Below are 57,671 nucleotides of genomic sequence, written 5' to 3'. Positions count from 1 at the left end.
TCAAATATCCATTTAATATTTTAAAATTTGAAATACCGGATGATATTTACAATATTAAAGTTGAATTTGGGTTTGATCTATTTATTAAAGATACAATTGCCCCAAAAACGGAAAAGCAATTATACATTGTTTCTGAAATAAAAGATAAAGAAAGTAATTCTAGTAAATATTGGGGATCAAATAACGTATTGAATACAAACACGTATAGTAAGTATGATGATTGGGAGTCTTTTAATTTTACTTATGATTTTAAAAAGAAGAATTATTCTTATTTAAATGGGGATATACTTAATATTTATATTTGGAATAGATATTTAAACGATTTCTATATGAGTAATTTTTATTTAAAAGTTGATTTGTATAAAGAAAAACCTTAACCCTTTCTGTTTCGTAAAATATAATATTATTACCCGCAAAATTATCACCTCGTTTACACCGATTCATATAAGTCCGTCAGGACTTACATTTCAAAAGTAAAGAAATCAAACAATTTTGTATAAAAATTTGACATAAATATAATGTTCCGCTTTGGTATTTTATTGATTTTATTTGATTTAACTTTTAGGCACATTTTTGGCATTTGCTGTACATGTAAAAAAGTTTAATCAATATTAATTAAATAAAATATTATGTTACATGTAGAAAATCTAACTAAAGTATTCCGTACGGAAGAAATTGAAACAGTTGCCCTTAATGGTGTATCTTTTGAAATTAATCAAGGTGAATTTGTAGCTATAATGGGTCCCTCGGGTTGCGGAAAAACAACATTGTTAAATATTCTGGGATTGCTTGATAATCCGACTTCAGGAAAATATAACTTGCTAGGAAAAGAAGTCGGAGCACTAAAAGAAAAAGACCGTACTCTATATCGTAAAGGAAATATCGGATTTATTTTTCAAAGTTTTAATCTTATAGACGAATTAAATGTTTTCGAAAATGTTGAACTTCCTTTAATCTACTTGAAAATCAAATCATCACAAAGAAAAAAAATGGTAAATGATATCTTGAAAAGAATGAATATCAGCCACAGAGCAAACCATTTTCCTCAACAACTTTCGGGCGGGCAGCAGCAACGTGTTGCTATTGCTAGAGCCGTAGTTGCCGGACCAAAATTAATACTTGCCGATGAACCTACCGGAAACCTCGACTCTAAAAACGGCAAGGAAGTAATGGATCTTCTTACGGAATTAAACCGTGAAGGAACAACAATTGTTATGGTTACCCACTCACAAAAAGATTCTTCGTATGCCCGTCGTATTCTTAACATGTTCGACGGTGCGCTGGTAACTGATGTAAAAAGCGAATTATAAATTCTTTATATGTCAATAAAATCTTCATTAATATTTTGGAAGAGAAACAAAGCATACAGTTTTATCTGTCTTTTCGGATTAATTGTATCATTGGCCTTTGTTATCATAATTTCAAATTATACAAAAAATGAACTATCAACCGATAACTTTCAAACGAAAGCGGATAGAATTTATGTTCTCGGAAATGAAAGTGTTTATGGCTGCGCATATAAACTTGCAGACCATTTGATAGATAGATATCCGGAAATTGAAAAAATTTGTGTTTGCACTTCGGAATGGGGAATGCCCACAGTAGTCGGAGATAATAAATATAATACCAATGTTACTTTTGCCGATACTACTTTTTTTGAATTATTTGATTTTGGACTTTCTCTCGGCGACAAAAAAACTGCGCTTACTGCTATGAACAGCGCTATTATTTCCGAATCTTTCGCCAATATGGTTTTCGGAAATGATGATCCCATGGGAAAACCGATGAATCTTAATGGGGTTGAAGTGCAAATTACCGGAGTAATAAAAGATATTAAAAGATCATTATTTCCTGATTTCGATATTTTAATTAGAATGGAGCAAATTGCTAATTATAATTCAAGTATAGTTGATCCGGATATGAGCAATGCGGGCAGTAGCGTTATGTTCATTCTTACTAAAGAAGGAACAAACATTCAAGCCCAGATTCCTGATATGTTAAATCTTTTTCATGAAATATATTGGCCATATGAGATGGGACATTGGAAAAAAGTTTTACTAACTCCGATGAGAGATGTTTATTTTTCCGATATATATACAAACGGATTTAATCATGGTAATAAAACATTAGTGTTGATTCTCATTTCGGTAAGCGCGCTGATTTTAATTTTTGCTATCATAAATTATATAAATCTTACGGTTGCTCAATCGAGCTTCAGAGCTAAAGAAATGGCAACACGAAGATTATTAGGTGCTTCACGACTGTCGGTTTTTACGAAACTGATTGTAGAATCGTTGATAATGACCTTTATAGCATATCTTATTGCATTATTTATTGCATCCGGATTAGATAAACCTGCAGGAAATCTGCTTGATACCAAATTATCTATTTTCGGAGATATGACTTTCGGGTATCTTGCTGTCCAAATTTTAGCTGTTCTTATTATCGGGGTAATTTCCGGATTAATACCGGCGCTTATTATTTCGAATTTTAAGCCTATTGAAGTGGTAAAAGGTACATTTGTACATAAAACAAAGCTGGTTTTCAGCAAAGTTTTTATCACAATTCAAAATGTAATTACAATTGCACTTATTACTTGCAGTTTGATTATGATTTTACAGGTACGATTTATGCTTAATGCGCAATTGGGATATAGTACTGAGAACATTATTGATATTAGTAACAGGGTTTTTGATATGCCGAAAGCAGAAACATTTAAAAACGAATTACTAAGCCTGGCAAATGTTGAAGAAGTTGCATTTGCACAAGGTTATCCGTTGAACCGTGGAAATAATAATACCATGAAATACAACGATAAAAGTATAAGCTTTCAAACTTTTGCCGGTGATTCCGCTTATTTTAAAATGATGGGTTTCGAAATCATTCAGGATAATCATATTCCGAATTGGGGTATTTGGTTTAATGAAACTGCGATGAAAGAGATGGAATTGCCTTATGATACTTTGAGTGTTAGAATGTGGGGCGATCCACAGAATATTGCAGGAATTATGAAAGATTTTCAATACGGAAGTGTAGCAGATAAAATAGGTCCTACAATGGTTTATTACGAAAACTTTAAGGGGGAATATGCTTATGTTTGGTCATTTCTTGTAAAAGTTACAGGCGATCCTGTTAAAGCTTTGAATGATGTAAAAGCAGTTTATGAAAAAATATCCGAAGGAGATGTTTTCCCCGGCGAATTTATTGACGCAAAAATTCAAGAAATGTATAACAGTGAAAAGAAAACTTCTACAATATTGTCTGTATTTACAATAATGGCTATTGTTATTTCAACTCTCGGATTATATGCAATGGCCGTTTACTTTATTCGCCAACGTTCTGGAGAAATAGCAACACGTAAAATATTCGGTTCAAATAATAATCAAATCATTCTAAAATTACTAAAAAGTTTCTTGATACTGGTTATAATTGCTTTTGTAATTTCTATACCCATAATTTGGTATTTTATGACAAATTGGTTGAGCGATTATCCGTTACATATCAATTTACGAGTATGGATGTTTCTTGCCGGTGGTACGACTGCATTGTTAATTGCATTGTTAACAGTATTATATGAAAGCGTTAAAGCTGCAAATGCTAATCCGGTGGAAAGTATTCGAAGATAAGAATTAATTATTTATAGTCTAATCGCATAATCAAGAAAATTATATTTTTGGTATAGTAAATTTTCTTGATTATGCGATTTGTTTTTTATTTTATCCACTTTATCCCTTATATCGATTTTATCATTGAAAAACCTTATAATTGTTATTTGTTATTTGTTTATTCTTTTGTATATTCGCACTTTAATTTTGTGCGCAACTATGAAAAATAAATTAATTTCCTTTTTTGTTTCGTTATTTATTAGTATTCAATTATTTTCAAATCCAGACTCAATTTTCGTAAAAGTTCCGAATGATGTGTTCAATAACTTCCCTGAAAGTACTAATATCCTAAATCAATTAAATTATTATCAAATTTCGGCAGATTCAATCGTTAACGATTCTACTCTAACCGAATATGACGTCTTCGAGCTGCTTGATAATCTGCTCAATGAACTTATCAACGCCAGAATAAACTTTTCAACTGATGTTGAGAAATTAAATATTTACAATTTTGAACAAAATTATATTCCTGTTTGGAGCGATTCTGTTTATATTGAAAGAATGCAATGTATTAATTTGCAAACACCTATTGAACTTGTTTATAATAAGGAGGTTCAAAATTATATTAATGCTTATGCCGTGAAACGCAGAGCAACAACATCTAAAATGCTTGGACTTGCTGAGGTGTATTTCCCTATTTTTGAAGAAGCGCTTGACAGGCATGGCCTTCCTCTCGAACTCAAATATTTGCCGGTTGTAGAATCAGCTTTAAATCCGATTGCAGGCTCACGCGCCGGTGCAAAAGGTCTCTGGCAGTTTATGTATGGAACGGGAAAATTGTACGGATTAAAACAAACTTCTTATGTTGACGATAGATTCGATCCTTATAAATCTACGGAAGCCGCGTGCCAACATTTGAAAGATTTATATAATATTTATGATGACTGGCTTTTGGCTCTCGCTGCTTATAACTCCGGCGTAGGAAATGTTAATAAGGCCATCAGGCGTGCCGGCGGCAAAAAGAATTATTGGTTGATTTGGCCTTATCTTCCGAGAGAAACCCGCGGTTATGTCCCCGCCTTTTCAGCGGTTGTTTACATTATGAATTATAATATCGAACATAATATTTATCCGACGGAACCTACGCTTCTTGCTTATGAAACAGATACTGTAATGATTAACGAAGTATTGTCGTTCGAACAAATTAACGAAATCGTCGGAACGCCTATTGAAACTATCAGGTTTCTAAATCCGACATATAAAATGGATATTATTCCTGCAACACAGCAACAGGCATACTCTTTAAAATTACCTATAAAAGATTTATTGGATTTTCTTTCAAACGAAGAAATAGTATTCGCACATAAAACAGAATCAGGTAAATACAAAGAAAAAATGCAGGCGGAAATTAAAAGGGCTTCCGAAGCAAATGTTCATATTGTAAGACAAGGCGAAAGTCTAAGTGTTATCGCAAAAAAATATCATACTTCAGTTGGAAAAATTAAAGATTGGAATAAATTAAAATCTGATAATTTAAAAATAGGACAGAAATTAGTTATCTATCCGGGTTAATGAAAGAAAAATATCGTGGCAAACAAATTCAAATCGAATTAATAATCCGTGATGTTATATGTTAAATAGATGATTACTAATCAATGTATTAATATATTTTAATATGAAAAAAAATATTGCCCTGCTTTTGGGTGGCTTTTCCGGAGAATATGAAATCTCTATTAAAAGCGGAAAAACAATTGTCGAAAATATCGATAAGAAAAAATTTGATGTTTATCCGGTAATTATTGAAAAATCATCTTGGTATTATGCTGATGATAAGAGTATTCAAGTAGATAAATCCGATTTTTCCTTGATTATTGCCGGTAAGAAAATTAATTTTGATGTTGTTTTTCCCATGATTCACGGAACACCCGGCGAAGACGGAAAACTCTTGGCTTATTTTGATCTTTTGAATATTCCTTATACTGGTTGTAATATGTTTGTTGCCGCTACAACTTTCAACAAATTTTATTGCAAATCGATAGTTTCTTCTTTTGGCGTGCCGGTGGCTAAATCTTATATTCTTAATAAGAAGAATTATTACCCGCAAGATGAAATTGTTGAGAAACTTGGTATTCCATGTTTCGTCAAACCGAATAAAAACGGCTCGAGTGTCGGGATTTCCAAAGCTCATAATATTGACGAATTAATCGTTGCTATTGAAAATGCTTTTAAAGAAGACGATGAGGTGCTTATTGAAGAGTTTATTTCTGGCCGTGAGTTTACCTGCGGGGCATACAAAGACGGCGAAATAATGAATATTCTTCCTATTACGGAAGTGGTTTCTAAAAAGGAATTTTTTGATTATGAAGCTAAATATACCGATTCGTTTTCTGATGAAATTACTCCCGCAAATGTCGATGAAGAAACTACAATTGCCATTTCCGCTTATACTAATTTGATATACAATATGCTAAATTGCACCGGTGTTATTCGTGTTGATTATATTGTGAATGATAAAAATATTTATTTTCTTGAAGTTAATGCTGTCCCCGGAATGTCGGCTATAAGTATAATTCCTAAACAGTTAAAAGAGTACGGCGTTGAATTGAAGGATTTTATAACTATGTTAATAGACCAAGCACTAAATAAATAAATTATGTCAAAATCAATTAAAAACTCAATTCCTAATATCTTTACTGCGCTGAATTTATCTTGCGGAGTAATTGGAATTATCGTTGCATTGCATTTTTCAATGCCTCTTATTGCTTGCTACTTGATGTTCCTCGCGGCTTTTTTCGACCTTTTAGATGGACTTGCGGCACGCTTGCTAAACGCATATTCCAAAATTGGAAAGGAATTAGATTCTTTGAGTGATGTAGTATCTTTCGGCGTTTTACCCGGCGTTTTGATGTTTAAGCTAATGTTTGCCGTCGATGCCACCACAATGTCGTCATTATTGCTTTTTGGCGGCAGCAATCAATATATGCTTTTTATTCCTGCTATAGCAATAATAATTCCTATTGCTGCAGCATTTCGACTTGCTAAATTTAATACTGAAGAACAAACATTATCTGTTTTCTATGGATTATCCAGTCCGGCCGCAGCAATGTTTGTAGCTGCAATTATACTTAACTCGCATACATTGCCCATACTTCAATCTATGGATTTAATTGTTGCTCTTGCAATTCTTGCTTTAATATCTGTACTTCTAAGTTTATTGATGTTATCAAAGATTAAATTTTTATCCTTTAAATTTAAATCATTTAGTTTTAAGAATAATTATCTAACTTACATATTTGCAATATGTTCCTTATTACTGATAATCTTTTTAGGGTTTAATGATTCATTAATTTGGATCTTATTGATTTACATAATTATTTCAATTATTTTTGCTAAATAAAATTTATACACTGTGAAAAAAAAATATTATTACTTAATTGCAGCAGTTGTCATAATCGGCGTAGTCATTTGGCTGATAAGTCGTGACAGCAGTTCAACAATGGAAAACTTCGTTGTTTCCGTCAAGTCCGGCGACTTTAATATTGATGTAGTAACAACAGGAGAGCTTGAATCTAAAAATTCGGAAAAGATCATGGGTCCTGCAGATGCACGTAATTTCAGACTTTGGAATCTTACTATTGAAAATATGGTGACTGATGGTACTGTGGTTGACTCTGGGCAATGGGTTGCTTCTCTCAGCAAATCCGAAATTACTAATTCGTTGAAAGATATTGAAGATACTTACGAACAAAACCTCACAACTTATACTAAGACAACACTTGATACTTCAATGACTTTGCGCACGGCAAGAGATGAACTTATCAACCTTAAATATGCTGTGGAAGAAGCAAAAATAACTTTAGAACAATCTAAATTTGAGCCGCCGGCAACTATCAGACAATATGAAATAAATCTTGATAAAGCGCAAAGGTCTTTAAATCAATCGATAGAAAACTATGAGTTGAAATATCAGACTGCGCTTGCCAATATGCAGGAAATAACTGCTACAAAGAATAAAACAGAAAGACGATTAGAACAAATCAATACTCTTATCAAACAATTTACAATTTATGCTCCCAAATCTGGGATGCTTGTTTACCGGAAAGATTGGGATGGCTCAAAAATTGGCATTGGGTCGCAAATAAGCACATGGGAGCCGATAGTTGCCGAATTACCGGATCTTACTAATATGGTTAGTAAAACCTATGTTAATGAAGTTGATGTGAGTAAGGTGAAAAAAGGTCAAGATGTTAATATTACTGTTGAAGCATTTCCTGAAAAAATCTTTACGGGAACTGTAGAGTCGGTTGCAAATATCGGAGAACAGGTTTCGGGTTCGAATGCTAAAGTTTTTGAAGTATTGATTTCCGTTCATGAATATGATTCAGTTCTTCGACCGGCAATGACAACTGTTAATTATATAAGTACAGATAAAGTTCCGAATGTTTTGTTTATTCCGATAGAATGTGTTTATACTGAAAACGGAATCCCGTTTGTTTATACTACTTCAGGAAATAAACAGGAAGTTAAACTTGGAAAAAGTAATGAAAATGAGATAGTAATTCTTAACGGATTATCTGAAAGTGATAAAATATATCTGCTTCCGCCGGAAAATTCAGATAAAAAAGTATTGAAAACATTATGATAAATATTCCGGGTTTTGAGTTTTGGAGTATGGGTTCGAAATTACATCAATATGAAAAGCTTAGTGATAAAGTAATTCATTATCGAGTTACAATATAATTAATAGAACTTTAGAACGATGAAAACCAACAAATATCAAAGATACATATACAATTTGTCGATGGCCGTAGATGCGGTTATGGCAAATAAATTCCGATCCTTTCTTACGGCACTTGGAATTATCTTCGGAGTTGGCGCAGTAATTGCCATGCTCGCTATCGGTAAGGGAGCCCGTAAAGAAATTATCGACCAAATGAAATATGTTGGAGTTAATAATATTATTATTACTCCTAAATCGGATCTGGGAGACAGCCAAACCGAAGGTAATAAGTCGATGCAGAAAAAGTTTTCCAAAGGATTGTCTATAACAGATGGAGAAGCAATTATAGAACATATTCCTACAGTTGCAATGGTTAGTCCTGAAGTTATTTACGAGGTTCTGGCAGTATCATCCGGAAAATCGGCTAATGTTACACTTTCAGGAGTAATGCCGGAATTTTTCTCAATATTCAATGTTAATATTTCGGAAGGACAGATTTTTACTCAGGAACAAGTAGTTACCGGAGCACCTGTTTGTATAATCGGTTCTAATATTAAATCTAAATTCTTTACTGATTCTGATCCTATCGGAAAATACATAAAATGTGGAAACATTAATCTTAAAGTTATAGGTGTAATAGAAAAAATGGCAATGAACGCCTCTTCCGGGCAAGATTTTGGAATTTCAAATTATAATGAAGGAATCTATGCGCCTATACAAACTGTTTTGTTGAGATATATGGATAGGTCGGTTGTAACTTCGGCTAATATTAAAAGTGCGAGCAGTACAACTGTTGTTACGGATGGAAATTCCGTTATTTCAATGTCGAGTGTGAGAAGTTCTTCGAAAGATTCGGGTAATAATCAGATTGATAAGTTGGTTGTGCATGTTGAAAATACTGATGATATTGTGCAAACGGCTGAGTTAATTACTAAAATGTTGAGAAGACGTCATAGTGATCTTGAAGATTTTACGATTACAATACCGGAAGTTCTTCTCAAACAAGAACAAAGAACAAAAGATATTTTCAATATCGTACTGGGTGCAATTGCAAGCATTTCACTTATAGTCGGCGGTATCGGTATTATGAATATCATGCTGGCCTCAGTAATGGAACGTACTAAAGAAATTGGAACTCGGCTTGCTATCGGCGCTACAAAAAAAGATATTGTATTTCAGTTTCTTTCGGAAGCAACCATAATAAGCCTCATAGGCGGAATTGTAGGTATTCTGTTAGGCTACGCCATTTCGAAAATGATAACATCGATTACGGATATTCTGACTATCGTGTCATTCAGTTCAATATTAATTTCTTTCGGAGTTTCCGCAACAATAGGAATTTGTTTCGGTTATATGCCGGCTAAAAAAGCAGCTAATCAAAATCCTGTAGAATCACTTCGATATGAATAAAACAAACAAGATTATGAAAAAAAATATCATATTATTACTTCTTTTAATACCTTGTTTCGCATTTCCTCAAGGAAATCAATATAATCCGCAAGTAACACGATTAACCCTCGAAGATGTTATTCAAATAGCCCAGCAGCAATCGCCAAGCGCAATGACAGCGAGACATCGTTTCAGAAACAGCTATTGGCAATACAGATATTTCAAGGCTAATTATATGCCGCAAGTATCGCTCTACGGAAATCCGCTTCAATTTCAAAATCAAAATAAATTAATAGATGCGGTCGATGGTTCCGAATTTGTAAGATATAACCAATTATATTCCGATCTCAGCCTCGGGATTGATCAGGCCATAGGATTTACCGGCGGTAATATTTCAATTTTTACAAACCTCGGTTATACTATGAATTTCAAAGAGGATACTATGTTTTTCTCTTCCGCACCGATAAATATTCGTTACACTCAACCTATTTTCGGATATAATTCTTATAAATGGGAAAGAAAAATTGAACCGATAAAATTTCAGGAAGCGAGACAGTCGTATCTCGAAGCGATGGAAGATGTGACAATTACGGCAGCAAATTATTTTTTCAGTTGTTTACTGACTCAGATGAATAAATCTATTCAAGAAACTAATCTTGCCAATAATGATACTTTGCATCAAATAGCTCAGGGACGTTATTTGATGGGTACGATTGCCGAGAATGAAGTTCTTAATATGGAATTGAATTATCTTAATTCTAAATCGCAACTTGAAACGGCGAAATTAGATTTGGAGATGAAACTCTTTGATTTGAAATCTTTCTTAAGAATTAAGGAAGATGCTGAGATTGAATTAATTCCTCCGATAATCATTCCGCAACTTGAAATTAATGCGGAAGACGCTGTCCTTCAAGCTAATGAAAATAGATCGGATATTCTTTCTTATGAGCGGCAACTGATTGAAGCGGAACAAGCTTTGGTAAAAGCAAAACGCGAAGGAAGGTTCTCTATGGATTTGTCGCTAACTTACGGGCTTGACAAAACTGCTCCGACTTTTCCGCAAGCATATAGAAACCCGGAACAAAGACAAGTAGCTATGGTTGGAATAAACGTTCCGATTCTTGATTGGGGACGTGCGAAAGGTCAAATTAAAATGGCGGAATCCCAAATGGAGTTAGTTAAAACAACTGTTGAACAGGATATTATTGACTTTAATCAGGAAATTTATATTAAAGCAAAACAGTTTAATATACAATACAGTCAATTAATGATTGCAGCAAAAAGCGATACAGTAGCACAAAAACGTTATGAATTTACCAAACAAAGATATTTAATCGGAACAATTGATATTACTGAACTGAATAGTTCCCTTGCCGATAAAGACAGTAATCAAAAAGGATATATTTCCGCTTTGCAGCAATATTGGATAAATTATTTTCAAATCAGAAGATTAACTTTGTATGATTTCGTAAGGAAAGAAAAAATCAAGACAGATTTTGATGTACTTATGAAATGATGATTAAATTGTAGAGTTAATGAATAATTGAAGTCGGAATCTGACAAAAATATTTATTAGTTATATTATAATGTAAAAATATTTTGATTGAAAGATATATTTGATAAGTGCTTAATTAAATCAGAAAAACTTTTGAACCCTTAAATTTAAAACCTTGAACTAAAATGAAATTAGTATTTGCCACAAACAATAAACACAAACTTGAAGAAGCCAAAACAAAACTTATAGGTACGGGTATTGAAATTATTTCTCTTGAAGAATTGGGTTTCAACGAAGAAATTGATGAAACTGCCGATACAATCGAGGGAAATGCAATAATTAAGGCCGAATGTATTTTTGATAAATATAATGTCAATGTTTTTGCAGATGACACTGGTTTGGAAGTTGAAGTATTAAATGGTGCTCCGGGTGTTTATTCTTCTAGATATGCCGGCGAGCACGTTACTTATGAAGATAATGTGAATAAACTTCTTCACGAAATGCAAGGTAAAGAAAATAGAAAAGCACGATTTCTTACTATTGTTTGTTTAATCCTTGATGGGAAGAAACATATTTTCAAAGGGATTGTCAACGGTACGATAATTGAAACGCCGAAAGGAGTAGGAGGGTTTGGGTATGATCCGGTTTTTGTTCCTGAAAATTTTAGTGAAACATTTGCCGAACTTTCTTTAGAAACAAAAAATAAAATCAGTCATAGAGGTAAAGCTCTTGATGAACTGAAAATTTTTTTATTGTCGGATAAAAGATGAAAGTTTAAAAAGAACAAGTATTATTATTTCTAAGTGAAATTAAAAATCCCATGAAATACAATATTTAACATGGGATTCCTTATTCACCTTATAAAAACTTCCAACTTCCAATTAAAATCTAAATCCGAATGTTAATTGGAACTGGTTAGTATTATATTTATTCTTCGATGCGTCAACATAATCTCTGCTATAGGGATAAAAATCAATATCTTCAGTAATAAGAGCGTACCCAAAATCTGTATAGAATTGTCCGAAACTTAAACCTACGCCCGCGCCAATAGTCATGCGTTCTCCACCTGAATTTACCTCTTCGGAAGTATAAGGTGAGGTTTCATAAGCGAAACCGGCCCTTGCTCTAAACATTCCGAAAATCCATTCTGTACCTACACCAATATTATGACCGATTCCGTAATTTTCACTAATTAACTGATTTGTATAATCATAAGTATAATCTTTGTCTTTAAATTTAGCGCTTGAATAATCTTGGAAGGTGTAATCTACATTAACAGAACCGTGTTTTCCTATAACAAAGCCCAAGCTTCCGATTAATCTTAAAGGTGTTCTTAAAACGTAGGAATAATCGCCCGATGCATGGTCAGATGCTCCTTCATAATTACCATTTCCGCTTAAATCAATATAAGATAAAATTTCAGCATTATAATCGTCATCCATACTGTATCTGGTTGGCGTATGTAATGCAAGCCCTATTCTTAGCCAAGAAATAGGTTTGTATATTGCGCCTATCTTAAAATTAACACCTACTCCGGATGTATGTAAATAAGTAGTATACCTCATAGACTCAAAAAATTGAGTTCTATCTTTAGTATCTTCTTCGGTTATTCGAAAATCTTCTCTATAAGAAAAGTATGGTACTCCTAAAGTTGCTCCAACATATAATTTATCAAGATAATTAAATCCTCCCGAAATAACAAATTCGTTCATAGAACCCGATGTAATCATTCTAATTGTTTGCTCAACTTGTCCGCCTTCCATATCAGACATAATAATTAAATTACCATTACTATCTTCTCCAAGAAATAATACATCATTTTTGAATGCCAGCTGTGTAGTAAGAGGATCGAGATTTAAAATCGGGTTTCCGTTACTATCAAATTGAATATTCGGATTGTTTGCAGTTGCTTCCATTGCCCATTGAGTAGTAATAGAACTTGTTTCATTAAATCCCTTCATCAAAACATCTCTCTTAAAATTATTGGTTCTATTGACACCAACTCCGAATTGAAAATATTCGAATCCGTTTTGAGCCGCTGCTCCTGAGCTTGGAATTGCAAAAACCAGTCCGAAATTACCAATATTAAAGTTAATAGCTTCATCAGTGCGTTTGTTACCCAAATAATCTGATGCGGAGGTAGAATACATTATAGAAGGTGTAAAGGTCAATTCGGATTTTCTATAAACCCCTATACCGGCAGGATTAATGGATAAAGAAGAAAAATTAGCGCCGAGCGCTCCTAATGAACCTGCCATTGAAGTTGATTTAGCATTACCTGTTGCGTAATTTAATCTTGAGTACCTCAATGCTTCTTCATGTGTTTGAGCTATTAAGCCTAAACTTATACACAGTAAAACGATTACTATATTTAACTTTTTCATATGAATGTAATTTTTAATTTAAATTAATATTGATATAAAAAGTGTGATACTAATTGTTAATTAATATCACACGAAATTATTAATTATTATCTTCTTCCACCGCTGCTACTGCTGCTTCTTGAACTTCCTGAGCCGGAAGACGAAGAAGAACTGCTACTGCTCCTTGATCCTGAACTTGATGAACCGGAAGAAGGCGAATAAGAAGAACTGCTGCTTCTTGATGGTGAAGAGTAACTGCTACTGGAACTATTATTCCTTTGCGGAGTAGAGTATGAAGATGAGTTGTTATTGTTGTTTCTGTTAGGAGTAATTGTAGTTGACCCTCTGTTTGAACTTGAAGAGGAATTACCGCTGCTTCTATTTGGTGTTACGGTAGTATTGTTTCTGTTGCTATTATTAGACGGCGTTGAAACATTGTTACTGTTTGATGAAGAACTTCTGTTACCACTATTAGACGGTGTAATATTAGAACTGTTGCTTGAGCTTCCGCGATTAACGCTACTGTTACTGGAACCGGAAGAATTATTACTACGAGGATTGTTATAATCTACACTACTTTTCGGTACCGTAACTTTCGGTGTTTGATAGTTAGAAGGTTTTTCATATCTGCTGCTTCCGGTAGTATTGTTTGAAGTATTTCCGGTTGAGCTGTTTGCTCTGCTGGAATTATTGTTATTTGAAGTAACATTTTGCGGATTTCTTTCACTTGTGCTCACATTAGATGTGGAAGATCCGCTTCTGTTTCCTGTGCTTGCATTTGCACGGTTATTGTTAACATTTGTTCTGTTATTATTTGTATTAGTAGCATTATTATTAGAAACGTTTCCCGTGCTGTTTCCTTGTCTGTTACTGCCGACCGTAGAAGATCCCGTTGAACCGTAAACTCCGTCATGACCGCTTCTTGGAGAACGGGGTGAGTTATAAACGGTAGGGCGATGTCCGGGTTTATTAGGATTATTTCCTGCCCAGTTACCATGCCAGTAGCCATCCCAATAACCGTTCCAATATCCGTGATGATAACCGCCGTAATATCCACCGTAGTAAGGATAACCCCAACCCCACGAATACCAAGGATCATAATACCAAGGGCTATAAGACCTGTAATACCAACTATTATAAGGATTCCAACCATAATACCAACCTAATCCTATACCTATTCCGATATAAGGAGTTGAGTATCCGAAACCGCCATAATTGTTTATGTAAATGGTTGTTCCTGAATTAGAAGCATCACCGGTGTAATAATATTCACTTGTGTAAAAATCATCATAATAATCATCAGTAGTATAGTCGGAATTAAATCTTCTAATTCTTGATGAATATTCAAAATCATTGTAAGAACTTATGTCTATTTCCTCCAATGAACCATTTGTGCTTTCAGGAGGTGTCTGCTTTGCAATATGTGTTGTGGTTCTCGAAGCATTTTCACCGTCATAATAAATATCATCATAAGCACTGATATTTGAAACCGATGAACAGGCAGAGATTAACAAAACCAACAACATTCCGATTGATAATTTAATTGTTTTCATTTCTTGTTTCCTCCATAAATTAATTTAAAATTATTACTTTTGCACTTTATTAATTGAGCATTATCAATGCAATTATTATACCAAATTTCAGAAAATGGCAAAAGATTTTACTACAAGAGATGAGAATTACTCGCAATGGTACAATGATATTGTACAACGAGCTGATTTGGCAGAAAATTCATCTGTAAGAGGGTGTATGGTTATTAAACCATACGGTTATGCGCTTTGGGAAAAAATGCGCGATGTCCTCGATAAAATGTTTAAAGATACGGGTCATACAAACGCTTACTTTCCATTATTTATCCCTAAATCATTTTTCAGTCGTGAAGCTAAACATGTAGAGGGTTTTGCAAAGGAATGTGCTGTTGTTACACATTATCGTCTTAAAAATGATCCTGAAAACAATACGGTTATAGTAGATCCGGCCGCTAAGCTTGAAGAAGAATTAATTGTCAGACCTACTTCAGAAACAATTATTTGGGATTCGTATAAAAACTGGATACAATCATATAGAGATTTACCGATTTTAATAAATCAGTGGGCCAATGTGGTTAGATGGGAGATGCGTACAAGATTATTCCTTCGTACAGCCGAGTTTCTTTGGCAAGAAGGTCATACCGCCCATGCAACAAGCGAAGAAGCAATAAAAGAGGCTGAACAAATGATGAATGTTTATGCTGATTTCGTGGAAAATTATATGGCTGTACCGGTTCTGAAAGGAACAAAATCGCCTAATGAGCGTTTTGCCGGTGCAATAGAAACTTATTGCATTGAAGCGTTGATGCAAGACGGTAAAGCTTTGCAGGCAGGAACATCTCATTTCCTTGGCCAAAATTTTGCAAAAGCATTCGATGTTAAATTTTTGGATAAAGATAATACACAACAATATGTATGGGCAACATCATGGGGTGTTTCTACCCGATTGATAGGTGCTTTAATCATGTCTCATTCAGATGACAATGGATTGGTTCTTCCTCCAAAACTCGCTCCTGTTCAGGTTGTTATCATTCCTATATATAAAAATGAAGAACAACTTGCTCTGATTTCCGAAACTGTTTTAAAAATTAAAAAAGAGTTGGAAGCAAAAGGTGTTAGTGTAAAATATGATGATAGAGATCAGTATCGTCCGGGTTGGAAGTTTAATGAATATGAATTCAAAGGCGTTCCTGTGCGTCTTGCTATTGGTCCTCGCGATCTTGAACAAGGTACTATAGAAGTTACCCGTAGAGATACGCTTGAAAAGAACATTATGCAAATAGCGGATATTTCGGAAAAAGTATATAACCTTTTGGATGCAATTCAAACTAATTTGTATGATAAAGCATTGAATTATAGAGAAGAAATGACTTTTGTTGCGGATACTTGGGAAGAGTTTTGCGATATTATTGAAAATAAAGGCGGATTTGTTTGCGCTCATTGGGATGGTACAAGCGAAACTGAAACTGAAATAAAAGAAAAGACCAAAGCAACAATAAGAGTTATTCCTATGGATGAAAATTGTGAAGAAGGTTTTTGTGTTTATTCGGGAAAACCGAGCAAGAGAAGAGTTATTTTTGCACGTTCATATTAAAATTAAATGAAACCGTCACCAGAAATATTATTTCGAGAACTACTCGATATAATGGATAAATTGAGAGCCGAATGTCCTTGGGATAAAAAACAAGATATTCATAGTCTTAGACATTTAACCATTGAAGAAACTTATGAATTAGCCGACGCTATATTGGTCGATGATTACCAGGAAATAAAAAAAGAGTTGGGCGATTTGCTTCTTCATATTGTTTTTTATGCTAAAATCGGAACAGAACGTACCGGAACAGAACATTTTGATATTTCTGATGTTTTGGAAAATATTAATGAAAAATTGATAAGACGACATCCACATATTTTTAGTGATGTTGATGCCGAAACGGATGAGGAAGTAAAAGTCAATTGGGAAAAAATCAAATTAAAAGAAAAAGATAGGAAATCTGTATTTTCAGGTGTGCCGTCTTCTTTGCCGTCATTAATAAAAGCGTATCGAATTCAGGATAAAGCACATGGTATCGGCTTCGATTGGGATAATACCGAACAAGTTTGGAAAAAGGTCGAAGAAGAAATTGGCGAACTTCAAGAAGAATTAAGGACCGGCGAAAGTAAGGAAAATATTGAAATGGAATTTGGCGATTTACTTTTTGCATTGGTAAATTATGCTAGATTTATTGATGTAAATCCCGAAACAGCTTTAGAGAAAAGTAACAAAAAGTTTATAGACAGATTTACTAAACTCGAGGAAATTGTAAAAGAACGTGGTAAATCTATTTCCGACATGACTCTCAATGAAATGGAAGAAGTTTGGAAGGATGTTAAGGATAATGAATAATCAGGGATAAGAAAGTCACGATTTTTTGTTCGAAATTCTAAAATATTATCTTAACATTAAATATTAAGATAGAAATTTCAGCTATCTAATTTCAGGTCTATTTTTGCAATTCAAATTGTTGATTACGAATGATTTCAATTCGCATAATTTTATATTTACTTTTTATCTTTTAACTATTCTTACTTAAAATTTATTAAGCTTAGGTAACAAAACAACTATTACTGCAATTTGAAGTAAAGATTTGTTATGAAACAATTTTACGTTTTGTTATTTTTATTTTTCTTTTCACAATTTTCTTATTCTAATGATTCAATCTATAGAGTGTGTTTCTATAATTTTGAAAATCTGTTTGATACTTATAATGATCCGAATAAAAATGATGACGATTTTACTCCTCAGGGAATTCGAGGATGGACTTCAAAGAAATTACAAAACAAATTAAACAATCTTTATAAACTGATTGCTGCGTTAAATGCTGATTATCCGGCCGCAATAGTTGGTATTTGTGAAGTTGAAAATAAATTTGTTCTGAGTAAATTGCTTCAGGAAACTCCATTGAAAAAACTTAATTATTCATTTATTCATTATGAATCGAATGATCCACGGGGAATTGATGTTGCATTATTGTACATGCCTGATGTTTTCGAATTATTTTATCACGAAGCAATTCCTGTTATAATGTTCGGTGATACTATCTCAAAAACTAGAGATATTTTGCATGTTGTAGGGAGAATTAGTAATGATACTTTGCATGTTTTTGTTTGTCATTTTCCTTCACGCTATGGTGGAATAGGAGCTACTGTAGAAAAAAGGAATTATGTGGCAGGATTTCTACGTTCCAAGGCAGATTCTATTTTAGATTTAGAAACAAATGCAAAAATAATAATCATGGGAGATATGAATGATAATCCGGATGATGCGAGTATCAAACAATTTTTATCTGGTAACAGACTAGTAAATCTTATGGAAAATCTGTTGAAAACAAGTGAAATAGGAACGTTAAAACATGCTGCGTTATGGAACTTTTTTGATCAAATAATAATTACTGAAAACTTGTTGTATGATAATTATAATCAGATATATGTTGTAAATAATAAAGCCTATATTGCAGATTTTGATTTTCTTTTTATTGAAGATAAAAAATTTGGAGGGAAAAAAGTATTTAGAACATTCTCAGGGGCCGAATATTTAGGTGGTTTTGGGGATCACCTACCGGTGTATATAGAGTTAAAAATTATAAATTAGGAGTTAAAGTTAAATTATAGTTCCACAAGTATTTATCAAATAAATCCAGATGATTTTAATACTATTGTCTGAGATTCTAATGTGAGACATACAGGATTCGAACCGGTGACCTCTTGCCTGTCAAGCAAGCGCTCTAAACCAACTGAGCTAATATCTCAATTTTAATGTGCAAAGGTAAGTTATTTTTAGTAATTCTGCAATAGATAGAATATGATTATTAGAATTGCACTTAAATATTTGAAAAATATTAAAAAAATCTATTTATATTAAATATGAAATTGTATTTTTATCTTGTAAAAATTACTTAAATTGTTTGAAAAAAATAAATATGGATAAAATTTAAAAAGTTTCATAATCGCTTAATTAGCAGATTATCAACCGTGATTATATGTGATTGTTATTTTTTTATTTTTTTTTGTAAAAAAAATGAGTTGTTATTTAAATTTTATTAAATTTGCATTGTTTATTATGGTCGTATAATAGCATTATTATATTTTTATGTAATTAATTAAGTATAAAATAAATAAATGATTATGAAACAAACTTTACGAATTACAAAATGTGCATTAATTGTCAGCATATTAATGTTGATTTTTGCACCTGGGGTTAAGGCTCAAAATTTTTCTCAGTATTTTGGTGATAATTATGCAGGCATATCAGGGGTATATAATAATCCAGCATCAATTGCGAATTCGCGTTATGTTGTTGATATTACCTTAGTAGGAATGTCTTCATCTTTTAATCAAAATTATTTTGGCGCACAAAGAAAATTCATGTTTAACCAATTGAATTTTAACGGTAGAAAACGTGATGCATGGAGAAGCCTTTGGCACGAAAGCCCATGGTTATTACCAGTTGATAACGGTGCCGACCAAAAATATTTGATTCGCCCGGAGGAAAGTGATAAAAGCTATTCAGCAGTTTTGCAGAGTGAAATACAAATTTTTAATTTCATGATTGCATGTGGTCCGAAATTTTCATTTGGTATTACCGAAAGAGTAAGAACAATTGCTAATTTCGATAATGCTTCATGGGGAATGATGGAGTCAATGTTTTATCAAGGCCCGCAATCAGACTTAGGAAGAATTGAGAATGGTGAATTCAGATTTGCAGCAGCAACATGGAACGAAATTGGTATTTCTCTTGCGTCACAAATTTGGGATGGTGGTAAACATTATATTAAATTTGGTGCTTCATTCAAAATTTGGCAGGGATTATCTTCTGGCTATCTTGTCTCAGATAATCTTAATTATCAATATGATAATGATGGCAATGTAACTATTGACGGAAATTTTATGTGGGGTGTTTCTGCTGATGTTAATGATGAAATGCAAGCTATTAAAGAAAATCAAGCTAATGGTCTTTACTCTGATGCAGGTGAAAATAATACTCGCTGGTCTGAAAAAACACTTGATTATATGAACGCTGCCACAAACAAATTCTTCACACAACCATTCGAATCAAAATATTGGAAAAATTTGGGATTCGGATTAGATGTTGGTTTAGTATATGAATGGAGACCTGATTTTGATGATTATCTATATGATATGGACGGAAAAACCGGTTTGGTTAGAAAAGACAAAAATAAATATAGAATGAAAATCAGTGTTGCTGTTGTAGACATTAATCTTAACGGTGGAATAAAATTTACTAGAGATTCCAACCTTGCATATAATATGGCTACTTCTAATAACGGTCTATTCTCCACTTCATTATTTAATAATGTACTTACAGGTACTGAAGAAATGAATGCAGTTGCGGAAAATACTTTCGGAAATGAAGCAAACAGCACATTGAACGCTACAGGAAATGATACTATTTATGCAATGAAACTTTCTCCGACAGCTACTTTGTCAATTGATTTTTATTTGGGAGCTAATTTTTATGTTAACTTAGGAGCTTATGTGCCTTTTTCAACATTTACAGGTCATAAAGTAACTGAATTTGAAAATAGTTCTTATAACGTTGTCAATTTACATTCTAATGCTTCTTTCAATTTAACACCGAGATATGAGAGAAAATGGTTTGGATTTGCAATTCCGGTTACATATCAATTAACTAATAAAGCACAAGTTGATGTTGGTCTCGGATTACGCTTAGGTCCTGTTTGGATAGGTTCTAATACAATTATTACAAATTGTTTTACGAAATATTGGGAAGGAATAGACATAAGTGCGGCTGTTAAGATACCAATAATGTATCGTGCTCCTAAAGACAAAGATAATGATGGAGTTTCAGATAGACGTGACGAATGTCCGTATCAACAAGGTACATGGGAAACCAGAGGCTGTCCCGATACAGATGGCGACGGCATAGTTGATAGCGAAGACGAATGCCCATGTGAAGCCGGCTTAGTTGAATTTAACGGTTGTCCTGATAGAGATGGTGACGGTATCATTGATAAATTAGATGAATGCCCGGATGTAGCAGGTTTAGCTAAATTTAACGGTTGCCCAGATACGGATGGCGACGGTATTCCTGATCATCTTGATCTTTGTCCTGAAGAAGCAGGTCTTGAAAAATTCAAAGGTTGTCCGGAATCATATTTCATAATGGATAGAGATGGTGACGGTATTCCTGATGATATAGACGAATGTCCTGATTTGCCAGGTACTATTGAGTTCAATGGTTGTCCAGAAGGTGCACTTAAATACGAAATGTTAGATGGTGTACACTTTGATACTAATAAAGCTACTCTTAAAGACGAAGCTAAGAAATTCTTAGATGAGTATGTAATAGCACTTAGTAAAAATAATAAACCAAGAAATATATATATAATTGGTCATGCTGATGCTACAGGTAATGATAAAATTAATGATCCATTGTCATTACAAAGAGCTAAAAGCGTTAAGAATTATTTAGTTGAAAAAGGTGTTAATGATAGAGTTATTTCACTTGATTATGAAGGTTCTCGTAAACCCGTAGCACCAAATAATACAAAAGACGGTCGTGCTAAAAACCGTAGAGTTGAAATTGAAATATCTTTCATCGACAAACAATAATTTATAAATAAAAAGTTAAAGCCGCAACATTATTGTTGCGGCTTTTTTTTTCTAAAAAAGATCAGATAAATTTTAAATAAATATTATATGAAAAGAAATTCACTTATAATCGTTTTATTATGCCTCCCAATTTTATTGATAGGACAGAAGCAACTTACTCTTGAAGATTTCTTTAAGAATTATACATTCAGACAAAAATCTGTTTATGGGATTAACTCAATGAATGACGGTAAATATTATACTACCTTGGAACAAGAAAAACTTATAGTTAAATATTCTTACGCTACAGGAAAAGTGACGGATACTTTATACAACATAAATAATTCGGATAAAAATACCCTTTCTATTCAATCTTATGAGTTTAGTGGTGATGAAAAGAAAATACTAATTACAACTAATGTGGAATATATTTATAGAAGGTCTTACACTGCAGATTATTATGTAGTTGATTTAACTAATAATACGATAAAACCACTTTCTGAAAATGGAAGACAGCAATTAGGAGCTTTTTCTCCCGATGGTAAAAAAATTGCTTTTGTTAGAGAAAATAATCTTTTTGTTGTTGATAGTGAGACTCTTGTTGAAACACAAATTACTGGCGATGGAAAATTCAATTATATTATTAACGGAGCACCCGACTGGGTTTATGAAGAAGAATTTGGGTTTAATAAGGCTTTTGATTGGTCTCCTGATAGTAAAAATATAGCTTACATGAGATTTGATGAAACAGATGTCAAAATGTTTAATATGACCATGTTTCGTGGTGCAAAACCGGCTTACGAGGAATATGCTCTTTATCCGCATAATTCAACATTTAAATATCCAAAAGCCGGTGAAGATAACTCTTTAGTTGAAGTGTATATTTATAATATTGATGCGAAAAAAACTGTAAAAGCTGATGTCGGAGAAGAAGCCGATCAATATATTCCAAGGATAAAATGGGCAAAGAAAAATATTTTAAGTATTTTCAGAGTGAACAGACTGCAAAATAAATTTGAAATATTATTTACAGACGCTACCACCGGAAAATCAGAAGTGGTTTATACAGAAGAGAACGAATATTATATTGATGAATCTGTTTATGATAATGTTGATTATATTGATGATGAAAACATTATTTTAACCAGTGAATGTAGCGGTTATATGCATATCTATAAATATAATATCAAAACTAAGGTTCTGCAACAAATTACTGCAGGTGAATGGGATGTGGAAGAATATTTGGGCTATGATTCGGCAAATAAAACTATTTATTATACTTCATTCGAAGGCTCACCTATAAAAAATAACTTGTATTCAATAAGAATAGATGGTAAGAAACGTACACGATTAACCAAAGGCGACGGAACTAATATTCCGGTTTTTTCTACAGGATTTAAATACTATATTAATTATTTCTCAAATTCATCTACACCTTATTATATAACGTTGCACGAAGCTACGGGAAAATTGATTAGAGTACTTGAAGATAATAAAGAGTATTTAGCTAAAGTTAATGAATATGAATATAATACTAAAGAGTTTTTCAAATTTACAACTTCAAACGGAGATGAGTTAAATGGATATATGATAAAGCCTATTGATTTTAATGAATATAAACAATATCCTGTTGTTATGACTCAATATAGCGGTCCCAATTCTCGTTCGGTAGTTGATAAATGGTCGTTTGATTGGTATAATTATTTGAGTCAACAAGGGTATTTAATTGTTTGTGTTGACCCCCGTGGTACAGGAGGTAGAGGGGAAGAATTTAAAAAGTGTACATATTTGCAACTTGGCAAATACGAATCTGACGACCAGATTGAAGCTGCAAAATATTTAACCACCTTATCTTATGTTGACGAAGATAATATTTCTATTTGGGGATGGAGTTACGGCGGCTTTATGGTTGCTTTGTGTCTCGAAAAGGGTGATGGAATATTCAAAGCAGGAGTATCAATTGCACCGGTGACAAATTGGAGATATTACGATAATATTTATACAGAAAGATATATGCGTACTCCACAGGAAAATCCAAGCGGATATGATGACAATTCTCCTATAACCAATGCTAAAGATTTGCAAGGAAACTTACTCTTGATTCATGGTACCGCTGATGATAATGTTCATGTTCAAAATGCTGTGGAATTTGCGGAAATGTTAGTCCAGGCGAATAAACATTTCGATTATATGCTTTACACGAACAGAAATCACGGCATTAGAGGAGGAAATACTTCATTGCATTTGTATACTATGGTTACGAATTTTTTGAATGAGAAGTTGAAGAACGGAAGGTAAAAAGTAAATAAAATTTTAGATGCGATATTATTTCAACGATAAGTTTATGAAAAATAAATTTTGTTCTATGTAATGTCTTTGAACTTTTGAAACAAAGTCGTTGAATACAAAAATATTTTTCTAAAAACCATCTGATTCAAAAAATATTTATATCTTTGCATCCCAATTTTAAGTATTAATAATTTAAAACGAAAGAGGTATTAATTATGATTATAGTTCCAGTAAAAGAAGGCGAAAGCATTGACAAAGCCTTAAAGAAGCTGAAAAGAAAGTTTGAAAAAATGGGAGTTGTGAAAGAATTGAGAAGTCGTCAAAAATTCACAAAACCATCCGTTGTAAAACGTGAGCAAAAAATCAAAGCAACTTATGTTCAGCATCTGAGAACTATGCAAGAAAATGCTTAATTAATAAAAATTATATTATTTATAATTTTTATTAAAGACTAAGCGTAAAAAATTTGGATTCCGGTAGATTTTTGATTATCTTTATCGAAAATTTACCGGAATAATTTTTATATGGATAAATTATCGTTTATCAATACTATAGAAAATTTCGTTTCATACTTAAAATATGAAAAAAGGTACTCTGAGCATACAATTATCGCTTATCAAAGAGACATAAATGATTTTCGAATATATATTAATGAATATTATGAGATAGATCATATTGATAAAGTTTCATATAATATGCTCAGATCATGGGTTGTTAGCCTGGTAGAATCAGGTATGATTAAGACCAGTATAAACAGAAAAATATCATGTGTAAAATCTTTTTATCGATTTGCTTATAAAAAGAAATTAATTTCCAATAATCCTGCCGTTGACATTCTAAGTTTAAAAAGAGACAAGAATCTGCCTGAGTTTATATCATTTAAAGAGCTGGAAGATTTGATCAGAAGCGTTGATTGTGATGAAAAAAACTTTGAATCTTTACGCGACAGGATGGTCATAATGATATTAGTGGGAACCGGAGTCAGATGTTCGGAATTAGTTTCTTTGAAAGTCGGGGATATTGACTTAAGTTCGAAATTGATTAAAGTAATGGGAAAGAGAAGTAAAGAAAGGATTTTACCTTTAACCGATATGATTAAGGTTGAGATTGAAGAGTATTTTCAATATAGAGTAGAACGTTTCGGGATGATGAATAATAATGATTATTTTATTTTATCGAATAAGGGTTATAAGCCATATTCCAAATTAATTTATAGAATTGTTAAGAAAGAGTTAAATCGGGTTACTTTTAAAATAAAACGAAGCCCGCATATATTACGACACACTTTTGCAACGTTATTAATAAACAAAGGTGCCGATATAAATACTGTGAAAGAGTTGTTAGGACATTCGTCTTTGGCGGCAACACAGATTTATACTCATAATAATATTGAACAGATGAAAGAGGTATATAAGCATACTCACCCGAGGGCTTAATATCTATAATTCTAATAATATATAAAAGGTATAACCAAAAAATTAAAATTATGATTACGATTAACATTAATGCTGTTGGATTTAAAGCAGACGTAAAATTAGAAGAATTTATTGAGAAAAAAGTTTCTAAGTTGGCGAATTTGTATGATCGAGTACTAGGAGCTGAAGTAATTTTAAAATTAGATGCCAAAGAAAAGATAGAAAATAAGGTCTCGGAAGTCAAGTTTTTAGTTCCGGGTGAGGATATTTTTGCTAAAAAGCAATGTGATACATTTGAAGAAGCGATAGACGGTTGTATAGAAGCTATTAGGAGACAATTAGTTAAACGTAAAGAAAAAGTAACGGGAAAATAAAAATAAAATTTTTTCTAAAAAAATTGCACAATTAAAAAAAATGCTATATCTTTGCAGTCCTTTTTGAGTGAAAAAAGGCACTGTAGAAAATACTGTGTTTGACATGTTGCCGATGTAGCTCAGTTGGTAGAGCAGCTGATTTGTAATCAGCCGGTCGGCGGTTCGAGTCCGTCCATCGGCTCCAATGAGTAAACACGGGAGGATACCAGAGCGGTCAAATGGGGCAGACTGTAAATCTGTTGGCGAAGCCTACGGTGGTTCGAATCCACCTCCTCCCACAAAAGAATGACGGGTTCATTCTTTTTTTTTGATAGCGGGAGTAGCTCATCTGGTAGAGCGACAGCCTTCCAAGCTGTAGGTAGCGGGTTCGATCCCCGTCTCCCGCTCAAAAGCCATTGTAGCTCAGGGGTAGAGCACTTCCTTGGTAAGGAAGAGGTCATGAGTTCAAATCTCATCAATGGCTCGTTAAAAAAAATAAATTAAATTAAAATAATAATCCACAAAACTTAAATATTAATAAAATGGCAAAAGAATCATTTGTTCGTACTAAACCACACGTTAATATTGGTACGATTGGTCACGTTGACCACGGTAAAACGACATTAACAGCAGCAATCACTTTAACACTACAAGATAGTGGTTTAGCTGAATTTAAATCATTTGATACAATTGATGCGGCTCCTGAAGAAAAGGAGAGAGGTATTACTATTAATACTGCTCATGTTGAATATCAAACACAAAATAGACACTATGCACACGTTGACTGTCCTGGTCACGCCGATTACGTTAAAAACATGGTAACTGGTGCGGCTCAAATGGATGGAGCTATCTTAGTTGTGGCGGCTACAGACGGTCCTATGCCACAAACTCGCGAACATATCCTTTTGGCTCGCCAAGTTGGTGTGCCAAAAATAGTTGTTTTCATGAATAAAGTTGACTTAGTTGACGATGAAGAGTTATTAGAATTAGTTGAAATGGAAATCAGAGACTTATTAAGTTTCTATAGTTTCGATGGTGATAATACTCCTGTTATTCAAGGTTCTGCATTAGGTGGCTTGAACAAAGAACCTAAATGGGTTGAAAAAATTCATGAATTATTAGATGCTTGCGATACTTGGATTCCATTACCTCCGAGAGAAATTGACAAACCATTTTTAATGCCTGTTGAAGACGTATTTTCAATTACAGGTCGTGGTACAGTTGCAACTGGAAGAATTGAATCAGGTGTTATCAAAACCGGTGAGCCAGTTGATATCATTGGTCTTGGAGCAGAAAAATTAAAATCTGTTGTTACAGGTGTTGAAATGTTCCGTAAGATATTAGACCGTGGTGAAGCAGGTGATAATGCAGGTTTACTATTGAGAGGTGTAGATAAAGATGAAATCCGTCGCGGTATGGTTATCGGAGCTCCGGGATCAATCAAACCTCATAAAAAATTCAAAGGACAAGTTTATATTCTTAAGAAAGAAGAAGGTGGACGTCATACTCCATTCCATAATAAATATCGTCCTCAATTCTACTTCAGAACTACTGACGTAACCGGAGAAATCACACTTCCTGAAGGAGTTGAAATGGTTATGCCAGGTGACAACCTCACAATAGAAGTAGAGTTAATCAGTGAAATAGCTTTGAACATGAACTTACGTTTTGCTATCCGTGAAGGTGGTAGAACAGTTGGTGCTGGTCAGGTAATTGAAATTTTAGATTAATAATCTATATAAATTAAGTATTGTGGTCAAAGATGTTCCGGGATAATCCGGAATATCTTTCTTCTGCAATATTTTTGGTAAACGGGTGTAGCTCAATTGGTAGAGTAGTGGTCTCCAAAACCATTGGTTGTGAGTTCGAGTCTTACCACCCGTGCAAAAACAAATGAAAAATGGCAAAGAAAAATAAAGTGGTTAGTTATATTGTCGAGTGTTATGATGAATTAAAAAATAAAACATCATGGCCAACTTGGCAAGAATTGCAAAACAGTGCAATAGTTGTTTCCATTGCTTCCCTGATTATTGCTCTTGCAGTATTCTTGATGGATATTTCTTTTGAAAAATTATTAGAACTGTTTTATAACTTAGTTTAATCTTTTTGACAATGAACGACCCTGTAAAAAATTGGTATGTTGTTAGGGCTATCAGCGGAAAAGAGAAAAGAGTAAAACAATATTTGGATAATGATCTTGCTCGCCGCGAAGATTTACGTGATCATATTACTCAGGTGCTTATTCCTACGGAAAAAGTATATCAGGTAAGAAACGGAAAAAAAATTATTAAGGAGAGAAATTATTTTCCCGGATATGTTTTAATTGAAGCTTATCTCGATTCTAGAATCATCGGTTATATTCAGAATATTCCCGATGTTATGGGTTTTCTGGGGACAAAAGATCTACCACAACCATTACGTCCTGCCGAAGTAAATAGACTATTAGGTAAAGTCGACGAGCTCTCTGAGCAAGGAGAAGATATCAATATTCCTTTTATTGTAGGCGAGACGGTAACTGTTACGGATGGGCCATTCAACAGCTTCAGCGGAGTAATCGAAGAAATCAACGAAGAAAAGAAGAAGTTGAAAGTTATGGTAAAAATCTTTGGCAGAAAAACACCGTTGGAATTAGGATTTATGCAAGTATCTAAAGAATAAGTGAGTTTTGGATATTGTTAAATTAAATTCCGACAATATAAATTAAATCAAATAAAAATTATTTAAAATGGCAAAAGAAATTAGTGGCTATATTAAATTACAGATCAAAGGAGGTGCTGCAAATCCTTCACCACCAATTGGACCTGCTTTAGGTGCTCGAGGTGTTAACATTATGGAGTTTTGCAAGCAATTCAACGGTAGAACACAAGATAAAGCCGGTAAGGTATTACCTGTAGTTATTACCGTTTTTAAAGACAAATCCTTTTCTTTTATAGTTAAGACTTCTCCCGTAGCCGTTCAAGTATTGGAAGTTGCAAAGATTAAGAAAGGTTCCGCTGAACCCAACAGAAAAAAAGTTGGTAGTATAACTTGGGATCAAGTAAAAGAAATAGCAACTGACAAAATGCAAGATATGAACTCTTTTACAGTTGAATCTAGCATGAGAATGGTAGCTGGTACTGCTCGTAGTATGGGCGTAACAATAAAAGGGGAAAACCCGTTTGCCAAATAATAAAGTCGAATTTTAAAAAACAACAAGAATGGCTAAATTATCAAAGAAACAGCAAGAAGCTCTTTCGAAATTTGATCAACAAAAGGCATATTCTTTAAGTGAAGCTTTTGACGTAGTAAAAAATATTACTTATACTAAGTTTGATGCTTCCGTTGATGTTGATGTAAGATTGGGTGTTGACCCTCGTAAAGCTAACCAAATGGTTAGAGGTACTGTTACATTACCTCACGGAACAGGAAAAGTTAAAAGAGTATTGGTTTTATGTACTCCCGAAAAAGAGGATGAAGCAAGAGCAGCAGGTGCTGACTATGTTGGACTTGATGAATACATCCAAAAAATTAAAGAAGGTTGGACTGATGTTGATGTAGTAATTACCATGCCGAGCGTGATGCCTAAAATTGGCCCTTTAGGCCGTATATTAGGTCCTCGCGGATTGATGCCGAATCCTAAAACAGGAACGGTAACAATGGATGTCGGCAAGGCTGTAGATGAAGTTAAAGCCGGTAAAATCGACTTTAAAGTTGACAAATACGGTATTATTCATACGGCAATAGGTAAGGTATCTTTCGATAGAGAAAAACTTATTGACAATGCTCGTGAGGTTTTAACCACGATAATAAAATTAAAACCTACAGCTGCTAAAGGAACATATATGAAAAGCGTTTATGTTTCCAGCACTATGAGTCCCGGTGTAAAAATAGATATTAAAAGTATAACAATGTAGTATTAAAAATTTAGTGAGAAATGAAAAAAGAAAATAAAAGTGCTTTTATCGCTGAACTCACCGAAATGCTCAATACTAACAGTGTTATCTATTTAGCAGATATCGGTGAACTTAATGCATCTGATACTAGTAACTTACGTCGTATTTGTTTTCAACAAGAAGTACAACTTATGGTTGTAAAAAATGCCTTGTTGAGAAAAGCGATGGAACAATCAACAGTTGACTTCGGAGAATTGACAACAGTACTCAAAGGTCATACTGCTCTTATGTTTGCTAGTACAAGTAATCTTCCAGCAAAACTTATCCGCGAAGTAAGAAGAAACTTAAATAAACCTATTCTTAAGGGTGCTTATGTTCAGGAGAGTATTTATATTGGAGATGAAAATCTTAAAGTATTAAGTGATATTAAATCTAAAAACGAACTTATTGGGGATATTATATTCTTACTTCAATCTCCGGCTCGAAATGTTATTTCAGCATTACAATCCGGCGGACATAAGATTAGCGGTATCCTTGAAACTCTTTCCAATAAACCGGAATAAAAAAATATCTTAATTAAATTATCAAAAAATCAAACTAAAAAATAAATAAAATGGCAGACTTAAAAGCATTTGCAGAACAGTTAGTAAATTTAACCGTAAAAGAGGTTAATGAACTTGCAGAGATTCTTAAAAATGAGTACGGTATTGAACCTGCAGCAGCAGTAGCAGTAGCAGCACCAGCAGCCGGTGAAGGCGCAGCAGCAGTAGTTGAAAAAACAGAATTTGATGTTATTCTTAAAAGCGCTGGAGATAAAAAACTTGATGTAGTTAAATTAGTAAAAGAACTCACAGGTTTAGGACTTAAAGAAGCTAAAGCTCTTGTTGATTCCGCTCCTACAGCAATAAAAGAAGGCATTCCTAAAGATGAAGCAGAAAACTTGAGAGCATCTTTAACTGAAGCCGGCGCTGAAATTGAAGTTAAATAAACTTTATACATCTACATAAGAAATAGACGTTGCAAAACCGTATGGGATTGCTATGCGTCTATTTCTTGTTTTATCTGTTCTTTACTTCATTTATATTATTTATTATAACTTAATTCTATTAAAAAATTGGATACCAAAAAATCAACTAGAATTAATTTTGGTAAAACCAAAATTAAAGCTGAATATCCCGACTTCCTTGATATTCAGCTAAAATCATTTCAGGATTTCTTTCAACTGAATTGCAATCCGGAAAACCGACAAAATGAAGGACTTTATAAGGTTTTTGCAGAAAATTTTCCAATTAATGACGCCAGAAACAATTTTGTTTTGGAATTTATCGACTACTACGTTGATCCCCCAAGATACTCTATTGAAGAATGTTTTGAAAGAGGATTAACTTATAGTGTTCCTTTAAAGGCAAAATTGAAACTTTACTGCACAGACCCCGAACACGAAGATTTTGAAACTATTGTTCAAGATGTTTATCTCGGAATGATTCCGTATATGACTCCACGCGGTACGTTTTGTATCAATGGAGCAGAGCGTATTGTTGTTTCGCAGCTTTACCGTTCACCCGGCGTATTCTTCGGAACACACAACCACGTTAATGGCACACAACTTTATTCGGCGAGAATTATACCGTTCAAAGGTTCTTGGATGGAATTCACAACCGATATCAATAACGTAATGTATGCGTATATTGATAGAAAAAAGAAATTACCCGTAACAACTTTGCTTAGAGCAATTGGTTACGAAACCGATAAAGATATTCTTGAAATCTTTGACCTCGCTGAAGAAGTAAAAGTTTCAAGAGCCGGATTGAAACGTGTTCTTGGTAGAAAATTAGCAGCCCGTGTTGTTAGACCTTGGGTGCAAGACTTTGTTGACGAAGATTCCGGAGAAGTCGTTTCTATCGAACGTACCGATGTTATCATCGAGCGTGAGACGGTTTTACAAAATGAACATATCGACTTAATTCTTGATGCCGGAGTAAAAACAATACTTCTGCATAAAGACCAACCTGATGCTATTGATTACTCAATAATCTTTAATACTTTGCAAAAAGATACGGCTAATTCCGAAAAAGAAGCTATTGAGTTTATATATAGACAATTACGTAATGCTGAGCCTCCTGACGAAGAAACAGCCCGTAGCGTAATTGAAAAACTTTTCTTTTCAGATAAAAGATACGACCTCGGTGAAGTAGGTAGATATAAAATCAATAAAAAATTAGAATTAGATATCCCAATGGATATTAGAATTCTTACCAAAAAAGATATTATATCAATTATCAAATATTTAATTGAACTTATTAACTCTAAAGCTGATGTTGATGATATTGATCACTTGAGTAATCGTCGTATCAGAACTGTTGGAGAACAATTATTCAACCAATTTGCTGTAGGTTTGTTAAGAATGACACGCACTATTAAAGAACGTATGAATGTTCGCGATAATGAAGTGTTCACTCCTTCGGAACTTATAAATGCGAAAACTTTATCGTCTGTAATTAACTCATTCTTTGGGACTAATCAATTGTCTCAATTTATGGATCAAACAAATCCGTTATCTGAACTTACTCACAAAAGAAGAATCTCGGCTTTAGGTCCGGGCGGTCTTACCCGCGAGCATGCGGGCTTCGAAGTGCGTGACGTTCACTATACTCACTATGGTCGTCTTTGTACTATTGAAACTCCCGAAGGTCCGAATATCGGATTGATTTCTTCTCTTTGTGTTTATGCTCGTATTAATAGATTAGGATTTATTGAAACACCCTACCTTCCTGTTGTTGACGGTAGAGTTTGTATTGAACAAGATATTAAATACATGAGTGTTGAAGAAGAAGAAGAAAAAATCATAGCGCAAGCACAAACCAAAATCGATAATAAAGGTAATATTCTTGAAAATAGAATTAAAGCCCGTCATCAAGCTGATTATCCTATTGTTTCAAAAGAGCAGGTAGACTTGATTGACGTTGCTCCAAATCAAATTGCCTCTATAGCAGCTTCATTAATTCCTTTTCTTGAACATGATGATGCTAACCGTGCTTTGATGGGATCGAACATGATGCGTCAAGCGGTTCCTTTATTGAATCCTGAATCGCCCATTGTAGGTACAGGTATAGAAAAAGCCGTTGCAACAGATTCAAGAGTACTGTTTAGTGCTGAAGGAAGCGGTGTAGTTACTTATGTCGATGCTAAATCTATTACTATTGAATATGATCGTAACGAAACAGAAAATCTGATTTCTTTCAATAGTCCTATTAAATCATATAATCTCACTAAATTCCAACGTACAAATCAAAGTACTTCAATAAACTTGCGCCCGATTGTTAAGAAAGGCGAGAAAGTTGTTAAAGGACAGGCACTTTGCGAAGGTTATGCTACTCAACAAGGTGAACTTGCTTTGGGAAGGAATCTTAAAGTTGCATTCATGCCTTGGAAAGGTTATAATTTTGAGGATGCTATAGTTATTTCGGAGAAAGTATTGAAAGAAGATATTTTCACGTCAGTACATATTGAAGAATTTACTCTTGAAGTTCGTGATACCAAAAGAGGTATTGAGGAATTAACTAATGATATTCCTAATGTTAGTGCAGAAGCTATTAAAGATCTTGATGAAAACGGTCTTATCAGAATAGGTGCTGAAATTGTTGAAGGTGATATATTAATAGGTAAGATTACTCCTAAGGGAGAAAGCGATCCTACTCCTGAAGAAAAACTGTTAAGAGCCATATTCGGTGATAAAGCAGGTGATGTTAAAGATGCATCTCTTAAGGCACCACCTTCTATGAAAGGCGTAGTAATAGATAAGAAACTTTTCTCTAAAGCTATTAAAAATCGTAAAACACGTACTAAAGAAAAAGAAATTCTTGATACTTTAGACGTTGGTTTTAATAAAGAGGTAAAAGCACTTCATAATGTAATGGTTGATAAAATGTCGACAATTGTTAACGGAAAAACATCGCAAGGCATTTACAATCATTATAAAGAAGAAATAATTCCAAGAAAAACCAAGTTCAATTTGAAAAACTTGTCGTCTGTTGATTATACTAATGTTAATCCTAACAGATGGACGAGCGATGAAAATAAAAATGAACTTGTTAAAGAATTAATAAATAATTACAATCAGAAATATAAAGAAATTCTCGGTAGATATAACCGTGAGAAATTTGTTGCTTCTGTTGGAGATGAATTACCAAGCGATATAGTTCAACTTGCTAAAGTTTATGTTGCTAAGAAACGTAAATTGAGAGTAGGTGATAAAATGGCTGGACGTCACGGTAATAAAGGTATTGTTTCTAAAATTGTTAGAGAAGAAGATATGCCGTTTTTGGAAGATGGAACACCGGTTGATATTGTTCTTAATCCTTTGGGTGTGCCTTCTCGTATGAATTTGGGACAGATTTATGAAACTGTTCTCGGTTGGGCAGGCCATGAGTTAGGATTAAAATTTGCTACTCCTATTTTTGACGGTGCTTCTTTGGATGAAGTAAATACATTAATGAAGGAAGCGAATTTGCCGGAAAACGGAAAAGTATATTTGTATGACGGCGGAACAGGTGAACGGTTTGACCAGCCCGCTACTGTCGGTTATATTTATATGATTAAGCTTCATCATATGGTTGATGATAAGATGCATGCCCGTTCAATTGGTCCTTACTCAATGATTACACAACAACCTCTCGGCGGTAAAGCTCAATTCGGAGGACAACGTTTTGGAGAAATGGAAGTTTGGGCTTTAGAAGCTTTCGGAGCATCTAATATTCTTCAGGAAATTCTTACTGTTAAATCCGACGACGTACAAGGCAGGGCAAAGGCTTATGAAGCTATTGTAAAAGGTGATGTAATGCCGAAACCGGGATTACCGGAATCTTTTAACGTCCTTGTTCATGAACTGAGATGTCTAGGATTAGATATATCATTTGATTAATAAATATAGAATCACTTAAAACAACATTATAAATGGCTTACAAAAGTGAAACACAACTTGTTAATGATTTCAAATCAATAACCATAAGTTTAGCATCACCCGAATCTATACTCGAACGTTCTTACGGCGAAGTGCTTAAACCGGAAACAATTAATTACAGAACATATAAACCCGAACAAGACGGTTTATTCTGTGAGAGGATTTTCGGTCCGGTTAAAGATTGGGAATGTCATTGTGGAAAATATAAAAGAATAAGATATAAAGGTATTGTATGTGACCGTTGCGGTGTTGAAGTTGCTGAAAAGAAAGTTCGCCGCGATAGAATGGGACATATCCAACTCGAAGTCCCGGTAGCACATATTTGGTATTTTCGTTCAATACCTAATAAAATAGGGGCATTACTCGGATTACAAACTAAAAAATTAGACAGCATAATTTATTATGAAAAATATGTTGTAATTAATCCGGGTGTTGTTGCTAATGAAGATGTAAACGGCAGTAAATTTATGGATTTTCTGACAGAAGAAGAATATTATAATATAGTAAAAAATCTTCCTGCAGAAAATCAATACCTTGAAGATGAAAATCCGGATAAATTCGTAGCAAAAATGGGTGCGGAAGCAATCTATGATCTTCTCCGCATGCTTGACTTGGATAAAGAGTCTTACAGACTTCGCCATGCTGCAAATACTGAAACTTCACAACAAAGAAAAGCTGAGGCACTGAAACGTCTTCATGTTTTTGAAGCCTTCAGAGAAGCTAATTCCAAGAAAGTTAATAGACCGGAATGGATGATAATTAAAGTTGTGCCTGTTATTCCTCCGGAACTTCGCCCGTTAGTACCTTTGGATGGCGGTAGATTTGCTACTTCCGACTTGAATGATTTGTACAGAAGAGTTATTATTCGTAATAATCGTCTTAAAAGATTAGTTGAAATTAAAGCTCCTGATGTAATTATGCGTAATGAGAAACGTATGTTACAAGAAGCTGTAGATTCTCTATTAGATAATTCAAGAAAATCTTCAACTGTTCGTACTGAAGCAAATAACGCTCTTAAATCTTTAAGCGACAGCTTGAAAGGTAAACAAGGACGTTTCCGTCAAAACCTTCTCGGTAAACGTGTCGACTATTCCGGTCGTTCGGTTATCGTTGTCGGTCCTGAACTTAAATTAAGTGAATGCGGATTACCAAAAGAAATGGCATCCGAATTATATAAACCATTCATCATAAGAAAACTTATTGAAAGAGGTATTGTAAAAACTGTAAAATCAGCTAAAAAAATTGTTGATAGAAAAGAACCGGTTGTTTGGGATATCCTTGAAAATATTCTTAAAGGTCATCCTGTTCTACTAAACCGTGCACCTACTTTGCACCGTTTGGGGATTCAGGCATTTCAACCGAAACTTATTGAAGGTAAGGCAATTCAATTGCACCCGCTTGCATGTACCGCATTCAATGCCGATTTTGACGGAGATCAGATGGCGGTTCACGTGCCATTGGGTAATGCTGCAATTTTAGAAGCTCAACTTCTTATGTTAGCGTCTCACAATATTCTTAATCCGGCAAATGGTGCTCCTATTACTGTACCGTCGCAAGATATGGTTCTCGGATTGTATTATATGACTAAAGAAAAACTTAGTACATCTGAGGAAAAAGTTTTGGGAGAAAATCATGTTTTCTATTCTCCGGAAGAAGTTATTATCGCTTATAATGAAAAAAGAGTCGCTCTTCATGCACGTATTCAGGTAAGAATCAAAAATTTCGAAACCAAGAAAGAAGAGCGTATAACAACTACTGTCGGACGAGTATTGTTCAATCAGGTTGTACCTGAAAATTATCCTTTTATCAATGCTCTTTTAACTAAAAAGCATTTAAGAGATATCATCGGTGAAATTTTGAAGAAAACCGGAACATCAAGAACAGCTCAATTCTTAGATGATATTAAACATCTTGGTTATAAAATGGCTTTCGAAGGAGGTTTGTCTTTCAATCTCAGTGATGTTATTATTCCTGCAAGTAAAGCAGTAATTATTGCTAAAGCTAATGAAGAAGTTGATAATATTTGGGATGAGTATAATAATGGTTGGATTACCAATAATGAAAGATATAATAAAGTTATTGATGTTTGGGGTAATGTAACTACCAAAATTACTGATGATTTGGTTAAAACTATTTCTTCTGATAGACAAGGTTTTAATCCTGTATGGATGATGATTGAATCCGGTGCTCGTGGATCTAAAGATCAGATTCGTCAGCTTTCCGGATTGAGAGGTCTTATGCAGAAACCACAAAAATCTACAGCATCAGGAGGTGAAATTATTGAAAATCCGATTTTATCCAACTTTAAAGAAGGTTTGTCGGTTCTTGAATACTTTATCTCTACTCACGGTGCGCGTAAGGGTCTTGCCGATACCGCTTTGAAAACAGCTGATGCCGGTTACCTTACCCGTCGTTTGGTTGATGTTGCTCAAGATGCAATTATTGCGGAAGACGATTGCGGTACTTTGCGCGGACTGACTATCACTGCTCTTAAGAAAAATGAAAATATTATAGAGAGACTTTCCGATAGAATAATAGGTAGAGTTACCTTGCACGATGTTTATCATCCTCATTCGGGAGAAATTATTATTAAGGCAGGTCAAGAAATTAATGATGAAGCTGCATTGCAAATTGAGGAATCCGGTATTGAAGGTGTCGAAATCCGTTCGGTACTAACATGCGAATCTAAACGTGGTGTTTGTGCGAAATGTTACGGACGTAACTTATCAACTTCAAAAATGGTTCAAATTGGTGAAGCTGTCGGCGTTATTGCTGCACAATCCATCGGTGAACCCGGTACTCAGCTTACTCTGCGTACTTTCCACGTTGGGGGTACCGCAAGTAATATAGGTAGCGAGTCATCAATTATTGCCAAATACGACGGTCTTTTAGAAATAGAAGAATTAAGATACGTTCCTTACGAAGCAAAAGATAAAAGCAAATATGATGTCGTTATCGGCCGTTCAGCCGAAATGAAAATCGTTAATCAAAATACCGGTATAGTTCTAACATCTGCTTATATTCCTTACGGTTCTAAACTCTATGTAAAATCGGGACAAACTATTAAAAAAGGCGATTTAATTTGTGAATGGGATGCTTATAATGCAAGCATTATCTCCGACGTTGCCGGTAAGGTTAGTTTCGAATCTGTAATCGAAGGTGTTACATATCGTTCCGAAACCGACGAACAAACAGGATTTACCGATAGAGTTATTATCGAAAGTAAACAAAAACTAAAAGCTCCGATTATTAACATTTTAAGTCCTGACGGTTCCTTAATTAAAAGTTTCGATTTACCGGTTGGCGCTCGTATTACCGTTGAAGATAATACTAAAATTAAAGCCGGTGATATTCTTGTTAAGATTCCGAGAGTTTTGGGTAAATCAGGTGATATCACCGGAGGTCTTCCTCGAGTAACCGAATTATTTGAAGCAAGAAATCCATCGGAACCTGCAGTTGTTTCGGAAATTGACGGTATTGTTACATTCTCTAAAAAACCGAAACGCGGTAATAGAGAGGTAATTATCACATCAAAAACAGGTGAAGTTAAAAAATATTTGATTCCTACAACTAAACAAATTCTTGCTCAGGAAAACGATTATGTAAAAGCCGGTACACCTTTATCCGAAGGCGCTATGACTCCTGCAGATATTCTGGCTATTAAAGGTCCGATGAAAGTGCAAGAGTATATAGTTAATGAAATTCAGGAAGTTTATCGTTTGCAAAGTGTAAAAATTAATGATAAACATTTTGAAGTTATTGTAAGACAAATGATGCGTAAGGTTGAAGTTGAGGATCCGGGCGATACAAAATTCTTAGAAGGTGACTTGATAAATCGTATTGATTTCAATGAAGAAAACGATTGGATTTACGGAAAACAAGTTATTGAAGACGCCGGCGATTCAGAAAAATATAAAGTCGGTCAGATTATCAGCGCACGTGATTTCAGAGAAGAAAATTCTTTATTGAAACGCCGAGATAAAAAAGCAATGCAATCGCGTATTGCCAAACCTGCAACCGCAAAACAAATATTACAAGGTATTACCAGAGCATCGCTTCAAACAAACAGTTGGATTTCTGCGGCTTCTTTCCAAGAAACTACAAAAGTATTAACGGATGCATCTATTAGGGCAAAAAGCGATTACTTGTTAGGTTTGAAAGAAAATGTTATTGTAGGTGGTAAAATACCTGCCGGAACAGGTTTGCGCAGATATAGCAAACTCATTGTTACATCTAAAGATACTCTGTCTGAACTTGAAAAAGCTTATGATAGTGAGGTTAGCGATAATAGAAATGAAATAACAATTTCACAATAAAAATATTTTCTATGAATGAGAATCCTGAAAATAGAGTAAATATAGAATTAAGTGATGAAATAGCAGAGGGAATTTATTCCAATCTTGCTGTCATCACTCATTCTAACTCCGAATTTATCATCGATTTTGTTAAGATGATGCCCGGAGTTCCGAAAGCGAAGGTTAAATCAAGAATTATCCTCACTCCTCAACATGCTAAAAGATTAATGCGTGCATTGCAAGATAATATGCAGAAATTTGAAGCTAAGCATGGTAAAGTTGCTGAAAACGACGGTAAAGATCAGTTTACGATTCCTTTCAACGGCCCGGCAGGTCAAGCATAATAATTAAATCTTAAGGTTATGGCAGAATCAGTTAATAGTAATAAAAAATCAATTAAACCAATTATTTATATTGTTTTAGCTGTTTTACTTATAGCAATAGTTGTCTTAATTATTATCTTCTCATCAACAAAAAGTAAATATGAACGTTTAGTTGGAGAGAAAGAATATCAACGCCAGGAATTGCTGATGGAATTAGATTCTTTAATGTATCAGCATGAGGAAATAAAAATCAGTTACGGTGAATTGGCTAAACAACTTGAAGAAAAAGATAGTATTATTAATGCTGAGGCTAAAGAAATCAAGCGATTATTAAACTTTGAATGGGAATATTATAAGATTCGTAAAAAAGTAACACAATTGCAGGAAATTTCTAAGTCGTACGTAGTTCAAATGGATTCTTTATATACAGTTAATGCTGAGTTGGTAAAAGAAAATACTCAAATTAAAAAAGACATTCAAGTCGAAAGGAAAAAGAATGTAGAGTTAGCTAAAGAAAAAGAAGAATTATCAAGAAAAATAAATCTTGCTTCTGCAGTTAAAGCTTTCGATATCAATGCCGAGTGTTTTCATACAACAGGAAGCAGAGAACGTAAAACCGATAAGGCGAAACGTACTAATCTCATCAGAATGTGTTTTTCCGTAATGGAGAATCCTCTTATTGAAGGAGATAATATAAATGTTTATGCTCGTATCGCAATGCCTGACGGTACTATTATTACTGATGATACCGGTGATATTTATTCTTTTGAATACAGAGGCAATGTTTTACAATATACTGTAAAATCAACTTTGAAATATACTGGTGAAACTTTGAGCAATATTTGTTTGGATTGGCAAAAACTGGATATGTCCGAGTCTTTGCCGGAAGGTTTATATTATATTAATCTTTTTACCGAAGAGTTTGAGATAGGCCAAACATATTTTGAATTAAGATAAATGAATAATTTTTAAAAAATAGATGTATGTCCGGTCATAATAAATGGTCAACAATCAAGAGAAAAAAAGGAGCTAACGATGCGAAACGCTCCAAAATGTTTTCAAAAATTATTAAGGAAATTACGGTAGCCGTTAAAGAAGGTGGCTATGATCCCGACGGTAATCCGCGTTTAAGAATGGCAATTGCCAACGCTAAAGGTGTTAGTATGCCGAAGGATAATATCCAGAGAGCAATTAATAAAGGTAAAGACAAAGATTCCGCTAATTTTACGGAGGTATCCTATGAAGGATATGCTCCGCATGGAATAGCGGTCTTTGTTGAATGTACCACGGATAATCTTCAAAGAACTATTGCTAACGTTAGGGCAGCATTCAACAAGTATAACGGTAGCTTAGGCAAAAACGGTTCATTAGCTTTTCTATTCGACAGAAAAGCTATTTTTACGCTTAATGCTGTAGATGTTAATGAAGAGTTTGAACTTGAAATGATTGATGCCGGAGCTGAGGATTATGATGTTGAAGACGGTGTTGTAACTATTACTACAAGTTTTGAAGATTTCGGAAATATGATGTCAAAGTTGGAAGAATTGAATATTGAACCTACCAGCGCCGAAGTTGTAAGAATTCCTAACAATACTGAAAAAGTTAGTATTGATGAAGCGAGATCAGTATTAAAACTGGTAGATGTTCTGGAAGATGACGATGATGTTGTAAATGTTTTCCATAATATGGAAATCCCTGAAGAGTTGCTTGATGAAATGTAAAATAAGATAAAAGAGAGTTAAAACAACTCTCTTTTTTGTTTAAATAGAGATGGAATATTTAAAATTAATCGGCGGATTGATACTGTTACTTGCCGGAGGCGAATTTTTAGTAAAAGGTGGAGCTTCTATTGCTTCAAGATTAAGAATTTCTTCCTTAGTCATCGGAATGACGGTTGTTGCCTTCGGAACTTCGGCACCCGAATTTATCGTCAGCTTAAAAGCTGCTTTGATAGGTAGTTCCGAAATAGCTATGGGTAACGTAATTGGTTCAAACATTGCAAATGTCGCATTTATTCTGGGACTTACAGCTATAATCTTCCCCTTAACTGTAACACGGAATACATTGAGAATAGATTGGCCTATAATGATGTTGGCTTCATTGTTGTTGCTTTTAGCCGCAATAGACGGATTAATAAGCAGATTTGAAGGAATAATAGGATTTATTTTATTAATTGTTTTTATTTGTATTCAGGTATTAACAGCAAAGAATGGAGAAAACCAAGAGGTTGAAAGTACGAAAGAATATCCCATCTGGCTTTCTGTTATGTTTATTATAATTTCTTGTGCGGGATTGGCTACCGGTGCCGATTTATTAATTGATGGAGCTACGGTAATTGCATCGGATCTGGGTGTAAGTGAGCGAATTATCGGAATTACAATTGTCGCATTCGGGACAAGTTTACCGGAATTAGTAACATCGATAATTGCTGCTGTTCGAAAACAATCTGATATTGCAATCGGAAATATCGTAGGTTCAAACATCTTTAATGTTTTCTGTATAATAGGTTTGTCGGCAACAATTCAACCTATAAAATTTATTAAAGGAAGTTTTGATATTGATTTATTATGGATGTGCGGAACGGCATTATTGCTCTTATTGCTGATGCTGAAATACAATAAAAAAGATTTCCTGCAAAAAGGACGATTAGGTAGAGTAGGAGGAGGATTGCTGATGGTTAGTTATTTGGCATATATATTTGTGCTGCTCTTTTAGATAATTAAAAATAGAGAATAATATTATATCATCAATAACTCCGGATTTTCAGATTTCTATCTTATCTTACCACCAATTTATTTCCGATTCTAAGTGTTGTTGTTTTGGAAATATTATTCAGCTTACATATTTTGTCGATTGTAGTTCCGTATTTCGAAGCTAATCCGCTGAGTGTGTCGCCAGATTTAATAGTATGAGTAATACGTTTAGATGCGGCAAGCGATTGTGCATCGGTTTGTTTGTGGTTTGAATATATGCTGAAATAATGTTTCTTTAATTCGATAGAATCCGATTTAAGTGTTCCGGATTCGAAATCAATTATTCTTTGAGGATCGAAAGATTGTCCGCAATAACGCGTCTCAAAATGGAGGTGAGCACCGGTGCTTCTGCCGGAACTTCCGCCCAGACCAATAACTTCTCCTGCTTTTACATATTCTGCCGTATCAACAAGAATTTTCGACATATGTCCGTAATAAGTTTCCAATCCGTTAGTGTGTCTGATTACCACCAGATTACCATAACCACCGGTAGATTTGGAGGTCATGGCAACTCTTACAACACCGTCGAAAGTAGCTCTGATAGTATCGCCGATTTTTAATGATAAATCCACACCATTATGTTCGCGTTTACCTCTGAAACAATACGGAGAACCTACTTTTGTTATATAAGGCGCACAAAACCCGCTGGTAGAATCAACAAGTGCAAGGTAAATAGTATCGGGTAACAACTTTAAAGACAGTTCTTTGTATGAGTGAATCTTCTGCGTATCCCAATAATTCAGCAAAACATCTTCGGAAACAGCAGGTTTGTTTAAATTAAGATAATCCCAGGAATAATCATCGTAAAGAATGATTTTAATAAACTTATCTTTACTGTCTATAGTGTCTAATACAATCTTTTCAATAAGAATATTATCCGTTGATTTATAATAAATGCTATCGAAAGGTATTTCAGTAGTTGCAAGAAACAAATTATCATCAAATTCTTGAATATGGTCTATTTGAGTTAAGTTTTGAGAAAAAAGTGATGTAGATATATTTAAAATTAAGAATGATATTAAAACTTTATATTTAAACATCTGTATAATTTATAATTATTAATTATGAAATTTTGAATATAGAATTGACTTAAATATTTCAATGATTAATAATTAATTATTGGTTTTCAATTTTGCGAATAACATTTAAGCACTATCTAAATTTATTAACGCAAATATAAATAAAAAATATTGTATAATAAAAAATAATTTTTTACTTGCGTAATTGAACAAAGTTTAGTATCTTTGCAAGATTAAAAATAATAAACATAATTAAAATGAAAAGAAAAGAAATTCAAGAACAAAGAGTAAGAAAATATTTTATCGACTCTGCAGTTAATTTATTGAAAACGGAAGGATTAAGAAGTGTTAATGTCAGAAGTGTAGCCGATAATGCCGGTTATTCTTTTGCAAGTTTATACAATTATTTCAAAGATCTAAATGAATTGATTTTTGAAAGTGTAAAGGTTTTTGTTGACGAATGTAATGAATTTGTATTGGAACGTGCTGATAATTCTTTGCATGGGAAAGACAAAATTAGGGATATATCAATTTTATATATAAAATATTTTCTTGAATATCCGGGAGCATACGAATTATTCTTTTTAGAACGTATGGGAAATATCGTAAACAAAGAAGATATCTGTGATTTAATATATAATTCGCTGAATAATTTGTGTAAAGACGAATTTGATTATTGTATTAAGAATAAAATATATTCTTCCGAATCTGCTGAAATAATAAAGAAACAATTGAATTATTGTGTGGCCGGAATGTTACTATTTTATCATAATAGATATAATCCAAAAACTTACAGCGAGTTTATTGCTACTGTAAATGAGCAAATGAACAGATTATTAGTTGCTAATTGATAATTTTTAAAAAAATAAGTTACAAACGACAAGTTGCAAGATTTTAAAGTCCTACAAAATTTGTCATTTGTAACTTATTTATTAAATATTAAGCAATTTTTTATAAAAGAATGAAGATATTATTCTTCAGCTCCTTCTGCACCTTCTTCATCAGCCATTGTACGTGAAGATTTAAGATCCACAACAACATTACGTTTCGAATCAATAAAAGTAAGATTGTCGTATTTAATATCTTCAATTCTGATAGGAGAACCCGCATCAACATTAGTAATGTCTACTTCTATATAATCGGGTAAATTGTGCAATAATCCGTTAACCCGAACTTTACGCATTCTTTGTTGTAGCTTACCTCCTCTTAAAACTCCCTTAGAAGTACCGGTTAGTTTAATAGGTAAGGAAACAGTAAAAGGTTTAGTTTCATTAATCTCATAAAGATCGGCATGTAAAGTCTTATCACTTACCGGATGATATTGAACATCTTGAAGGATTGTTTGTACTGTTTTACCGTCTACATTAACATTAATAACATAAGTTTCGGGGGTGAAAAGAACTTTAGAAAATTCTTTTTCTGAAAGAAGAACGTGGTGTTGTTCATTTCCACCGTAAATAACAGCAGGAACCATACCTTCGTTTCTAACTTTTTTTGCATCTTTTTTCCCTACGTTCTTTCTTGAAGAACCGCTCAATGAGATACTTTTCATTTTGAATAATTTTTAAATTAATAATATATTAAAATTGAAATAGTGAACTTACTGATTCACATTTCTGAATTTTATCAATAACTTCTGCAAATAAATCCGCAGTAGATACAATTTCTATTTTCGGAGACTCTTTCTTTAAAGGAATAGAATCGGTAAGATAAACTTTATCGAAAACAGAACTCTCAATGGTTTTATATGCATTACCGGATAATACTGCGTGTGTAGCAAATGCCATAACACTTTTCGCACCTTTACTTTTGATTAGTTTGGCAGCACGAGTTATTGTACCGCCGGTATCAATCATATCATCCAAAAGTAAAACATTTCTATTTTTTACATTTCCAATGAGAGCCATTTTCTCAATCTCATTAGGTTTGGATCTTTGTTTGTAGCACATAACGAAATCGGTACCGAAAGCTTTTGCATAAGAAGCCGCTCTTTTGGTTCCGCCGGCATCAGGCGATGCAAAAGTTATATCATCAAGTCCGAGATTCTTAATAATCGGAACAAAAACCGACGAAGCGTATAAATGGTCTACAGGAATGTCAAAGAAACCTTGAATCTGGTCGGCATGAAGGTCTAAAGTAACAAGTCGGTCAACACCGGATGCAGCAAGTATATTAGCAATTAACTTTGCTGTAATAGGAACTCTTGGCTGATCTTTTCTGTCTTGACGCGCATAACCGAAATAAGGAATGATTGCTATTATTTGTTTTGCAGAGGCACGACGGGCGGCATCAATAAGCATTAGCAATTCCATTAAATTATCGGCAGGCGGAAAAGTAGATTGTACGATGTAAACAGAATGTCCTCTGATATTTTGCTCGAAAGAAGGTTTAAATTCTCCATCGGAAAAAACATCAAAAATTACATTACCAAGAGTGGTGCCATACTTTTCAGCAATTTGTCTGCCAAGATTTTCAGTAAAGCGACCGGCAAAAATATTAACCTCTTTAGCCATTTGAGAAAATTTTTGCAAAGATAGGAAATTAATTGAGAATTAAGAATTAGGAATTGAGAATTTTTTATCTTTGCAAAAGTAAATTTATTATATATGAGAAAGTATTCATTTTTATTGATATTTATCGCATTATTATTTAATTCTTGCGATTATGAAAAAGTAACTGCTTTACAGGGATCTACAGGAGTAACTTATGAATTATTGATTGTTGCCCCTACAGAAATTTGGAAAGGTGAAGCAGGAGAAACGGTAAGGAGTTTTTTTAATCAGCCGGATTCTACTATGTTTATGACGGAGCCATTATATACAACGCCGCAGATAACACAAGAACAATTAGATAATAATGAAATGTTCAGGCGTTTCAAGAGTATGCTTATTATTGAAATTGAACAGGGAAGAACTCCTAAAATTGAAACTCGCGATACTATCTGGGCTACTCCTCAAAGAATTTTTAAAATAATAGCTCCTGATATTGAATCTTTTAATGCGATTTTTAACGAATATAAAGAGTATATGCTTGAAAAATATACTGAAATAGAGCGAGACAAACTTAATAGATATTTTGAAACGGCATTGAATAAGCCTATTATTAAACAGGTTGGAGAAAAGTTTGGTTATACTATGAATATAACAACCGGATTTTATGTTGCTAAAGATTTGCAAGACTTTATGTGGCTGAGAAGTGAAACTTCGAAAACCAGTACAAATATTTTAATATATGTTGAAGATTATGTTAGTGAGGCTCAACTGACAGAATCGTATATTAAATTAAAAAGGAATATGATTACTCAGGAAAATATACCTGCAAGTTTAGTTGATTCTTATGCCAAAGTTTCGGATATATTCCCGTTAACTACCAAAAGTGTTGATTTCAATGGTAAATACGCTACGGAAGTGCGCGGTGCATGGGATGCACATAATGATGTTATGGGCGGCACATTTCTAAATTATACCATTGTAGATGAAGTTAATAATAAAATCTTAACTCTCGATGGATTTATCTATGCTCCGAATAAAGAAAAACGCACTTTTATGATGCAATTGGAAGCAATATTCTGGTCGTTACGGTATTATTAGTTGAAAAAGGAATGAATAAACAAGATTGGTAAACAATTATTGACTCCTATTATTGTTCATTTATTAAGCATGTAAATACAGGCATGTAAATCCTGAAAATTTTATTATTTCCTGTCCTTTTAGTTTCTTTGTTATTGTTACGTTGAAATTTTTTTTCGATCCGAATGAATTTCAATATATAGAACTTAAAACTATAAAAAAAGAAAGCTGTCTTTTTTAAGACAGCTTTCCAAAATCAATTATTACAACACACACACTTTAGATTAATCTACAAAGTAGATTAAACCTTTCTTTTCAGCGTCTTTAAGAACAGCTGATATACCTTTTTTATCTATAGTTCTCATAGCTGAAGTAGAAACTTTTAATACTACCCAACTATCTTCCTCAGGAATGTAAAACTTCTTAGTTTGAAGATTTGGATAAAATCTTCTTCTGGTTTTTACATTTGAGTGAGAAACGTTATTACCGCTCATCATTCTTTTTCCGGTAAGTTGACAAACTCTTGACATTTTTATTTAATTTTTTCGTTTTTAAATTGAATTGCAAATATCGGAATATTTTTTTAAATAAATGAAGTTTTTTCTGAAAAAAATAAATATTTTATTTAAATAGTTGACTATATGAATATTTGTTCTCGAAAACAAAAAAAGTTAGATGATAAATAAACCGGAAATCGTATAATTTATAAGTGTAAAAATTGTGTTTTATATATATTATTTTATCGGTTTTTTAGTATTATCAATTCAAATCTATCAAGCCGGCAGGAATATTTAAAGTAATAATATTTTTTTGAATATCAATACTTTCAATAAAATCATTATGAAGAGGGATCATTACTTCTTTATTGTTAATATAGACTACAATTAATGTCTGCATTTTAGTATCGAGCACCTTGTAAATCTTAGCTATTATTTTTTCATTTGAAAGATAAACGCTCCAACCTATTAAATCAAAATTTGTTATTTGCAATTCATCTTCGGAAAAGAAACTTTTTTTAACAAAAACAGACTTGCCGAGATAATAATTCATACTAATATTTTCAAAAGGAAATTCAAATTTTATCCGGAAATCATCAGGCGGTTTCTCAGAATAATCTTCAATGAATACAGGCAAAAGCTCGGCAGAATTAACTTCAAGAAATAAAATATTATTGTCGGGAAGTTCTTCAATGTTAATATTCGAATTTAACCCGAGAATAAACTCTCCGTTTTTACCGAACCTTTTTTTTAGTTTACCTATATTTATATAGTCAGTTTTGTTTATCATCGATTAATGCAAAATTTTATGCAAAAATAAGAATAATTTGAAGATTTGATAATTTGAAATATTATGTAGTTAATTTTTAGGATTAATTCAAAAATTATTGATATAAAAACCAAGAGTGTTTCTGTAATCAATATTTTTAGTTAGTTCTTTTTGTTGACGAATTCGAAGAATACAAATCTCGAAATCCGGACTTCTGTTTCATTACAATATTTTTTATATCTTTGAACCTTCAAAATTCATAAAGAAAATTATGTCGGTAATCATCAAAAATATTACAAAACTTTACGGTGAGCAAAAAGCTTTGGATAATGTAAGTATTGAGATTAATAAAGGAGAAGTAGTCGGATTACTTGGCCCTAACGGAGCCGGAAAATCTACTTTGATGAAAATTATCAGTTGTTATCTTGCACCTACAGAAGGAACAGCCGAAATTTGCGGTTATGATATTTTTGAGAATCCGCTAAATGTTAAAAAAAGCATAGGATATTTACAAGAAAGTAATCCGCTTTATGTTGATATGTATATTTCTGAATATCTGAATTTTATTTCGAATGTTTTTCATATCAAAAATAAAAAAGAAAGAATAGAGGAAGTAATTGAATTAACGGGATTAACGTTGGAACGTAAAAAAGTAATACGACAACTATCTAAAGGTTACCGGCAAAGAGTAGGATTGGCACAAGCCCTGATACATAATCCCGAAGTCCTTATTTTAGATGAACCTACAACAGGATTGGATCCTAATCAGCTTACAGAAATAAGAGAGTTAATTAAAAAACTGGGAGAAGACAAGACTGTAATTTTATCAACTCATATAATGCAGGAGGTTGAAGCAATCTGTGATAGAGTTATAATAATTAACAAGGGAAAGATAATTGCCAATGATAGTACCGGTAATGTAATGGCAATGCAAAGTAAATCCATTATGGAAATTGAAATTAAAAAACCTTGTCCTGCTAAATTATTTGAAGGATTCGGTTATGGAAATAAAGTGGAAATACTTGAAGATAATAAAGATTCAATAAAAATTCTGATGCGTCTTGATACAGATGAAGATTTGCGCGAAAAGATATTCAATTACGCTATTAAAAATAATTATACAGTGCTGTCTATGTCGAGACACAGTGGCAAACTCGAAGAGATTTTTATTGATTTGGTCAGAAATAATTAAGGTATAAATGTGTTAATGAAAATATCAAAGAAGAATTTAAGCTCAATAATAAGCAATCATTAATCCTTTAGATCCGATTATTTAATATTCGTTTCAAGTTTTCATTATCATATTATCATTTCATAACATCAAAACGCTTTCTATATTCTTAAAAAATTCCTATCTTTGCAAACTTTTTATATATTAAATCAATTCCATGAATATTAGTAGAGAAAAAACAAACGATCTGACAGAAATTATTAAGATCGAAATTGAAAAAGCCGATTACGAAAAAGCTGTAGAACATAAACTTAAAGATTATCAAAAAAATTACAATCATCCAGGTTTTCGTCCGGGAAAAGTACCGATGTCTTTAGTGAAGAAAATGGTAGGCGGAAGAATTATCGCTGATGAAGTTGATAAACTGGTTTCGGAATCTTTGTATAATTATATCGAAGAACCTAAAATTAAAATTTTAGGTTCTCCTTTGCCTGATATGACACGCCAGAAAGAAATTGACCTCGATAGTGAAGAACATTTTGAGTTTTATTTCGAAATAGCTCTTGCACCGGAAATTGATGTTGAACTTGATAAATCAATTGTAATACCTGAATACGATATTGAAATTGAAGAAGAAGTTGTTCAAAAATATATTACGGATACTCAAACCAGATTGGGTAAAACAATTGAACCGGAAAAATCGGAACTCAATGATTATCTTTACGGTACTTTTGTTCAGCTGAGTCAGGATGGAAATATTCTTGAAAACGGAATTACTCATTCGGCAACCGTTGCTATTGATATGGTTACCGGAAAAACAATACAGAAAAAATTAATCGGCGCGAAAGTCGGTGATGTTATAGTTTTCAATCCGATGAAAGCTTACAAAAACGAAACCGAAGTTGCGGCAATGCTTAATATAGACAAAGAAATAGCAAAAGATCTTAAATCCGAATTCAATTATACTGTTGAAAAAATCACTCGTCGTGAGCCTGCGGAATTAAATGAAGAACTATTCAAACAAGTTTTCCCACAAGATGATATTCACTCTGTTGCAGAATTTGAAGATAGAATCAGAACGGATGCGAAAATTTCCCTTTCTTCTGAAACTCAAAGAAAATTTATGCAAGATGCTATTGATGTTATTGTTGAAAAATTTAAGTTCTCACTGAATGACGATTTTATGAAAAGATGGATTCTTGCAACAAATACTTCATCTGAAAATAAAGTAAGTCCTGAGGAGCTTGAAATTCAATATCCTAAATATGAAAAAGGATTAAGATGGCAAGTAATTGAAGCACTTCTCGAAAAGAAATACGAATTAAAAGTTACAAGAGAAGATGTGAGGAATCATCTTATGGAACTTTTTATGGGTAAAGCTGCCGGACTTCCTGAGGTTGAAGAAAGAGCAAATGAATTTGTTGATAAATTCATGTCTAATAATGAAAATGCAGAACAAATTCGTAGTATATACGATCATCTGATGGAGCAAAATATCGTAAGATTACTTAAAGAGAAAGTAACTGTTGAAGTGAAAAATATTTTATATAAAGATTTTATTGAATTGATGTATGGAAAATAAAAAAATGAAAGACGAATTTCGTAAATATGCAATTTATTCAAAAGGGATAAATAGTAACACATTAGACAGTTATACTGCAACATCAATGAATTATATATCACCGACGATTATTGAAGAACGTCAGTTGAATGTTGCTCAGATGGATGTTTTTTCGAGATTGATGGTGGACAGAATTATTTTCCTTGGCGTACCGATTGATGATTATGCCGCGAATATAATTCAGGCGCAACTCCTTTTCCTGGAGTCTGTTGATACAAAAAGTCCGATATCTATTTATCTAAATACTCCCGGCGGTTCTGTTTATGCCGGCCTTGGTATTTACGACACAATGCAATATATTAATTCCGAGGTACATACTATTTGTACGGGAATGGCTGCGTCAATGGGTGCGGTATTGTTGTGCGCCGGAGAAACCGGAAAAAGAACGGCTCTGCCGCATTCACGCATTTTAATTCATCAACCGATGGGTGGCGTTAGCGGACAAGCTTCGGATATTGAGATTGAAGCTCGCGAGATTGCAAAGGTTAAGGAAGAACTTTACAGAATTATTGCACAACATTCCGGGCAAACTTATGAAAAGATTTGGCAAGATTCCGACAGAGATTATTGGATGTCTGCCGCCGAAGCTAAAAAATATGGAATGATTGATGAAGTTTTGATTAAACAGTCGAAATAAGATGGATAAATGTTCGTTTTGCGGTAGATCGCGTGACGATGTTGAAATGCTCTTTGCAGGAAATAAGGCGTTTATTTGTAACGACTGTATTGAAAACGGCTATAACATCCTTGAGGAATACATTCTTGATGAAAAGACTAAAAAGCACGATGATAATAAGTTGAAGCTTTATAAACCTTTGGAAATAAAGGAATTTTTAGATTCTTATGTTATAGGGCAGGATTCCGCTAAGAAAACGATTTCGGTTGCTGTTTACAATCATTTTAAAAGAATACAAAACGGAAAAGATCCTGATATCGAAATCGATAAATCTAACGTTATTATTGTCGGTCCTACCGGAACGGGAAAAACTCTTATGGCACAGACTATTGCCAAATTATTAAATGTCCCGTTTTGTATTGCCGATGCTACTGTTCTTACCGAAGCAGGTTATGTAGGTGAAGATGTTGAAAATATTCTTACGAGATTATTGCAAGTTGCCGATTATAACGTTGAAGCCGCTGAAAAGGGAATTGTTTTTATTGATGAAATAGATAAAATCGCAAGAAAAAGTGATAATCCGTCGATCACGAGGGATGTATCCGGTGAAGGCGTTCAACAGGCTTTGTTGAAACTGCTTGAAGGAACAGTGGTTAACGTTCCTCCCCAAGGCGGTCGTAAGCATCCGGAGCAAAAGTTTATTCAAGTCAATACAAAAAATATTCTTTTTATTGCCGGAGGCGCTTTCGACGGTATTGAAAAAAGAATTGCCGCACGTTTAAGACATAATGTTGTAGGATATAAAACTTCGAAAGATGTTCCTATTGATAGAGAAAATTTATTACAATATATTTCTCATCAGGACCTTAAAGCCTACGGACTAATTCCTGAGATTGTCGGAAGACTACCGGTTATTACTTATCTGAATGATTTGGATGCGGCTGCTTTGAGAAGTATTCTTACTGAGCCAAAAAATGCGATTATAAAACAGTTTATCGAGCTGTTCAAGTTAGATGGAATTACCTTGACTTTTGATGATGAAGCTTTGGACATAATTGTGGAAACTGCTCAGGAACTGAAGATTGGAGCCCGTGGATTACGTTCTTTAGTTGAAACTTTGCTCAATGATGCCATGTTTGAACTTCCTTCAAACAAAAATGTTAAAAAACTTAAAATTACAAAAGAATATACAAAGGATAAATTAATGAGAATTAATGCACATAAATTCTCAAATTAATTTGGCATGATTTTGGCTTAAAGGATAAGTCTGTAACCATCAGAAAATTTGCTGCCTAAGTGAATACAAATAATCCGAGCGGTTAAGTGTGAATAAAATAATTTATATAAATGAATTAAGCTTGTTTTCACATGAAGAAAATCATTTTAATATTATTCCTTTTGATGTCTTGTCGGCTTATTTCTGCTCAAAATAATGATAGTCTGATAATTGTAAAAGCCGAAGTTAAAGATAACGACACATTAATCCAAATTACTTTGCCCGGTGTAACTATTTATCCTGAGAAAGTTTTCAAAACCAATCGTGAATATGTTCAATACACAAGACTGATGCACAATGTCAAAAAGGTATATCCTTACGCGAAGCTGGCCGGGGAGAAGTTAAAATTATATGCTCCGATCCTTGATACTTTGGAAACAAAAAAAGAACGCGATAAATATTTCGATATTATTGAAGAAGAACTCTGGACGGAATATGGTAGTACTTTAAAGAATTTTACAATAAAGCAGGGAGCAATTTTAATTAAGCTGGTAGATAGAGAGTGTCAACGTAGCACTTATCAAGTTTTAAAAGATTTTCGCGGCGGATTTTCAGCGTTTTTTTATCAGGCATTTGCCCGTATCTGGGGATTTAATCTTAAAACAGAATATGATCCGGAAGGAGCTGATGCGGATATTGAGGATATAGTACTGCGTATTGAAGCCGGAGCGATATAATTTGGGTGAAAATAATAAACCGAGCAAGCGTAATTTAGCAATGTCGATATTGCCATTTAAAGTGAAGGGAGAATTTTAACTATTTGAATGTCGATAAAACTCTTTGCAATAATGTAACCTTAATAGAAAATATCGAAGATAAATTTTTAAATCTATCTTATGTTAATTCAATAATTTTGATGATTTAAAATTTTCCAACTTTGAGATTGAAAATCATTATAATAACTCTGAGCTCTTCCACTTCCTTTCCTTGTTGAAAAAAAATCTGTTAAAAAAATCTTAAAAAAGAATAAAATTAATACCTTTGCGACGTGTTAATTGAAATATAAACTAAATAAAACTTAATTGTGAATTCTATTCTGATTATTTCTGTGGTAGTTTTGACGCTGATTGGTGTTATTTCTGCCATTATTTTGTATTTTGCCGCTAAAAAGTTTTATGTAAAGGAAGATGATCGTATCCCTGTTATCTTAGATCTTCTTCCAGGAGCTAATTGCGGCGGTTGCGGATTTACAGGCTGTAAAGCTCTGGTTGAAGCAATGATAGAAAAGGGTGATATGACAGGATTTAGCTGTCCTGGTGCCGGAAGCGAAGCTATGGATAAAATTGCTTCAATTCTCGGATTGGTTGCCGAAAAGAATGAACCCAAAATAGCTGTTGTTCGTTGTGCCGGCTCACGCGATAAAGCCCGCCCGAAAGTTACTTACGAAGGAATTTCATCTTGCTCTTTTGCAAACTCTTTGAGTGCCGGTGAAAGCGGTTGTAAATACGGATGTCTCGGATATGGCGATTGTGTCGCAAGTTGTAAATTCGATGCTATTTATATTGATGAAACTACAGGTTTGCCGGTTGTTTCAGAAGAAAATTGTACCAGTTGTGGTGTCTGTGTGAAAAATTGTCCGAGAAATATTATTGAGATTCGTAATAAAGGTCCTAAAAACCGCAGAATTTATGTGTCTTGTATAAATAAAGAAAAGGGCGGCGTTGCTAAAAAGAATTGCGATGTTGCTTGTATAGGATGTATGAAATGTGTGAAAGTTTGTAAGTTTGATGCGATAAAAGTTGAAGATAATTTGGCTTATATTGATTTTGTTAAATGTAAATTGTGTACAAAATGCATTGCCGAATGTCCTACAGGAGCTATAGCTTCCGTTAATTTCCCACCTAAAAAAATCGTTGAAGAAGTAAAAACAGAAACCATTGACGTCATTAAAGATGATGTTCTTTCCGAAGTAATTATTGAAAAAGTAAAGATAAAAGACTCAGAGGAAAAAGAAAACACTTCTGATATACAAGATTAGATTCGTTAAGATTGATTGTGTTAATTTAAAATTATATATTTTGAAAACATTTAAAATGGGAGGTATTCATCCCGAAGAGAATAAATTATCAAGCCAAGCGGCGATTGAAGTCTTTCCCTTACCTGAAAAAGTTTACATTTCTGTATCACAACATCTTGGAGTACCCGCTGTACCCATTGTTGCTAAAGGCGATAAAGTTAAAACGGGAGATTTAATTGCAAAAGCAGAAGCTTTTATCTCTGCAAATATTCATTCTTCCGTATCGGGAACAGTGGAAAAAATTGATGAATGGATTGATACTTCAGGCTACAAAGTCCCTCATATCATTATCAAAGTTGAGGGTGATGAATGGAACGAAACTATAGATAGGACTCCCGAACTTATTCGAGACATTAAATTAAGTCCCGAGGAAATTGTTCAGAAGATTAAGGAAATGGGAGTTGTGGGACTTGGAGGCGCGGCCTTCCCTACACATGTCAAATTTATGATTCCCGAAGGCAAGAAAGCGGATAGTCTTATTATCAATGCAGTTGAATGTGAGCCGTATCTTACATCTGATCATCGGCTTATGCTTGAAAGACCGCACGAACTTTTAATCGGAACACAAATCCTGAAAAAAGCTTTGAAAGTAGATAAAGCATATATCGGTATCGAAAATAATAAAAAAGATGCAATAGAATTGCTTTCTAAATTGGCTGTGGAGTATCCGGGCATTGAAATAGTTCCGCTCAAAATGAAGTATCCTCAAGGTGCTGAAAAACAATTGATAAAAGCTATTCTCAATAGAGAAGTTCCTTCCGGAAAACTTCCCATAGATATTGGTTGCGTTGTAAATAATTCCGGATCCACTTTTGCTACTTACGAAGCTGTACAAAAGAATAAGCCACTGTTCGAAAGAGTTGTTACTGTTACCGGAAAAACTGTCGGTAAGCCCTCTAATTTCTTGGTTCGTATAGGTACTCCGATTATTGAACTGTTAAATAAGGTTGAGATTGATTTAAAAACTGTCGGAAAGATTATTTCCGGCGGGCCGATGATGGGTAAAGCCGTAATATCTACTGAGATTCCTGTAACTAAAGGAACATCAGGATTATTGCTTATGGATGAATCGGAAAGCCATAGAGGAATAGTGCGGAATTGTATCAGATGTGCTAAATGTGTCGAAGCTTGTCCGATGGGATTAGAACCGTATTTAATTGCAATCTTGGTTAAAAACGAAGCTTGGGATGAAGTTGAAAAAGCAAATGTCATGGATTGTATGGAATGCGGGTGTTGTCAATTTACATGCCCATCTTATCGTCCATTATTAGACTACCTTAGAGTAGGAAAGAGAAAAGTTGGTCAAATTATTAGAAACAGAGCTAAATAATATATTATGAGTTTGTTAAAAGTATCAGGGTCGCCACATGTTCATGGAGACCAGTCTGTTGAAAAAATAATGAAATACGTGTGTCTGGCATTATTACCTACAGTTTTAGTAGCAATTTATTGTTTCGGTTTGGGAGCAGTAAAAGTGCTTTTAATTTCTATTCTTTCATGCGTGTTTTTCGAATGGTTTATTCAGAAATTATTTTTAAAAGCAACGCCTACAATCAAAGATTATTCTGCCGTACTGACGGGAATATTATTGGCCTTGAATGTTCCGAGTTCTTTGCCGTGGTATATGATAATTATAGGTTCTTTTGTCGCTATTGCAATCGCAAAGATGGCTTTCGGCGGATTGGGAAATAATATTTTCAACCCTGCATTAGTAGGAAGAGTTTTCTTGTTGATTTCCTTTCCGGTTCAGATGACACTTTGGCCAAAACCTTTTGATTCCTCAAGAATGTTACTTTTTAATGGATTTAAAAATTTAGACCAAACAATTGTTGACGCAGTTACAGGACCAACTCCGTTGGGAATTTTACAAGGTAGCGGAACAGAGGCTATACATAGTAGTAATTATGTTGATTATGTAATGGGTTTTATGGGTGGTTCCATTGGTGAAATATCAGCTTTGGCAATATTATTAGGCGGGATTTTTCTGTTATGGAGAAAAATCATCACTTGGCATATTCCGGTTTCGTTCATTCTAACATCATTCATTTTTGCAGGAATTTTGTGGTTAGTGGATCCGATGCGTTTTGCAGACCCTTTCTTCCATATCTTAACCGGCGGTTTGATGCTTGGAGCCGTATTCATGGCTACGGACATGGTTACTTCACCGATGACACCGAAAGGAATGTTGCTGTTCGGCTTCGGTTGCGGATTGATTACAATTTTAATACGCTCTTTTGGCTCTTATCCCGAAGGTGTATCTTTTGCAATATTGATAATGAATGCGTTTGTTCCTTTAATTAATAAAGGATTCAAACCAAAAAGATTCGGAAAGGAGGTTAAACGTGGCTAAATTAAAATCTACATTACCTAATATGGTTTTAGTATTAGGATTGATTGCAGCGGTAACATCGTTGTTGCTCGCTTATGTTTATACAATAACTAAAGAGCCGGTTGAAAGAGCTCAAATTCAAAAACTTAATACGGCAATAGGCGAAGTTGTTCCGGGTGTAGATTCATTTAAGGAATATAAAGCTGTACAACATGCAGGAGACGGTTCGGTTATTGATTCTTTAACATTTTATAATGTGTTTGATAATGAAGGCAATCTTATCGGAACTGCAGTAAAATCTTATGATAAAGGCGGTTTCAACGGATTAATTACGGTATTGGTAGGTTTTAATAATGACGGAAATATTATTAAAAGTTTACCTTTGGAACAAGCAGAAACTCCGGGTTTAGGAGATAAATTGGAAAGAAATAAATCTAATTTTACACAACAATTTGATGGAATTAATCCTTCCGAAGTTAATATCAAAGTTAAAAAAGACGGAGGAGAGTTGGATGCAATTACGGCAGCAACAATTTCGTCAAGGGCGTATAGTAGAGCTGTTCAACTTGCTTATGACACATTTATGACAAATAAACAAACAAATGAAGAAGGAGGTGATGATGAATCAATGGAATAATTTTACTAAAGGTTTATTAAAGGAAAATCCATTGCTTGTACTTGTGCTTGGAATGTGTCCTTCTTTAGCGGTAACTACTTCGGCAATTAATGGTTTGGGAATGGGACTTGCAACCACATTTGTCTTACTTATGTCTAACATTTTTATTTCATTATTGAAAAATCTGATTGCCGATAA

Annotated in this window: 50 protein-coding genes and 6 tRNA genes (2 of these 56 cut by a window edge); 48 read left to right on the top strand and 8 right to left on the bottom strand. The window is 33.7% G+C overall.

The window, feature by feature from the left end:
• The 10 genes from LBP67_00745 to LBP67_00700 all read left to right on the top strand — a co-directional run.
• Positions 1-377, top strand: partial view of an LTA synthase family protein gene (locus LBP67_00745; GenBank protein ID MDR2083509.1) — the 3' end only. Its footprint begins 2,077 nt before the window's first position; the window shows 377 of its 2,454 coding nt (coding positions 2,078-2,454); its start codon lies beyond the left edge, outside the window; its stop codon occupies positions 375-377.
• A 252-nt stretch (positions 378-629) separates the two neighbouring features.
• On the top strand, positions 630-1,310 hold the full coding sequence (locus tag LBP67_00740) for an ABC transporter ATP-binding protein (GenBank protein MDR2083508.1): 681 nt from the start codon (positions 630-632) through the stop codon (positions 1,308-1,310).
• 9 nt (positions 1,311-1,319) lie between these two features.
• Positions 1,320-3,626, top strand: a complete 2,307-nt coding sequence (locus LBP67_00735) for an ABC transporter permease (protein ID MDR2083507.1) — start codon at positions 1,320-1,322, stop codon at positions 3,624-3,626.
• 198 nt (positions 3,627-3,824) lie between these two features.
• Positions 3,825-5,177 (top strand): transglycosylase SLT domain-containing protein, encoded by a 1,353-nt coding sequence (locus LBP67_00730; protein ID MDR2083506.1) that lies wholly within the window; start codon positions 3,825-3,827, stop codon positions 5,175-5,177.
• A 103-nt stretch (positions 5,178-5,280) separates the two neighbouring features.
• Positions 5,281-6,255 carry a D-alanine--D-alanine ligase gene (locus tag LBP67_00725; GenBank protein ID MDR2083505.1) on the top strand — a complete coding sequence of 325 codons (975 nt, stop codon included), beginning with the start codon at positions 5,281-5,283 and terminating at the stop codon, positions 6,253-6,255.
• Between the two features lie 3 nt (positions 6,256-6,258).
• Positions 6,259-7,002, top strand: a complete 744-nt coding sequence (locus LBP67_00720) for a CDP-alcohol phosphatidyltransferase family protein (GenBank protein MDR2083504.1) — start codon at positions 6,259-6,261, stop codon at positions 7,000-7,002.
• 12 nt (positions 7,003-7,014) lie between these two features.
• Entirely contained in the window at positions 7,015-8,247 is a 1,233-nt protein-coding gene (locus tag LBP67_00715; protein ID MDR2083503.1) for an efflux RND transporter periplasmic adaptor subunit, read from the top strand.
• 117 nt (positions 8,248-8,364) lie between these two features.
• The gene (locus LBP67_00710; protein ID MDR2083502.1) at positions 8,365-9,735 is read left to right on the top strand and encodes an ABC transporter permease; all 1,371 of its coding nucleotides are present in this window, start codon (positions 8,365-8,367) and stop codon (positions 9,733-9,735) included.
• Between the two features lie 13 nt (positions 9,736-9,748).
• Positions 9,749-11,230: a TolC family protein gene (locus LBP67_00705; protein ID MDR2083501.1), complete on the top strand. Its 1,482-nt coding sequence runs from the start codon at positions 9,749-9,751 to the stop codon at positions 11,228-11,230.
• Between the two features lie 164 nt (positions 11,231-11,394).
• Positions 11,395-11,979: a non-canonical purine NTP diphosphatase gene (locus LBP67_00700; GenBank protein ID MDR2083500.1), complete on the top strand. Its 585-nt coding sequence runs from the start codon at positions 11,395-11,397 to the stop codon at positions 11,977-11,979.
• Positions 11,980-12,090: 111 nt separating this feature from the next.
• Here the strand turns inward: LBP67_00700 and LBP67_00695 are convergent, their stop codons facing one another.
• Together LBP67_00695 and LBP67_00690 are read right to left on the bottom strand one after the other, a co-directional pair.
• The gene (locus LBP67_00695) at positions 12,091-13,593 is read right to left on the bottom strand and encodes an outer membrane protein transport protein (GenBank protein ID MDR2083499.1); all 1,503 of its coding nucleotides are present in this window, start codon (positions 13,591-13,593) and stop codon (positions 12,091-12,093) included.
• 86 nt (positions 13,594-13,679) lie between these two features.
• Entirely contained in the window at positions 13,680-15,125 is a 1,446-nt protein-coding gene (locus LBP67_00690; GenBank protein MDR2083498.1) for a hypothetical protein, read from the bottom strand.
• A gap of 94 nt (positions 15,126-15,219) precedes the next feature.
• Here LBP67_00690 and proS point away from each other — a divergent pair, with 94 nt between their 5' ends.
• The 3 genes from proS (at position 15,220) to LBP67_00675 (ending at position 18,732) form a co-directional block, all read left to right on the top strand.
• Entirely contained in the window at positions 15,220-16,695 is a 1,476-nt protein-coding gene (gene proS / locus LBP67_00685; protein MDR2083497.1) for a proline--tRNA ligase, read from the top strand.
• 6 nt (positions 16,696-16,701) lie between these two features.
• A complete protein-coding gene (mazG, locus tag LBP67_00680) occupies positions 16,702-17,487 on the top strand; it encodes a nucleoside triphosphate pyrophosphohydrolase (GenBank protein MDR2083496.1) in 786 nt (261 codons plus the stop codon).
• Between the two features lie 246 nt (positions 17,488-17,733).
• Positions 17,734-18,732: a hypothetical protein gene (locus tag LBP67_00675; protein MDR2083495.1), complete on the top strand. Its 999-nt coding sequence runs from the start codon at positions 17,734-17,736 to the stop codon at positions 18,730-18,732.
• A gap of 82 nt (positions 18,733-18,814) precedes the next feature.
• Here LBP67_00675 and LBP67_00670 read toward each other — a convergent pair.
• A tRNA-Val gene (locus LBP67_00670) sits at positions 18,815-18,889 on the bottom strand.
• Between the two features lie 376 nt (positions 18,890-19,265).
• On the opposite strand from LBP67_00670, the gene LBP67_00665 reads away from it, so the two are divergent.
• From LBP67_00665 to LBP67_00555, 23 genes are all read left to right on the top strand, one after another.
• A complete protein-coding gene (locus tag LBP67_00665; GenBank protein ID MDR2083494.1) occupies positions 19,266-21,734 on the top strand; it encodes a DUF5723 family protein in 2,469 nt (822 codons plus the stop codon).
• Positions 21,735-21,821: 87 nt separating this feature from the next.
• Complete coding sequence (locus LBP67_00660) at positions 21,822-24,011, top strand: S9 family peptidase (GenBank protein MDR2083493.1); 2,190 nt, start codon at positions 21,822-21,824, stop codon at positions 24,009-24,011.
• Positions 24,012-24,217: 206 nt separating this feature from the next.
• On the top strand, positions 24,218-24,415 hold the full coding sequence (gene rpsU / locus LBP67_00655) for a 30S ribosomal protein S21 (GenBank protein MDR2083492.1): 198 nt from the start codon (positions 24,218-24,220) through the stop codon (positions 24,413-24,415).
• Positions 24,416-24,526: 111 nt separating this feature from the next.
• Positions 24,527-25,438, top strand: coding sequence for a tyrosine-type recombinase/integrase (locus tag LBP67_00650; protein ID MDR2083491.1), 912 nt, complete (start codon positions 24,527-24,529; stop codon positions 25,436-25,438).
• 50 nt (positions 25,439-25,488) lie between these two features.
• Positions 25,489-25,791, top strand: a complete 303-nt coding sequence (locus tag LBP67_00645; protein ID MDR2083490.1) for an HPF/RaiA family ribosome-associated protein — start codon at positions 25,489-25,491, stop codon at positions 25,789-25,791.
• A 108-nt stretch (positions 25,792-25,899) separates the two neighbouring features.
• Positions 25,900-25,975, top strand: a tRNA-Thr gene (locus LBP67_00640).
• 12 nt (positions 25,976-25,987) lie between these two features.
• Positions 25,988-26,069 (top strand) — tRNA-Tyr (locus tag LBP67_00635).
• Between the two features lie 35 nt (positions 26,070-26,104).
• A tRNA-Gly gene (locus tag LBP67_00630) sits at positions 26,105-26,177 on the top strand.
• A gap of 5 nt (positions 26,178-26,182) precedes the next feature.
• A tRNA-Thr gene (locus LBP67_00625) sits at positions 26,183-26,254 on the top strand.
• Positions 26,255-26,312: 58 nt separating this feature from the next.
• Positions 26,313-27,500, top strand: coding sequence for an elongation factor Tu (gene tuf, locus LBP67_00620; protein ID MDR2083489.1), 1,188 nt, complete (start codon positions 26,313-26,315; stop codon positions 27,498-27,500).
• An 81-nt stretch (positions 27,501-27,581) separates the two neighbouring features.
• A tRNA-Trp gene (locus LBP67_00615) sits at positions 27,582-27,654 on the top strand.
• 16 nt (positions 27,655-27,670) lie between these two features.
• Positions 27,671-27,871, top strand: a complete 201-nt coding sequence (secE, locus tag LBP67_00610) for a preprotein translocase subunit SecE (GenBank protein ID MDR2083488.1) — start codon at positions 27,671-27,673, stop codon at positions 27,869-27,871.
• 11 nt (positions 27,872-27,882) lie between these two features.
• The gene (gene nusG / locus LBP67_00605; protein MDR2083487.1) at positions 27,883-28,428 is read left to right on the top strand and encodes a transcription termination/antitermination protein NusG; all 546 of its coding nucleotides are present in this window, start codon (positions 27,883-27,885) and stop codon (positions 28,426-28,428) included.
• Positions 28,429-28,495: 67 nt separating this feature from the next.
• Entirely contained in the window at positions 28,496-28,939 is a 444-nt protein-coding gene (gene rplK, locus LBP67_00600; protein ID MDR2083486.1) for a 50S ribosomal protein L11, read from the top strand.
• A 28-nt stretch (positions 28,940-28,967) separates the two neighbouring features.
• The gene (gene rplA / locus LBP67_00595; protein MDR2083485.1) at positions 28,968-29,663 is read left to right on the top strand and encodes a 50S ribosomal protein L1; all 696 of its coding nucleotides are present in this window, start codon (positions 28,968-28,970) and stop codon (positions 29,661-29,663) included.
• Between the two features lie 20 nt (positions 29,664-29,683).
• Positions 29,684-30,205: a 50S ribosomal protein L10 gene (gene rplJ / locus LBP67_00590; GenBank protein MDR2083484.1), complete on the top strand. Its 522-nt coding sequence runs from the start codon at positions 29,684-29,686 to the stop codon at positions 30,203-30,205.
• A gap of 50 nt (positions 30,206-30,255) precedes the next feature.
• Positions 30,256-30,630 carry a 50S ribosomal protein L7/L12 gene (gene rplL, locus LBP67_00585; GenBank protein ID MDR2083483.1) on the top strand — a complete coding sequence of 125 codons (375 nt, stop codon included), beginning with the start codon at positions 30,256-30,258 and terminating at the stop codon, positions 30,628-30,630.
• 126 nt (positions 30,631-30,756) lie between these two features.
• Positions 30,757-34,563 (top strand): DNA-directed RNA polymerase subunit beta, encoded by a 3,807-nt coding sequence (gene rpoB / locus LBP67_00580; GenBank protein ID MDR2083482.1) that lies wholly within the window; start codon positions 30,757-30,759, stop codon positions 34,561-34,563.
• 32 nt (positions 34,564-34,595) lie between these two features.
• Positions 34,596-38,918: a DNA-directed RNA polymerase subunit beta' gene (gene rpoC / locus LBP67_00575; GenBank protein MDR2083481.1), complete on the top strand. Its 4,323-nt coding sequence runs from the start codon at positions 34,596-34,598 to the stop codon at positions 38,916-38,918.
• 11 nt (positions 38,919-38,929) lie between these two features.
• Positions 38,930-39,241, top strand: a complete 312-nt coding sequence (locus LBP67_00570; protein ID MDR2083480.1) for a DUF3467 domain-containing protein — start codon at positions 38,930-38,932, stop codon at positions 39,239-39,241.
• A gap of 18 nt (positions 39,242-39,259) precedes the next feature.
• Entirely contained in the window at positions 39,260-40,177 is a 918-nt protein-coding gene (locus tag LBP67_00565; GenBank protein ID MDR2083479.1) for a hypothetical protein, read from the top strand.
• A 26-nt stretch (positions 40,178-40,203) separates the two neighbouring features.
• Entirely contained in the window at positions 40,204-40,941 is a 738-nt protein-coding gene (locus LBP67_00560) for a YebC/PmpR family DNA-binding transcriptional regulator (GenBank protein MDR2083478.1), read from the top strand.
• Between the two features lie 49 nt (positions 40,942-40,990).
• On the top strand, positions 40,991-41,935 hold the full coding sequence (locus tag LBP67_00555; GenBank protein ID MDR2083477.1) for a calcium/sodium antiporter: 945 nt from the start codon (positions 40,991-40,993) through the stop codon (positions 41,933-41,935).
• Between the two features lie 61 nt (positions 41,936-41,996).
• Here LBP67_00555 and LBP67_00550 read toward each other — a convergent pair whose 3' ends face one another.
• Positions 41,997-43,013 carry a peptidoglycan DD-metalloendopeptidase family protein gene (locus LBP67_00550; protein MDR2083476.1) on the bottom strand — a complete coding sequence of 339 codons (1,017 nt, stop codon included), beginning with the start codon at positions 43,011-43,013 and terminating at the stop codon, positions 41,997-41,999.
• A gap of 236 nt (positions 43,014-43,249) precedes the next feature.
• On the opposite strand from LBP67_00550, the gene LBP67_00545 reads away from it, so the two are divergent.
• Complete coding sequence (locus tag LBP67_00545) at positions 43,250-43,843, top strand: TetR/AcrR family transcriptional regulator (protein ID MDR2083475.1); 594 nt, start codon at positions 43,250-43,252, stop codon at positions 43,841-43,843.
• 119 nt (positions 43,844-43,962) lie between these two features.
• Here the strand turns inward: LBP67_00545 and LBP67_00540 are convergent, their stop codons facing one another.
• Positions 43,963-44,544: a 50S ribosomal protein L25 gene (locus LBP67_00540; GenBank protein ID MDR2083474.1), complete on the bottom strand. Its 582-nt coding sequence runs from the start codon at positions 44,542-44,544 to the stop codon at positions 43,963-43,965.
• A 28-nt stretch (positions 44,545-44,572) separates the two neighbouring features.
• Positions 44,573-45,505 (bottom strand): ribose-phosphate pyrophosphokinase, encoded by a 933-nt coding sequence (locus LBP67_00535; GenBank protein ID MDR2083473.1) that lies wholly within the window; start codon positions 45,503-45,505, stop codon positions 44,573-44,575.
• Positions 45,506-45,598: 93 nt separating this feature from the next.
• Between LBP67_00535 and LBP67_00530 the strand changes: the two genes are divergently transcribed.
• A complete protein-coding gene (locus tag LBP67_00530) occupies positions 45,599-46,582 on the top strand; it encodes a DUF4837 family protein (protein ID MDR2083472.1) in 984 nt (327 codons plus the stop codon).
• A gap of 263 nt (positions 46,583-46,845) precedes the next feature.
• Here LBP67_00530 and rpmB read toward each other — a convergent pair whose 3' ends face one another.
• Together rpmB and LBP67_00520 are read right to left on the bottom strand one after the other, a co-directional pair.
• The gene (rpmB, locus tag LBP67_00525; GenBank protein MDR2083471.1) at positions 46,846-47,091 is read right to left on the bottom strand and encodes a 50S ribosomal protein L28; all 246 of its coding nucleotides are present in this window, start codon (positions 47,089-47,091) and stop codon (positions 46,846-46,848) included.
• 229 nt (positions 47,092-47,320) lie between these two features.
• Entirely contained in the window at positions 47,321-47,848 is a 528-nt protein-coding gene (locus tag LBP67_00520) for a PRC-barrel domain-containing protein (GenBank protein ID MDR2083470.1), read from the bottom strand.
• Between the two features lie 250 nt (positions 47,849-48,098).
• Here LBP67_00520 and gldA point away from each other — a divergent pair, with 250 nt between their 5' ends.
• The 10 genes from gldA to LBP67_00470 form a co-directional block, all read left to right on the top strand.
• Positions 48,099-49,019, top strand: a complete 921-nt coding sequence (gene gldA, locus LBP67_00515) for a gliding motility-associated ABC transporter ATP-binding subunit GldA (protein ID MDR2083469.1) — start codon at positions 48,099-48,101, stop codon at positions 49,017-49,019.
• Between the two features lie 196 nt (positions 49,020-49,215).
• A complete protein-coding gene (gene tig, locus LBP67_00510; protein MDR2083468.1) occupies positions 49,216-50,580 on the top strand; it encodes a trigger factor in 1,365 nt (454 codons plus the stop codon).
• Between the two features lie 4 nt (positions 50,581-50,584).
• Positions 50,585-51,256, top strand: coding sequence for an ATP-dependent Clp endopeptidase proteolytic subunit ClpP (gene clpP / locus LBP67_00505; GenBank protein MDR2083467.1), 672 nt, complete (start codon positions 50,585-50,587; stop codon positions 51,254-51,256).
• 1 nt (position 51,257) lies between these two features.
• Positions 51,258-52,472: an ATP-dependent Clp protease ATP-binding subunit ClpX gene (clpX, locus tag LBP67_00500; GenBank protein MDR2083466.1), complete on the top strand. Its 1,215-nt coding sequence runs from the start codon at positions 51,258-51,260 to the stop codon at positions 52,470-52,472.
• A gap of 131 nt (positions 52,473-52,603) precedes the next feature.
• Entirely contained in the window at positions 52,604-53,188 is a 585-nt protein-coding gene (locus LBP67_00495) for a DUF4294 domain-containing protein (protein ID MDR2083465.1), read from the top strand.
• A 347-nt stretch (positions 53,189-53,535) separates the two neighbouring features.
• Positions 53,536-54,489 carry an RnfABCDGE type electron transport complex subunit B gene (locus tag LBP67_00490; GenBank protein ID MDR2083464.1) on the top strand — a complete coding sequence of 318 codons (954 nt, stop codon included), beginning with the start codon at positions 53,536-53,538 and terminating at the stop codon, positions 54,487-54,489.
• Positions 54,490-54,526: 37 nt separating this feature from the next.
• Positions 54,527-55,858 carry an electron transport complex subunit RsxC gene (rsxC, locus tag LBP67_00485; protein MDR2083463.1) on the top strand — a complete coding sequence of 444 codons (1,332 nt, stop codon included), beginning with the start codon at positions 54,527-54,529 and terminating at the stop codon, positions 55,856-55,858.
• A gap of 3 nt (positions 55,859-55,861) precedes the next feature.
• Positions 55,862-56,878 (top strand): RnfABCDGE type electron transport complex subunit D, encoded by a 1,017-nt coding sequence (locus tag LBP67_00480; GenBank protein ID MDR2083462.1) that lies wholly within the window; start codon positions 55,862-55,864, stop codon positions 56,876-56,878.
• On the top strand, positions 56,871-57,494 hold the full coding sequence (locus LBP67_00475; GenBank protein ID MDR2083461.1) for an RnfABCDGE type electron transport complex subunit G: 624 nt from the start codon (positions 56,871-56,873) through the stop codon (positions 57,492-57,494). The genes LBP67_00480 and LBP67_00475 overlap by 8 nt, the downstream gene beginning before the upstream one ends.
• Positions 57,478-57,671 carry the start of an electron transport complex subunit E gene (locus LBP67_00470; GenBank protein MDR2083460.1) on the top strand. 388 nt of this gene lie beyond the right edge of the window, so only the first 194 of its 582 coding nucleotides appear in the window; its start codon is at positions 57,478-57,480; its stop codon lies off the right edge, out of view. Before LBP67_00475 ends, LBP67_00470 begins: the two co-directional genes overlap by 17 nt.

This window comes from Bacteroidales bacterium, from assembly GCA_031276035.1.
Classification (GTDB): Bacteria; Bacteroidota; Bacteroidia; order Bacteroidales; family BM520; genus RGIG7150.
Note: the sequence above shows the minus strand (reverse complement) of the source record. Positions and strands in the feature narration are given on the sequence as shown.

Excerpts from the sequence above, each read along its gene's own strand:
- LBP67_00710 (MDR2083502.1), top strand. The coding sequence starts at position 8,365 with ATGAAAACCAACAAATATCAAAGATACATATACAATTTGTCGATGGCC.
- LBP67_00495 (MDR2083465.1), top strand. The coding sequence starts at position 52,604 with ATGAAGAAAATCATTTTAATATTATTCCTTTTGATGTCTTGTCGGCTT.
- LBP67_00700 (MDR2083500.1), top strand. The coding sequence starts at position 11,395 with ATGAAATTAGTATTTGCCACAAACAATAAACACAAACTTGAAGAAGCC.
- LBP67_00645 (MDR2083490.1), top strand. The coding sequence starts at position 25,489 with ATGATTACGATTAACATTAATGCTGTTGGATTTAAAGCAGACGTAAAA.
- LBP67_00665 (MDR2083494.1), top strand. The coding sequence starts at position 19,266 with ATGAAACAAACTTTACGAATTACAAAATGTGCATTAATTGTCAGCATA.
- LBP67_00720 (MDR2083504.1), top strand. The coding sequence starts at position 6,259 with ATGTCAAAATCAATTAAAAACTCAATTCCTAATATCTTTACTGCGCTG.
- LBP67_00555 (MDR2083477.1), top strand. The coding sequence starts at position 40,991 with ATGGAATATTTAAAATTAATCGGCGGATTGATACTGTTACTTGCCGGA.
- proS (MDR2083497.1), top strand. The coding sequence starts at position 15,220 with ATGGCAAAAGATTTTACTACAAGAGATGAGAATTACTCGCAATGGTAC.
- LBP67_00560 (MDR2083478.1), top strand. The coding sequence starts at position 40,204 with ATGTCCGGTCATAATAAATGGTCAACAATCAAGAGAAAAAAAGGAGCT.
- gldA (MDR2083469.1), top strand. The coding sequence starts at position 48,099 with ATGTCGGTAATCATCAAAAATATTACAAAACTTTACGGTGAGCAAAAA.
- LBP67_00730 (MDR2083506.1), top strand. The coding sequence starts at position 3,825 with ATGAAAAATAAATTAATTTCCTTTTTTGTTTCGTTATTTATTAGTATT.
- LBP67_00725 (MDR2083505.1), top strand. The coding sequence starts at position 5,281 with ATGAAAAAAAATATTGCCCTGCTTTTGGGTGGCTTTTCCGGAGAATAT.
- LBP67_00530 (MDR2083472.1), top strand. The coding sequence starts at position 45,599 with ATGAGAAAGTATTCATTTTTATTGATATTTATCGCATTATTATTTAAT.
- rpoC (MDR2083481.1), top strand. The coding sequence starts at position 34,596 with ATGGCTTACAAAAGTGAAACACAACTTGTTAATGATTTCAAATCAATA.
- rplA (MDR2083485.1), top strand. The coding sequence starts at position 28,968 with ATGGCTAAATTATCAAAGAAACAGCAAGAAGCTCTTTCGAAATTTGAT.
- rplL (MDR2083483.1), top strand. The coding sequence starts at position 30,256 with ATGGCAGACTTAAAAGCATTTGCAGAACAGTTAGTAAATTTAACCGTA.
- LBP67_00565 (MDR2083479.1), top strand. The coding sequence starts at position 39,260 with ATGGCAGAATCAGTTAATAGTAATAAAAAATCAATTAAACCAATTATT.
- LBP67_00690 (MDR2083498.1), bottom strand. The coding sequence starts at position 15,125 with ATGAAAACAATTAAATTATCAATCGGAATGTTGTTGGTTTTGTTAATC.
- tig (MDR2083468.1), top strand. The coding sequence starts at position 49,216 with ATGAATATTAGTAGAGAAAAAACAAACGATCTGACAGAAATTATTAAG.
- tuf (MDR2083489.1), top strand. The coding sequence starts at position 26,313 with ATGGCAAAAGAATCATTTGTTCGTACTAAACCACACGTTAATATTGGT.
- LBP67_00545 (MDR2083475.1), top strand. The coding sequence starts at position 43,250 with ATGAAAAGAAAAGAAATTCAAGAACAAAGAGTAAGAAAATATTTTATC.
- LBP67_00520 (MDR2083470.1), bottom strand. The coding sequence starts at position 47,848 with ATGATAAACAAAACTGACTATATAAATATAGGTAAACTAAAAAAAAGG.
- secE (MDR2083488.1), top strand. The coding sequence starts at position 27,671 with ATGGCAAAGAAAAATAAAGTGGTTAGTTATATTGTCGAGTGTTATGAT.
- rpsU (MDR2083492.1), top strand. The coding sequence starts at position 24,218 with ATGATTATAGTTCCAGTAAAAGAAGGCGAAAGCATTGACAAAGCCTTA.
- clpX (MDR2083466.1), top strand. The coding sequence starts at position 51,258 with ATGGATAAATGTTCGTTTTGCGGTAGATCGCGTGACGATGTTGAAATG.
- nusG (MDR2083487.1), top strand. The coding sequence starts at position 27,883 with ATGAACGACCCTGTAAAAAATTGGTATGTTGTTAGGGCTATCAGCGGA.
- LBP67_00660 (MDR2083493.1), top strand. The coding sequence starts at position 21,822 with ATGAAAAGAAATTCACTTATAATCGTTTTATTATGCCTCCCAATTTTA.
- LBP67_00650 (MDR2083491.1), top strand. The coding sequence starts at position 24,527 with ATGGATAAATTATCGTTTATCAATACTATAGAAAATTTCGTTTCATAC.
- rplJ (MDR2083484.1), top strand. The coding sequence starts at position 29,684 with ATGAAAAAAGAAAATAAAAGTGCTTTTATCGCTGAACTCACCGAAATG.
- LBP67_00735 (MDR2083507.1), top strand. The coding sequence starts at position 1,320 with ATGTCAATAAAATCTTCATTAATATTTTGGAAGAGAAACAAAGCATAC.
- rplK (MDR2083486.1), top strand. The coding sequence starts at position 28,496 with ATGGCAAAAGAAATTAGTGGCTATATTAAATTACAGATCAAAGGAGGT.
- LBP67_00740 (MDR2083508.1), top strand. The coding sequence starts at position 630 with ATGTTACATGTAGAAAATCTAACTAAAGTATTCCGTACGGAAGAAATT.
- LBP67_00535 (MDR2083473.1), bottom strand. The coding sequence starts at position 45,505 with ATGGCTAAAGAGGTTAATATTTTTGCCGGTCGCTTTACTGAAAATCTT.
- rpmB (MDR2083471.1), bottom strand. The coding sequence starts at position 47,091 with ATGTCAAGAGTTTGTCAACTTACCGGAAAAAGAATGATGAGCGGTAAT.
- LBP67_00695 (MDR2083499.1), bottom strand. The coding sequence starts at position 13,593 with ATGAAAAAGTTAAATATAGTAATCGTTTTACTGTGTATAAGTTTAGGC.
- clpP (MDR2083467.1), top strand. The coding sequence starts at position 50,585 with ATGAAAGACGAATTTCGTAAATATGCAATTTATTCAAAAGGGATAAAT.
- LBP67_00540 (MDR2083474.1), bottom strand. The coding sequence starts at position 44,544 with ATGAAAAGTATCTCATTGAGCGGTTCTTCAAGAAAGAACGTAGGGAAA.
- LBP67_00550 (MDR2083476.1), bottom strand. The coding sequence starts at position 43,013 with ATGTTTAAATATAAAGTTTTAATATCATTCTTAATTTTAAATATATCT.
- LBP67_00675 (MDR2083495.1), top strand. The coding sequence starts at position 17,734 with ATGAAACAATTTTACGTTTTGTTATTTTTATTTTTCTTTTCACAATTT.
- LBP67_00705 (MDR2083501.1), top strand. The coding sequence starts at position 9,749 with ATGAAAAAAAATATCATATTATTACTTCTTTTAATACCTTGTTTCGCA.
- LBP67_00570 (MDR2083480.1), top strand. The coding sequence starts at position 38,930 with ATGAATGAGAATCCTGAAAATAGAGTAAATATAGAATTAAGTGATGAA.
- mazG (MDR2083496.1), top strand. The coding sequence starts at position 16,702 with ATGAAACCGTCACCAGAAATATTATTTCGAGAACTACTCGATATAATG.